39 protein-coding genes are annotated in these 55,037 nt (G+C 66.1%); 20 read left to right on the top strand and 19 right to left on the bottom strand.

Features of this window, described 5'->3' with window-relative positions:
* Positions 1 to 171: 171 nt before the first annotated feature.
* The gene (locus V3B64_RS03410) at positions 172 to 5,148 is read right to left on the bottom strand and encodes an NAD-glutamate dehydrogenase domain-containing protein (protein WP_149909403.1); all 4,977 of its coding nucleotides are present in this window, start codon (positions 5,146 to 5,148) and stop codon (positions 172 to 174) included.
* 250 nt (positions 5,149 to 5,398) lie between these two features.
* Here V3B64_RS03410 and V3B64_RS03405 point away from each other — a divergent pair, with 250 nt between their 5' ends.
* From V3B64_RS03405 to V3B64_RS03390, 4 genes are all read left to right on the top strand, one after another.
* Positions 5,399 to 6,055 (top strand): TetR/AcrR family transcriptional regulator, encoded by a 657-nt coding sequence (locus tag V3B64_RS03405; RefSeq protein WP_032127669.1) that lies wholly within the window; start codon positions 5,399 to 5,401, stop codon positions 6,053 to 6,055.
* Positions 6,055 to 7,323, top strand: coding sequence for an efflux RND transporter periplasmic adaptor subunit (locus V3B64_RS03400; protein ID WP_049422071.1), 1,269 nt, complete (start codon positions 6,055 to 6,057; stop codon positions 7,321 to 7,323). The genes V3B64_RS03405 and V3B64_RS03400 overlap by 1 nt, the downstream gene beginning before the upstream one ends.
* A 15-nt stretch (positions 7,324 to 7,338) precedes the next feature.
* Positions 7,339 to 10,512 carry a multidrug efflux RND transporter permease subunit gene (locus V3B64_RS03395; protein ID WP_049400218.1) on the top strand — a complete coding sequence of 1,058 codons (3,174 nt, stop codon included), beginning with the start codon at positions 7,339 to 7,341 and terminating at the stop codon, positions 10,510 to 10,512.
* 358 nt (positions 10,513 to 10,870) lie between these two features.
* Positions 10,871 to 11,788: a hypothetical protein gene (locus tag V3B64_RS03390; RefSeq protein ID WP_329913619.1), complete on the top strand. Its 918-nt coding sequence runs from the start codon at positions 10,871 to 10,873 to the stop codon at positions 11,786 to 11,788.
* Between the two features lie 45 nt (positions 11,789 to 11,833).
* On the opposite strand, the gene V3B64_RS03385 is transcribed toward V3B64_RS03390, so the two are convergent.
* Positions 11,834 to 12,982, bottom strand: coding sequence for an acyl-CoA dehydrogenase family protein (locus tag V3B64_RS03385; protein ID WP_032127665.1), 1,149 nt, complete (start codon positions 12,980 to 12,982; stop codon positions 11,834 to 11,836).
* Positions 12,983 to 13,135: 153 nt separating this feature from the next.
* On the opposite strand from V3B64_RS03385, the gene V3B64_RS03380 reads away from it, so the two are divergent.
* Genes V3B64_RS03380 through metH form a run of 3 tightly spaced genes read left to right on the top strand, consistent with a single transcriptional unit; the run spans position 13,136 to position 17,912 of the window.
* A complete protein-coding gene (locus V3B64_RS03380; RefSeq protein ID WP_032127664.1) occupies positions 13,136 to 14,065 on the top strand; it encodes a metalloregulator ArsR/SmtB family transcription factor in 930 nt (309 codons plus the stop codon).
* A 13-nt stretch (positions 14,066 to 14,078) separates the two neighbouring features.
* Positions 14,079 to 15,170, top strand: a complete 1,092-nt coding sequence (locus tag V3B64_RS03375; protein WP_329913618.1) for a homocysteine S-methyltransferase family protein — start codon at positions 14,079 to 14,081, stop codon at positions 15,168 to 15,170.
* A 57-nt stretch (positions 15,171 to 15,227) separates the two neighbouring features.
* Positions 15,228 to 17,912 carry a methionine synthase gene (gene metH / locus V3B64_RS03370; RefSeq protein WP_329913617.1) on the top strand — a complete coding sequence of 895 codons (2,685 nt, stop codon included), beginning with the start codon at positions 15,228 to 15,230 and terminating at the stop codon, positions 17,910 to 17,912.
* Between the two features lie 212 nt (positions 17,913 to 18,124).
* Here the strand turns inward: metH and V3B64_RS03365 are convergent, their stop codons facing one another.
* The 6 genes from V3B64_RS03365 to V3B64_RS03340 form a co-directional block, all read right to left on the bottom strand.
* Positions 18,125 to 20,197, bottom strand: a complete 2,073-nt coding sequence (locus V3B64_RS03365) for an acyltransferase family protein (RefSeq protein ID WP_329913616.1) — start codon at positions 20,195 to 20,197, stop codon at positions 18,125 to 18,127.
* Positions 20,198 to 20,245: 48 nt separating this feature from the next.
* A complete protein-coding gene (locus V3B64_RS03360; protein ID WP_180845361.1) occupies positions 20,246 to 20,935 on the bottom strand; it encodes a DUF2058 family protein in 690 nt (229 codons plus the stop codon).
* 10 nt (positions 20,936 to 20,945) lie between these two features.
* A complete protein-coding gene (locus tag V3B64_RS03355) occupies positions 20,946 to 21,185 on the bottom strand; it encodes a SlyX family protein (RefSeq protein WP_019660397.1) in 240 nt (79 codons plus the stop codon).
* The gene (locus tag V3B64_RS03350; protein ID WP_032127659.1) at positions 21,178 to 22,527 is read right to left on the bottom strand and encodes a UDP-glucose/GDP-mannose dehydrogenase family protein; all 1,350 of its coding nucleotides are present in this window, start codon (positions 22,525 to 22,527) and stop codon (positions 21,178 to 21,180) included. Before V3B64_RS03350 ends, V3B64_RS03355 begins: the two co-directional genes overlap by 8 nt.
* 23 nt (positions 22,528 to 22,550) lie before the next feature.
* Entirely contained in the window at positions 22,551 to 23,528 is a 978-nt protein-coding gene (locus V3B64_RS03345; RefSeq protein WP_019337358.1) for an FKBP-type peptidyl-prolyl cis-trans isomerase, read from the bottom strand.
* Between the two features lie 96 nt (positions 23,529 to 23,624).
* Positions 23,625 to 24,212 (bottom strand): glutathione peroxidase, encoded by a 588-nt coding sequence (locus tag V3B64_RS03340; RefSeq protein ID WP_019337359.1) that lies wholly within the window; start codon positions 24,210 to 24,212, stop codon positions 23,625 to 23,627.
* A gap of 617 nt (positions 24,213 to 24,829) precedes the next feature.
* Between V3B64_RS03340 and V3B64_RS03335 the strand changes: the two genes are divergently transcribed.
* The 6 genes from V3B64_RS03335 to V3B64_RS03310 all read left to right on the top strand — a co-directional run bounded on the left by V3B64_RS03335 (position 24,830) and on the right by V3B64_RS03310 (position 29,171).
* Entirely contained in the window at positions 24,830 to 25,189 is a 360-nt protein-coding gene (locus tag V3B64_RS03335) for a GntR family transcriptional regulator (RefSeq protein ID WP_006453095.1), read from the top strand.
* Positions 25,189 to 26,064 carry an ABC transporter ATP-binding protein gene (locus V3B64_RS03330; protein WP_032130455.1) on the top strand — a complete coding sequence of 292 codons (876 nt, stop codon included), beginning with the start codon at positions 25,189 to 25,191 and terminating at the stop codon, positions 26,062 to 26,064. Before V3B64_RS03335 ends, V3B64_RS03330 begins: the two co-directional genes overlap by 1 nt.
* Positions 26,061 to 27,089 (top strand): ABC-2 transporter permease, encoded by a 1,029-nt coding sequence (locus V3B64_RS03325; RefSeq protein WP_049400228.1) that lies wholly within the window; start codon positions 26,061 to 26,063, stop codon positions 27,087 to 27,089. Before V3B64_RS03330 ends, V3B64_RS03325 begins: the two co-directional genes overlap by 4 nt.
* Before the next feature lie 25 nt (positions 27,090 to 27,114).
* On the top strand, positions 27,115 to 28,002 hold the full coding sequence (locus tag V3B64_RS03320; protein WP_032130457.1) for a DUF4097 family beta strand repeat-containing protein: 888 nt from the start codon (positions 27,115 to 27,117) through the stop codon (positions 28,000 to 28,002).
* A gap of 31 nt (positions 28,003 to 28,033) precedes the next feature.
* Complete coding sequence (locus V3B64_RS03315; protein WP_329913615.1) at positions 28,034 to 28,639, top strand: hypothetical protein; 606 nt, start codon at positions 28,034 to 28,036, stop codon at positions 28,637 to 28,639.
* A gap of 106 nt (positions 28,640 to 28,745) precedes the next feature.
* Positions 28,746 to 29,171: a hypothetical protein gene (locus V3B64_RS03310; RefSeq protein ID WP_329913614.1), complete on the top strand. Its 426-nt coding sequence runs from the start codon at positions 28,746 to 28,748 to the stop codon at positions 29,169 to 29,171.
* Between the two features lie 104 nt (positions 29,172 to 29,275).
* Here the strand turns inward: V3B64_RS03310 and V3B64_RS03305 are convergent, their stop codons facing one another.
* On the bottom strand, positions 29,276 to 30,703 hold the full coding sequence (locus V3B64_RS03305; protein ID WP_164081209.1) for a class II fumarate hydratase: 1,428 nt from the start codon (positions 30,701 to 30,703) through the stop codon (positions 29,276 to 29,278).
* A gap of 294 nt (positions 30,704 to 30,997) precedes the next feature.
* On the opposite strand from V3B64_RS03305, the gene purB reads away from it, so the two are divergent.
* The 6 genes from purB (at position 30,998) to lpdA (ending at position 41,212) form a co-directional block, all read left to right on the top strand.
* On the top strand, positions 30,998 to 32,365 hold the full coding sequence (gene purB / locus V3B64_RS03300; RefSeq protein WP_049462123.1) for an adenylosuccinate lyase: 1,368 nt from the start codon (positions 30,998 to 31,000) through the stop codon (positions 32,363 to 32,365).
* Positions 32,366 to 33,132: 767 nt separating this feature from the next.
* Positions 33,133 to 34,548, top strand: a complete 1,416-nt coding sequence (locus V3B64_RS03295; RefSeq protein ID WP_329913613.1) for a cupin domain-containing protein — start codon at positions 33,133 to 33,135, stop codon at positions 34,546 to 34,548.
* Positions 34,549 to 34,557: 9 nt separating this feature from the next.
* Positions 34,558 to 35,454, top strand: a complete 897-nt coding sequence (locus V3B64_RS03290; RefSeq protein WP_329913612.1) for a GNAT family N-acetyltransferase — start codon at positions 34,558 to 34,560, stop codon at positions 35,452 to 35,454.
* Positions 35,455 to 35,640: 186 nt separating this feature from the next.
* Positions 35,641 to 38,472: a 2-oxoglutarate dehydrogenase E1 component gene (locus tag V3B64_RS03285; RefSeq protein ID WP_329913611.1), complete on the top strand. Its 2,832-nt coding sequence runs from the start codon at positions 35,641 to 35,643 to the stop codon at positions 38,470 to 38,472.
* A gap of 40 nt (positions 38,473 to 38,512) precedes the next feature.
* Complete coding sequence (gene sucB, locus V3B64_RS03280) at positions 38,513 to 39,712, top strand: dihydrolipoyllysine-residue succinyltransferase (protein ID WP_032129627.1); 1,200 nt, start codon at positions 38,513 to 38,515, stop codon at positions 39,710 to 39,712.
* A gap of 63 nt (positions 39,713 to 39,775) precedes the next feature.
* A complete protein-coding gene (gene lpdA / locus V3B64_RS03275; protein WP_008264626.1) occupies positions 39,776 to 41,212 on the top strand; it encodes a dihydrolipoyl dehydrogenase in 1,437 nt (478 codons plus the stop codon).
* Positions 41,213 to 41,352: 140 nt separating this feature from the next.
* Here lpdA and V3B64_RS03270 read toward each other — a convergent pair whose 3' ends face one another.
* Complete coding sequence (locus V3B64_RS03270) at positions 41,353 to 42,252, bottom strand: LysR family transcriptional regulator (protein WP_329913610.1); 900 nt, start codon at positions 42,250 to 42,252, stop codon at positions 41,353 to 41,355.
* Between the two features lie 120 nt (positions 42,253 to 42,372).
* Between V3B64_RS03270 and gstA the strand changes: the two genes are divergently transcribed.
* A complete protein-coding gene (gene gstA, locus V3B64_RS03265) occupies positions 42,373 to 42,975 on the top strand; it encodes a glutathione transferase GstA (protein ID WP_329913609.1) in 603 nt (200 codons plus the stop codon).
* Between the two features lie 25 nt (positions 42,976 to 43,000).
* Here the strand turns inward: gstA and V3B64_RS03260 are convergent, their stop codons facing one another.
* The 9 genes from V3B64_RS03260 to V3B64_RS03220 form a co-directional block, all read right to left on the bottom strand.
* The gene (locus V3B64_RS03260; protein WP_049460552.1) at positions 43,001 to 43,249 is read right to left on the bottom strand and encodes a hypothetical protein; all 249 of its coding nucleotides are present in this window, start codon (positions 43,247 to 43,249) and stop codon (positions 43,001 to 43,003) included.
* Positions 43,246 to 43,458 (bottom strand): hypothetical protein, encoded by a 213-nt coding sequence (locus V3B64_RS03255; RefSeq protein ID WP_010486834.1) that lies wholly within the window; start codon positions 43,456 to 43,458, stop codon positions 43,246 to 43,248. The genes V3B64_RS03260 and V3B64_RS03255 overlap by 4 nt, the downstream gene beginning before the upstream one ends.
* 169 nt (positions 43,459 to 43,627) lie before the next feature.
* Positions 43,628 to 45,217: an alkaline phosphatase D family protein gene (locus tag V3B64_RS03250; RefSeq protein ID WP_329913608.1), complete on the bottom strand. Its 1,590-nt coding sequence runs from the start codon at positions 45,215 to 45,217 to the stop codon at positions 43,628 to 43,630.
* Positions 45,217 to 47,460, bottom strand: coding sequence for a TonB-dependent receptor (locus V3B64_RS03245; protein ID WP_253143568.1), 2,244 nt, complete (start codon positions 47,458 to 47,460; stop codon positions 45,217 to 45,219). Before V3B64_RS03245 ends, V3B64_RS03250 begins: the two co-directional genes overlap by 1 nt.
* 173 nt (positions 47,461 to 47,633) lie before the next feature.
* Complete coding sequence (locus V3B64_RS03240) at positions 47,634 to 49,070, bottom strand: replicative DNA helicase (protein WP_032129633.1); 1,437 nt, start codon at positions 49,068 to 49,070, stop codon at positions 47,634 to 47,636.
* A gap of 212 nt (positions 49,071 to 49,282) precedes the next feature.
* On the bottom strand, positions 49,283 to 49,843 hold the full coding sequence (locus tag V3B64_RS03235) for an NAD(P)H-dependent oxidoreductase (RefSeq protein WP_032129634.1): 561 nt from the start codon (positions 49,841 to 49,843) through the stop codon (positions 49,283 to 49,285).
* A 66-nt stretch (positions 49,844 to 49,909) separates the two neighbouring features.
* Entirely contained in the window at positions 49,910 to 51,853 is a 1,944-nt protein-coding gene (asnB, locus tag V3B64_RS03230; protein WP_182266401.1) for an asparagine synthase (glutamine-hydrolyzing), read from the bottom strand.
* Between the two features lie 3 nt (positions 51,854 to 51,856).
* Complete coding sequence (locus tag V3B64_RS03225) at positions 51,857 to 54,136, bottom strand: thiamine pyrophosphate-dependent enzyme (RefSeq protein ID WP_329913607.1); 2,280 nt, start codon at positions 54,134 to 54,136, stop codon at positions 51,857 to 51,859.
* 78 nt (positions 54,137 to 54,214) lie between these two features.
* Positions 54,215 to 54,871, bottom strand: coding sequence for a glutathione S-transferase family protein (locus tag V3B64_RS03220; protein WP_121505110.1), 657 nt, complete (start codon positions 54,869 to 54,871; stop codon positions 54,215 to 54,217).
* Between the last annotated feature and the right edge of the window lie 166 nt (positions 54,872 to 55,037).

Below are 55,037 nucleotides of genomic sequence, written 5' to 3'. Positions count from 1 at the left end.
GGGCGTCCCGGCCCGCGGCCCGCCCCGCCCCTTGGGGGGGGGGCCCCCCCGGGGGGCCCCCCCCCCCCCCGCCACTACCCGTCCCAGGCATGCGCCGCAAAACAAGACGGCCCCGCTTTCGCGGGGCCGTTCTGTTCAACACACGCCGGGCATAACCCGGCGGTACATCACTTACGCACCATGTGCAGCCAGCTGGCCCAGGCGCTGCACCGCGACCGAGACGGTCGGGTAGTCCAGGGTCTTCTGCTCGGCCAGTTCGGCCAGCATCGCCAGGGTGAAGCGCAGGCTGTTGTCGTCGCGACCCATCCAGGCCGCCACCTTCGCTTCAGCACTGCTGCCCTTGGTGCCCAGCACCTGGCCCGCCAGGTTGCGGTGGTTGGCGGCCAGCTCGTCACGCAGCACGCCACGTGCCACGGCGTGCCAACGGCCATTGACCTCCAGCGCGTCGACCTGCTCGAACAGCCACGGCAGCTGCAGGGCGTCGCCCAGGCGGAAGTGAACCTTGGACACGTCCACCGGCTTCAGCTTGCGGGTGCGGGCCAGTTCGATGATGTCGAACGCCGGCTCCAGGAAGTGCAGTTCGGCCAGCTGCTGCGCCAGCGCGGACGGCAGGCCCTTTTCCTTCCACTCGGCCACCAGGGCTTCGTAGGTCGGACGCTGCGAATCCGGCAGCACACCCGAAGCAACGCGGATGTCGTTGAACGGACCCTGGTAGCGGTTGACCGCTTCGGTGATGCCCGGCATCGCGCCCGGGCGCGACAGCAGCCAGCGCACGAACGAGCGCTGCAGCTTCCAGATCACTTCCAGTGCATCGATCTGCACCGACTCCGGCACCTTGCCGTCGAGGGCATCGATCTGTGCCCACAGCGCGCGCGCATCCAGCGTTTCACGGCTGATGGTGTAGGCCTTGGCGACCTCGGCGATGGAACGGCCGGTGTCTTCCTGCATGCGCATCAGGAAGGTGGCGCCCATGCGGTTGATGGTCTGGTTGGTCACGGCCGTGGCGATGATTTCGCGCTTCAGGCGGTGACGCTCCATTGCGTCGGCGTACTTCTTCTGCAGCGGGGTCGGGAAGTAGCGCTGCAGCTCCTTGGACAGGTACGGATCTTCCGGAATGTCCGAATCCAGCAGCTGGGCGAACGCCACCAGCTTGGAGTAGGACAGCAGCACCGACAACTCCGGACGGGTCAGGCCCTGGCCGCGTGCCTTGCGCTGCGACAGCTCGGCATCGGACGGCAGGAACTCGATCTGGCGATCAAGCAGGCCCTGCTGCTCCAGGGTACGGATGAAGTGCTGCTTGGAACCCAGGCGCTTGACTGCCATCCGCTCCATCAGGCTCAGCGCCTGGTTCTGGCGGTAGTTGTCGTTGAGCACCAGCTCGGCGACTTCATCGGTCATCGAGGCCAGCAGCTTGTTGCGCTGCTCGACGGTCAGCTTCTTCGCCCGCACCACATCGTTGAGCAGGATCTTGATGTTGACTTCATGGTCGGAGGTGTCGACACCGGCCGAGTTGTCGATGAAGTCGGTGTTGAGCAGCACGCCGGCCTGGGCAGCTTCGATGCGGCCCAGCTGGGTCATGCCCAGGTTGCCGCCCTCGCCCACCACCTTGCAGCGCAGCTCGCCACCGTTCACGCGCAGCGCGTTGTTGGCGCGGTCGCCGACATCGCTGTGCTGCTCGCTGGCGGCCTTGACGTAGGTACCGATGCCGCCGTTCCACAGCAGGTCGACCGGTGCCTTCAGGATCGCGCTCATCAGGTCGTTCGGCGACAGCGCCTTGACGTTCTCGTCCAGGCCCAGCACTTCACGCACCTGCGGGGTGATCTCGATCGACTTCAGGCTGCGCGGGTACACGCCGCCACCCTTGCTGATCAGCTTGGCATCGTAGTCCGCCCAGCTCGAACGCGGCACGGTGAACAGGCGCTCACGTTCGACGAACGTGGTGGCTGCATCCGGGTTCGGGTCCAGGAAGATGTGGCGATGATCGAACGCAGCGACCAGGCGGATGTGGCGCGACAGCAGCATGCCGTTGCCGAACACGTCGCCGGACATGTCGCCGACGCCGACTGCGGTGAAGTCCTGGCTCTGGCTGTCACGGCCCAGCGCACGGAAGTGGCGCTTGACCGACTCCCACGCACCGCGTGCGGTGATGCCCATGCCCTTGTGGTCGTAACCCACCGAACCACCGGAGGCGAACGCATCGCCCATCCAGAAGCCGTGCGCGATGGCCAGGCCGTTGGCAATGTCGGAGAAGGTCGCGGTGCCCTTGTCGGCAGCCACCACCAGGTACGGATCGTCCATGTCGTGGCGCACGACATCCACCGGCGGCACGATCTTGTTGTTGACGATGTTGTCGGTGATGTCCAGCAGGCCCTGGATGAACAGCTTGTAGCAGGCCACGCCGTTGGCGAAGATCGCGTCGCGGTCGCCGTTCACCGGCGGGGTCTTGGCGAAGAAGCCGCCCTTCGCGCCGACCGGCACGATGACGGTGTTCTTGACCATCTGCGCCTTGACCAGGCCCAGCACTTCGGTACGGAAGTCTTCGCGACGGTCCGACCAGCGCAGGCCACCACGGGCGACCGCGCCGAAGCGCAGGTGGGTACCTTCCACGCGCGGGCCGTAGACGAAGATTTCGCGGTACGGGCGCGGCTTCGGCAGGTCCGGCACCAGCGCCGAATCGAACTTGAAGCTGATGACATGGCCGTGCTGGCCGTTGGCATCGGTCTGGTAGTAGCTGGTACGCAGGGTCGCGTCGATCACGCCCATGAACGAGCGCAGGATGCGGTCCTCGTCCAGGCTGGACACGCGGTCCATCAGCTTCAGCAGCGCATCGCGCGCGGCCTGCATCTGCGCATCGCGGTCACCCTTGCGGGCGTCGACCACGGTCTTGAGCACCTTCAGGGTGGCGTCGTCGCCAGCAGCCAGCACATCGAAGTGGGCCTTCAGCTGGGCCTGGCCGGCGGCGATATCGTCCTTGCTCTCATGGCCGGTAGCCGGATCGAAGCGGGCTTCGAACAGCTCGACCAGCAGGCGGGCCAGCAGCGGGTAGCGCGCGAAGGTGCCTTCCACGTAGGCCTGCGAGAACGGCACGCCAGTCTGCAGCAGGTACTTGCAGTAGCCACGCAGCATGGCGACCTGGCGCCAGTGCAGGCCCGCAGCCAGCACCAGGCGGTTGAAGCCGTCGTTCTCGGCATCGCCGTGCCAGACGCGGGCGAAGGTCTCGCCGAAGGCTTCATCGACGCTGGCGGCATCGATCGCGCCGGCGGTCGACTCGACCTCGAAGTCCTGCACGTACACCGGCGCGTTGTCGACCGACAGGCGGTACGGACGCTCGGCGATCACGCGCAGGCCCATGTTTTCCATCATCGGCAGCGCGTCCGACAGCGGGATGTCATCCAGCTGGCGATACAGCTTCAGGCGCAGGCCATCACCAGATTCACGCGGCACGGCCTGCAGGCTCAGGCGCAGGTCGTCCGGGCCGGTCAGGGCATCGAGCTGGCTGACATCGTTGGCGGCAACGGCGGTGCTGTTGTCTTCGATGTAGCCGGCCGGCAGTGCCTTGCCGATGCGGGCAGCGATGCGCAGGCCTTCGGTTTCGCCGTGGCGGGTCACCAGCGCTTCGCGCAGGTCGTCCTGCCAGTTGCGCAGCACCTGGGCCAGCTTCTGCTCCAGTTCGGCGGTATCGACGTCCAGCATTTCGCCCGGCTTGGGGCGCACGATCAAGTGCACCTGGGCCAGCGGCGATTCGCCCAGCACCACCGAGCTGTCCACGTACTCGCCGTGCAGCGCGTCCTTCAGCATCGCTTCGATGCGCAGGCGCACGTCGGTGTTGAAGCGCTCACGCGGCAGGTAGACCAGCGCGGAGATGAAACGGCTGTACTTGTCGCGGCGCAGGAACAGGCGGCTGCGCACGCGCTCCTGCAGGCCCAGCACGCCCATGGCAGTGCGGAACAGTTCGTCCTCGCTGGACTGGAACAGTTCTTCGCGCGGCAGGGTTTCCAGGATGTGGCGCAGGGCCTTGCCGCTGTGGCTGGCCGAGGCCAGGCCCGACTGCTTCATCACGTGCTCGTGGCGCTGGCGCACCAGCGGGATTTCCCACGGGCGACGGTTGTAGGCGCTGGAGGTGAACAGGCCGAGGAAGCGCTGCTCGCCGATGATCTTGCCCTTGGCGTCGAATTCCAGCACGCCGATGTAGTCCATGTAGCCGGCGCGGTGCACGCGCGAACGGGCATTGGTCTTGGTCAGGATCAGCGCGTCCTTCAGCCCGGACGTGGTGTTCAGGCCCTGCGCGGCCAGGGTCTTGACCGGACGGGCGGCGGACTTGTCCTTGCCGCGCATCAGGCCCAGGCCGGTGTCGTTCAGCGGCGCCAGCACCTCTTCCTTGCCCTGCTTCTCGACGCGGTACTCGCGGTAGCCGAAGAAGGTGAAGTGGTTGTCGGCGGCCCAGCGCAGGAATTCCTGTGCTTCCTTGCGCGACGCGTCGTCGACCGGCAGCTGGCGGCTGCCCAGGTCGTCGGCCAGCGCCAGTGCCTTGTCCTTCATCGGCTGCCAGTCGCGCACGATCGCACGCACTTCGTCCAGCGCCTTGCTGATGGCCTGCTCGATGGCCGCCATGGCTTCGGCCGGCTGGCGGTCGATCTCCAGCAGCATCACCGACTCGGCATCACCCTCGCCGACCTTGACCAGCTTGCCGGCCTTGTCGCGGGTGAAGCGCAGCACCGGGTGGCCCAGCACGTGAACACCCACGCCCTGTTCGGCCAGCGACATGGTGACGGTGTCGACCAGGAACGGCATGTCGTCGTTGACGATCTGCAGCACGGTGTGCGGCGATTCCCAACCGTTGGCCTTCGCGGTCGGATTGAACACGCGGACGTTGGCCTTGCCGGCCTTGCGGGCACGGGCGAATTCCAGCGTCTCAGCCGCGAGAGCGGCCCACTCTTCAGCGCTGTGGTGCGGGAACTCGTCCGACTCCATGCGCTTGTAGAAGTCAGTGGCGAAGGCCACCGCTTCGGCCTGTGCGGCCGCGGGGTAACGCTTGCGCAATGCCGTGTACACCGGCTCCAGGGAGAAACCAGCGGTCACTGCGACCTCCGACTCTGCTGGTTTGGTCTTGTTTTTCACGGTCTTGGCTGCGGTTTTTTGCGGTTTCATGGCAGAGCGATGCGCTTGCTCAGTTGGGAAAATGAAATTGTAGCCCTACCGCACGAAAAGGCCTTGCTGCAGGACGGAATAAGTAGATTCGGGTTTGCTGCGGTTTAGACGCCTATTCAGTTCGCACCGGTATGGTGCTGGCGCGCGCTTCAGCACTGCCGACAGGATCGGCAAAGCGTGTTACCGGAAGACACACGCGGCGACGCCGATTCGATTCCACAATCCTGAACTGGACGGTATAGTCCACCGCGTGAACCCGGCCTACCTCCCCGTTGCCCTCGACGCACGCGATGAGCGCGTGTTCGATGCCGTGCGCGAGCTGTTGGCCCAGCAGGGCATGCAGATGAGCATGGACGCGGTGGCCCAGCATGCCGGCTGCTCCAAGCAGACCCTGTACTCGCGCTACGGCAACAAGCAGGAACTGCTGCGCCGGGTGATGCAGCGCCATGTCGGCCACGCTACCGGAGCCATGGTTCGTGCACTCCGCACTGACGACCTGCGTGCCAGCCTGCTCCAGTTCGCCACCGACTTCCTGGAGCATTTCAACCAACCGCACGTAGGGCAGGCCTGTCGGCTGATCGCCGCCGACGCGGCCCAGTTTCCCGAAGAGGCGCGTACGCTGTACCGGCATGGCGCCGGCGCGCTGACGCTTCATCTTGCTGAATGGATTGAAACCGTTTGCATGCGTGGCCAGCTCCGGCATGACGACCCGCACTTCATGGCCGAACTGCTGCTGAGCATGATCGCCGGTCAGGATTTCGACAAACAGCGTTTCCATACCCCCCATCGTGATGACGCGCAGCTGCGTCGGCGCTGGGCAGAGTTCTCCGTCGACAGCTTCCTGCGCGCGTTCGCGCCTCAGCCGTCGGCGGCCCCGTCTTCAAACCAACCCCGGAGTTCCTCCTGATGACCGCCCCACTCCGCACCCTTGCCTTGACGTGCGCCGTTGCTGTCGCGCTGGCTGCCTGCAAGAAGCCGGAACAGCAGACGCCCCCGCCGCCGGAGGTGGGCGTGATCGACGCCAAGCCGCAGACCCTGCCGCTGCAGCGTGAGCTGGTCGGCCGCCTGTCGCCGTTCCGCAGCGCCGACGTGCGTGCGCGCGTGCCGGGCGTACTGCTCAAGCGCGTCTACCAGGAAGGCTCGCAGGTCAAGCAGGGCCAGCCCCTGTTCCTGATCGACCCGGCGCCGCTGCGTGCTTCGCTCAATGCCTCCGAGGCCCAGCTGGCCTCGGCCCGCGCCACCTACGCCAATGCCAAGGTGGCCGCGGACCGCGCGCGTTCGCTGGCGCCGCAGCAGTTCGTCTCCAAGTCCGACCTGGACAACGCCGAATCGGCCGAGCGCACCGCGCTGGCCGCGGTCAAGCAGGCCGAAGCGGCGGTGACCTCTTCGCGCATCAGCCTGGGCTATACCGAAGTGACCGCGCCGATCAGCGGTGTGGCCAACAAGCAGCAGGTCACCGAAGGCGCGCTGGTCGGCCAGGGCGATGTGACCCTGCTGACCACCGTCGACCAGCTCGACCCGCTGTACGTCAACTTCTCGCTGAGCGTGGACGAGTTGACCCAGCTGCGCGCGCAGCAGGCCAAGGGTGCGCTGGCGCTGTCTGGTGACGGCAAGGCTACGGTCAACGTCAAGCTGGCAGACGGCAGTACCTACAGCGAACCGGGCACGCTGGACTTCTCTTCGACCACGGTCGACCCGGCCACCGGCGCGGTGTCGCTGCGTGCGCTGCTGCCGAACCCGCAGCAGATCCTGCTGCCCGGCGCCTTCGTCAGCTTCCAGGCCAACCTCGGCGAGCGCAACAACGCCTACCTGGTGCCGCAGCAGGCGCTGCTGCGCGACACCACCGGCGGCTACGTGATGGTGGTCGGTGCCGACGGCAAGGTGGTGCGCAAGAACGTGAAGACCGATGGCGCGCAGAACGGCAACTGGCTGGTCAGCGACGGCCTGGCCGCCGGTGACAAGGTGATCGTGGCCGGCGTGCAGAAGGTCAAGGAAGGTGCGCCGGCGGTGGCCAAGCCGTGGACCCCGGGGCAGGACGCCAACGGCAAGCCTGCCGCAGGCGGCGCCGCTCCGGCGGGCGCAGCACCGGCCGCAGGCAAGGCACCGGCCGACGCGGCCAAGCCCGAGCAGGCCGATGCGGCCAAGCCGGCCGCCACCGATTCGAACAAGCAGTAACGGGAACCTTCCGTCATGCCTAAATTTTTCATCGAACATCCAGTCTTCGCCTGGGTGGTTGCGATCCTGATCTCGCTCAGCGGCGTGATCGCGATCCTCAACCTGGGCGTGGAGTCCTATCCCAACATCGCCCCGCCGCAGGTCACCGTCTCGGCGACCTACCCGGGCGCCAGTGCGGACACCACCGAGAAATCGGTCACCCAGGTGATCGAGCAGCAGCTGACCGGTATCGATCACCTGCTGTACTTCAGCTCATCGTCCGCCTCCAACGGCCGCGCGCAGATCACCCTGACCTTCGAGACCGGTACCGATCCGGACATCGCCCAGGTGCAGGTGCAGAACAAGGTCTCGCTGGCCACGCCACGCCTGCCTTCGGAGGTGACCCAGCAGGGCGTGGTGGTGGCCAAGGCCAACGCCGGCTTCCTGATGGTGATCGCGCTGCAGTCCGATACGCCGGCCATCAACCGTGACGCCCTGAACGACATCGTCGGTTCGCGCGTGCTCGATCAGGTCTCGCGTATTCCTGGCGTCGGCAGCACCCAGCAGTTCGGTTCCGAGTACGCCATGAACATCTGGCTCAACCCGGAGAAGATGCAGGGTTATGGCCTGTCGGCCAGCCAGGTGCTGGCGGCGGTGCGCGCGCAGAACGTGCAGTTCGCCGCCGGTGCGCTGGGTTCGGACCCGTCGCCGGAAGGCCAGCACTTCACCGCCACGGTCTCGGCTGAAGGCCGCTTCAGTTCGCCGCAGGAGTTCGAGAACATCATCCTGCGGGCAAATCCGGACGGTTCGCGGGTGCTGATGAAGGACATCGCCCGCGTTGCCTTCGGTGCCAACAACTACGGTTTCGACACCCAGTACAACGGCAAGCCGACCGGTGCCTTCGCCATCCAGCTGCTGCCGGGCGCCAACGCCCTGAACGTGGCCGATGCGGTGCGCGCCAAGATGGACGAGCTGCAGCCCAGCTTCCCGTCCGGGGTGACCTGGTTCTCGCCGTACGACAGCACCACCTTCGTCAAGATCTCCATCCAGGAAGTGGTCAAGACACTGTTTGAAGCAGTGTTCCTGGTGTTCCTGGTGATGCTGATCTTCCTGCAGAACTTCCGCGCCACCCTGATTCCGACCCTGGTCATCCCGGTGGCCCTGCTCGGCACCTTCCTGGGCATGTGGATGATCGGCTTCACGATCAACCAGCTGACCCTGTTCGCGATGGTGCTGGCGATCGGCATCGTGGTCGATGACGCGATCGTGGTGATCGAGAACGTCGAACGCATCATGACCGAGGAAGGCCTGGCGCCGAAGCCGGCCACGCAGAAGGCGATGACCCAGATCACCGGCGCGGTGGTGGCGATCACCGTCGTACTGGCCGCGGTGTTCATCCCGTCCGCCCTGCAGGGCGGTGCCGCCGGTGAGATCTACAAGCAGTTCGCGCTGACCATCGCCATCTCGATGGCGTTCTCGGCGTTCCTGGCTCTGGGCTTCACCCCGGCGCTGTGCGCGACCTTCCTCAAGCCGACGCACAACGACAACCCGAACATCATCTACCGCACCTTCAACAAGTACTACGACAAGATCAGCCATACCTATGTGGGGCACATCACTTCGGCGGTGCGCCATGCACCGCGCTGGATGATCCTGTTCGTGGTGCTGACCGCACTGTGCGGCTTCCTGTTCACCCGCATGCCGGGCAGCTTCCTGCCGGAAGAAGACCAGGGCTATGCGCTGGCGATCGTGCAGTTGCCGCCGGGCTCGACCAAGGGCCAGACCAACGAAGTGTTCGCGCAGATGCGTGGCATCCTGGAAAAGCAGGACGGCTATGAAGGCATGCTGCAGGTGGCCGGTTTCAGCTTCGTCGGTTCCGGCGAGAACGTGGGCATGGGCTTCATCCGCCTGAAGCCATGGGAGGAACGCAAGTTCACCGCGCCCGAGTTCATCCAGAACATGAACGGCGCGTTCTACGGCATCAAGGAAGCGCAGATCTTCGTGGTCAACCTGCCCACCGTGCAGGGCCTCGGCCAGTTCGGCGGCTTCGACATGTGGCTGCAGGACCGCAGCGGTGCCGGCTACGAGCAGCTGACCCAGGCGCGCAACATCCTGCTTGGCCAGGCTGCGCAGAAGCCCGACCATCTGGTGGGCGTACGCCCGAACGGCCTGGAAAACGCCCCGCAGCTGCAGCTGCATGTCGACCGCGTGCAGGCGCAGTCGATGGGCATGTCGGTGTCGGACGTGTACAGCACCATCCAGCTGATGCTGGCCCCGGTGTACGTGAACGACTTCTTCTACGAAGGCCGCATCAAGCGCGTGACCATGCAGGCCGATGGTCCGTACCGCACCGGCCAGGAGTCGCTGAAGAGCTTCTACAGCCCGTCCAGCCTGACCACGAATGCCGACGGCACCAATGCGATGATCCCGCTCAATACGGTGGTCAAGTCCGAATGGGTGTCGGCACCGCCGTCGCTGAGCCGCTACAACGGCTACTCGGCGATCAACATCGTCGGCTCGCAGGCACCGGGCACCAGCTCGGGTGAGGCGATGCAGACCATGGAAGGCATCGTCAACGACGATCTGCCGGCTGGCTTCGGCTACGACTGGTCGGGCATGTCCTACCAGGAAATCCTGGCCGGCAACGCGGCGACGCTGCTGCTGGTGCTGTCGATCGTGGTGGTGTTCCTGTGCCTGGCCGCGTTGTATGAAAGCTGGTCGATCCCGGTGGCAGTGCTGCTGGTGGTGCCGCTGGGCGTGCTTGGCGCCCTCGGCCTGTCGATGCTGCGTGGCCTGCCGAACGATCTGTTCTTCAAGATCGGCCTGATCACCGTGATCGGCCTGGCCGCCAAGAACGCGATCCTGATCGTGGAGTTCGCGGTGGAGCAGCGCGCAGCAGGCAAGACCCTGCGCGATGCCACCATCGAGGCGGCACGCCTGCGTTTCCGACCGATCCTGATGACCTCGTTCGCGTTCATCATGGGCGTGATCCCGATGGCGATCTCCACCGGCGCCGGCGCCAACTCCCGCCACGCCATCGGCACCGGCGTGATCGGCGGCATGCTGTTCGCCACCCTGCTCGGCCTGCTGATGATCCCGGTGTTCTTCGTGGTCGTGCGCCGCATGCTGGGTGACAAGCTGGATGAGTCCTCCAAGGAATTCATGGAGCGCCAGCGCGACGCGGAAGCCGCGCACCGCCCGGATCGTTGATCCGGCGGTGAGTTGAAACGAAAAGGCCCCGGAGCGATCCGGGGCCTTTTTCATTCGTGCCATGAAGCCGGTAGTCGCCAACCTTGGTTGGCGCTTTGCAGTGCCACGTGTCAGCGCAGCAGTGCAACCACGGTGCCTATGGTGGCGCCGGAGGCAGGTCGCATCCAGCCCACATTGCGAACACCGGACCGCTGCACCGTATGGGATCGCACGCCACACTCGCGCTCAAGGCGTCTCCCGGGTTCGCAGACAACCCCAACGTTGGATTTCTGGCCGCGCAGAGGTCCGATACGTCCTGATCGTTGCTATCCAGATGTTTCTACGGCAATCGATCCGATGCCGTCCCAGGAGACAAGTCATGGATGGAAAAGCTCTACGATTCTTCAGCCGCACCGCTCTGCTGCTCAGCACGTTGTTTGCAGCCGGCAGTATCCAGGAAGCCCGCGCCAAGGGCGTCCTCGTCTGCGACAACTGTCGTGACCCGCGCGCATTGGCACTTTCCTCGGGCACGGGGCCCACCATCGTCGCCGACTTCCAGCAGCGCCGGATTCATGGTTTCGATGTGGAATACGATCGCGAGCTACGTCGCTACCGCGCAACAAGGGCGCAGATTCCCGGGCCAATCAACGCATCCTTCAATCGAATCATGGGCATGCTCGACAACAACGTGCCAACCGTACAGTTCGCGCCGCGGCAGTGGGCCGGAAGAGGAATCCAGTACGAGGTGCATCCAGATGATCCGCAATTCGCCAACGGCATAAGCTTTCCGGAAGAGCACAAGAGCCTCAACGCCTACGATGTCGTTCAGATGGCCACTGAGCGATCAAGACTGGAAGGTGATATTGGCAAGGCGTTCACAGGCGCAACGACTTCGTCGGCCGCCTGGAACAGCATGGCGACGTTCCTTTCGTCGATCGGACTGAGCTTCGTCAGCAAGACCATCGGCATTGACAGCGCCATCTATCGGATCACATGGCGCGATGGTTCAAAAACCACGCTGGTCATCACGCCTTCTGCGGTTGATAGAGCCCGCTATGTGCAAGGTGAAAGCCTTGACGCCAAGGGCAACAAGATTCCGTATGGTGCAGCAACCGATCCGGATTTGGCCCGGAACTTCATCGGCAGCTATCGCTTTGACGATCACGACGAGCTCGAACGATGGGTGGACTCGGCCCGGCTCTATGGCGTGACCATGCATCCGGGAATGCCACAGGAATCACTTCAGATCGTCTGTGAATGGAATGGAAAGGATATTGTTTGCCGATTGCCACGTTGATCGTACAAAAGAAACGGGGCGGCAATCGCCGCCCCGTCGCGTCCATCAGCGCAGTCCGGTCTCGTTGCGGGCGATCACCAGGCGCTGGATTTCCGAGGTGCCCTCGTAGATCTCGGTGATCTTGGCATCACGGAAGTAGCGCTCCAGCGGCATTTCCTTCGAGTATCCCATGCCGCCATGAATCTGCACGGCCTGGTGGGTGATCCACATCGCCGCTTCCGAGGCGGTCAGCTTGGCCACCGCCGCTTCCGTGCTGAAGCGCTTGCCCTGGCCCTTCACCCACGCCGCGCGCAGGGTCAGCAGCAGCGCCGCGTCCAGCTTGCACTTCATGTCGGCGATCTTGGCCTGGGTCATCTGGAAGGTACCGATGGCCGCGCCGAACGCCTTGCGCTCCTTCACGTACTCCAGGGTCGCTTCATAGGCGGCACGGGCGATGCCGATGGCCTGCGAGGCGATACCGATGCGGCCAGCATCGAGCACGCTCATGGCGATCTTGAAGCCCTCGCCTTCCTGGCCCAGCACGTCTTCAGCCTGCGCCACGTAGTCGTTGAACTCGATCTCGCAGGTGGCCGAAGCGCGGATGCCGAGCTTCGGCTCCGTCTTGCCGCGACCGAAGCCCGCCTTGTCGGTATCGATGATGAAGGCGGTGATGCCGCGCGCGCCCTTTTCCGGCTCGCTCATTGCGAACAGCACGATGTACTTGGCCACCGGGCCGGAGGTGATCCAGCTCTTCTTGCCGTTGATGACGAAGGTGCCATCGGCCTGCTTCACTGCACGGCAGCGCATGGCGGTGGCGTCCGAACCGGACTGCGGCTCGGTCAGCGCGAACGCGCCGATGGCCTCGCCTTCGGCGATGGCACGCACGTAGGTCTGCTTCTGTTCCTCGGTACCGTGGGTGAGGATGCCGTTGCAGAACAGCGAGTTGTTGACCGACATGATGGTCGAATGGGCTGCGTCGGCGGCGGCGACCTCCACCATCGCCAACACGTACGCCACCGGGTCCATGCCCGCGCCACCGTATTCGGTCGGCACTTCGATGCCCATCAGGCCGTTTTCGCCCAGCAGGCGGATGTTGTCCAGCGGGAACTCGCCGGTGCGGTCATGGTGCTCCGCGCTGGGGGCGATCTTTTCCTGCGCGATGCGCCGCGCCACGTCCTGCAGCATCAACTGCTCTTCAGTAAAGCTGAAATCCACAACACCCTCCCGGGTACATGAAGTTATGGGCCGCGCACCGCGCGCCCAGGTGCCTCGATTGTACCGGGGCCCGCCAGTTTCCGTACGCCAGCGACTTGACCGCGGCAGGCGTTCTCAGCGAATATATCTCTATATCGCGATAGGTAGATATTTATGGATCTGGAAGACTGGTCGACCCGCCTCAAGGTGTTCGCCGATGCCACCCGCGTGCGCCTGCTGGCGCTGCTGGAGCAGGAGGAACTGACCGTGGCCGAACTGTCGGCGATCACCCGGCTGGCACAGCCACGGGTATCCACCCACCTGGCGCGCCTGAAGGAAGCCGGCCTGGTCCGCGACCGCCGTGCGGGCGTGTCGGCCTATTACCGCTTCGACGAGGCCCAGCTGGACCCGGCGCAGCGTGCATTGTGGCATGCCTTGAGCAATGGAAGCGACGACCCCTTGCTGCGGCAGGACGCTGAACGTGTCGCCGCCGTGCTGGCCCACCGTGCCTCCGACCAGAACTGGGCCGACAGCGTGGCCGGCGACATGGAGCGCCACTATTCTCCCGGCCGCACCTGGGAAGCCCTCGCGCGTACCGCGTTGCCGCTGCTGGAGACCGGCGACGTGCTGGACATCGCCTCCGGTGACGGCGTGCTGGCCGAACTCGTCGCCCCGCATGCCAAGCGCTACATCTGCATCGATACCAGCGCGCGCGTGGTTGCCGCCGCCAGCGAGCGCCTGCGCCGCCTGCCCAATGTGGAAGTGCGCGAGGGCGACATGCATGCGCTGCCGTTCAAGGACGGCAGCTTCGACCTGGTGGTGCTGATGCATGCGCTGACCTACGCCAGCAAACCGGCGCAGGCGGTGACCGAAGCCGCGCGCGTGCTGCGCTCCGGCGGCCGCCTGCTGCTGTGCAGCCTGGCCCGCCACGAGCACAAGGCGGCGGTGGAGGCCTACGGCCACGTCAACCTCGGCTTCAGCGACAAGGAGCTGCGCAGGTTCGTCGACAAGGCCGGCCTGCAGGTATCCAGCCTGGAGACGGTCACCCGCGAAAAGCGTCCGCCGCACTTCGAAGTGATTTCACTGATCGCCAACAAGCCCTGAGCCCGAGATCGCCATGCCTGCCCTGCCCTGGTTGCATCCTGATCGTGCCAACGCCCTGCTCGACGCCCTGCGCGAGCGGATCCTGATCATCGACGGCGCGATGGGCACCATGATCCAGCGCCATGGCCTGCAGGAAGACGACTACCGCGGCGAGCGCTTCGCCGGTGGCTACGATCATGTGCATGGCCCCGCTTGCGACCACGCCGTGCAGGAAGGGCATGACCTGAAGGGCAACAACGATCTGCTGCTGCTGACCCGGCCGCAGATCGTCGCCGACATCCATACCGCCTACCTCGAAGCGGGCGCGGATCTGGTCGAGACCAACACCTTCAACGCCACGTCGGTCAGCCAGGCCGACTACCACCTCGAACACCTGGTGTACGAATTGAACAAGGCTGGCGCAGCGGTGGCACGCACCTGCTGCGATACAGTAGCCGCAACCACACCAGGCAAGCCACGCTTCGTGATCGGGGTGATCGGCCCGACCAGCCGCACCGCCTCGATCAGTCCCGATGTCAACGATCCGGGCTTTCGCAACACCAGCTTCGACGAGCTTCGCGACACGTACCGCGAAGCCATTGACGGCCTGATCGACGGCGGCGCCGACACCATCATGGTCGAGACCATCTTCGACACGCTCAATGCCAAGGCCGCGTTGTATGCACTGGAGGAGGCCTTCGATGCACGCGGCGCAAGGTTGCCCGTGATGATCTCCGGCACCATCACTGATGCCTCGGGACGCACGCTGTCCGGGCAGACCGCCGAGGCCTTCCACGCGTCGCTCGCGCATGCGCGCCCATTGTCGATCGGCCTGAACTGCGCACTGGGTGCCGATGCGATGCGCCCGCACGTGGAAACCCTTTCGCAGGTCGCCGACTGCTACGTCAGCGCGCACCCCAACGCAGGCCTGCCCAATGCCTTCGGCGAGTACGACGAGACGCCCGAGGACATGGCCAGCACCCTGCGCGGTTTCGCCGAGGATGGCCTGTTGAACCTGGTCGGTGGCTGCTGTGGCTCCACCCCTGACCATATCCGCGCAATCGCCGAGGCCGTGGCCGGGCTGCCGCCGCGCGCCCTGCCCGGTATCCAGGAGCAGACCGCATGAATGTCGCCGCCACCGTTCCGCACTTCCCGCCCTATTGCTGTTGAGCTGACGCCTGCCATGACGCCTGTCCGCCCTACCCGCCTGTCCGGCCTGGAACCTCTGGTCATCACTCCGGACCTTCTGTTCATCAACGTCGGCGAGCGCACCAACGTCACCGGCAGCGCGCAGTTCCGCAAGCTCATCAAGGAAGGCCGCTACGAAGAAGCGGTGGACGTGGCCCGCCAGCAGGTGGCCAGCGGTGCGCAGATCCTCGACGTCAACATGGACGAGGGCCTGATCGATTCGGAAGCGGCGATGACCCGCTACCTCAACCTGATCATGTCCGAGCCGGACATCGCCCGTATTCCGGTGATGGTCGACTCCTCCAAGTGGAGCGTGATCGAGGCCGGCCTGAAGTGCCTGCAGGGCAAGAGCGTGGTCAATTCGATCTCGCTGAAGGAAGGCGAGGCGCTGTTCCGCGAGCACGCACGCAAGGTCCTGCGCTATGGCGCGGCCGCGGTGGTGATGGCATTCGACGAAAGCGGCCAGGCTGACACCTGCGCACGCAAAGTCGAGATCTGCACCCGCGCCTACCGCATCCTGGTCGACGAGATCGGCTTCCCACCGCAGGACATCATCTTCGACCCGAACATCTTCGCCGTCGCCACCGGCATCGAAGAGCACGACAACTATGCGGTGGACTTCATCGAAGCCACCCGCATCATCAAGCAGACGCTGCCGCACTGCCATGTGTCCGGCGGTGTTTCCAACGTCTCGTTCTCGTTCCGCGGCAACGAAACGGTGCGCCAGGCCATCCACTCGGTGTTCCTGTACCACGCCATCGCTGCCGGCATGGACATGGGCATCGTCAACGCCGGCGCCATGCCGATCTATGACGAGCTGGAACCGGAACTGCGCGAGCGCGTCGAGGATGTGATCCTCAACCGCCGCAGCGATGCCACCGAGCGCCTGCTGGAGATCGCCGAACGCTACAAGGGACGGAAGGGCGCGGCCAGGACCGAGGACCTGGGCTGGCGCGACAAGCCGGTGGCGCAGCGCCTGGCGCACGCACTGGTGCACGGCCTGGATGCCTACGTCGAGGAAGACACCGAACTGGCCCGGCAGGCCTCCAGCCGCCCGCTGGATGTGATCGAAGGTCCGTTGATGGATGGCATGAACGTGGTCGGCGACCTGTTCGGCGCCGGCAAGATGTTCCTGCCGCAGGTGGTGAAATCCGCGCGCGTGATGAAGAAGGCCGTGGCCTACCTGCTGCCCTACATCGAGGCCGAGAAGGCGCGCAGTGGCGACACCGCCAAGAGCAACGGCAAGATCATCATGGCCACGGTGAAGGGGGATGTGCATGACATCGGCAAGAACATCGTCGGCGTAGTCCTGGCCTGCAACAACTTCGAGGTGGTCGACCTTGGCGTGATGGTGCCGGCGCAGAAGATCCTCGATGCCGCGCGCGAGCACAACGCCGACCTGATCGGCCTGTCCGGCCTGATCACTCCATCACTGGAAGAGATGAGCCACGTGGCCCGGGAGATGCAGCGCCAGGGCTTCGACCTGCCGCTGCTGATCGGTGGAGCGACCACCTCGCGCGCGCACACCGCGCTGAAGATCGACCCACATTACAAGGCGCCCACGGTGTGGGTGAAGGACGCCTCGCGCGCGGTCGGCGTGGCTCAGTCGCTGATCTCGCGTGACCTGCGCGAGGCCTTCGTCGCCGCCAACGAGGCCGACTATGCCGAGATCCGCGCGCGCCATCGCAACCGTGGCGATGCCAAGCGCCTGGTTTCGCTGGAACACGCGCGTGGGCAGAAGTTCCAGGGCGACTGGGACACCTACACGCCGCCGGCACCGAACCAGCCCGGCCTGCACGTATTTGACGACTACCCGCTGGCCGAACTGGTCGACTACATCGACTGGACGCCGTTCTTCCAGGCCTGGGAGCTGGCCGGCAAGTTCCCGGCCATCCTCACCGACGAGATCGTCGGCACCCAGGCCAGCGATCTGTACAGGGACGCCCGCGCGATGCTTGAGCGCATCGTCAATGAGAAATGGCTGACCGCCAAGGCCGTGTTCGGCCTGTGGCCGGCCAACAGCATCGGCGACGACGTGCGCGTGCAGCACCCGCAGGGCGAGACCACCCTGCACTTCCTGCGCCAGCAGGTGGACAAGCCGGCCGAGCGCCCGGATTTCTGCCTGGCCGATTTCATCGCCCCGGCCGACAGCGGCAAGCAGGATTGGATCGGCGCCTTCGCCGTCACTGCCGGCATCGGCATCGACACGCACGTCGCGCGCTTCGAAGCCGACCACGATGACTACAACGCGATCCTGCTGAAGGCCCTCGCCGACCGTTTCGCCGAAGCGCTGGCCGAGCGCCTGCACCAGCGCGTGCGCATCGATTTCTGGGGCTACGACCATGCCGAGACACTGGACAACGAGGCACTGATCGACGAGCAGTACAGCGGCATCCGCCCGGCACCGGGTTACCCCGCCTGCCCGGAGCACAGCGAGAAACGGCGCCTGTTCGACCTGCTGCAGGCCGAAGCCAACGCCGGCATGGAACTGACCGAGAGCTTCGCGATGCTGCCTACGGCGGCCGTTTCGGGCTACTACTTCAGCCATCCGCAGAGCCAGTACTTCGTGGTCGGCCGCCTCAGCCGCGAGCAGGTCAGCGACTACGCCCGCCGCAAGGGCGTGGACCGCGCCCAGGCCGAGCGCTGGCTGGCCTCCAACCTAGACTACGACCCCGAATGACACAAAAAGGGGACGGAGGGGATTAAGTCGTTTTGGGCACAAACGACTTAATCCCCTCCGTCCCCTTTTCGCTTCATCATTGCGCTGGGCTTTGACGGTTTCTCGTCCGGTGTCGTTTGCCCTGGTCGGCGCACTGCTGTGCTTCTTCGCACCGAGCCTGCCACTGATCCGCGCACGCCGGAGCCGCTTCAAGGCCTGACGCCGGCGCGGTCCTACTGCTGCCGCAGTACCTGCTGCAGCGACGGCAGCAGCACACGGTTGCCATGCGCGCTGAGGTGATCGCCATCGAAGAACAACGGCCGGCCATCGCGCTGCGCCGGGCACAGCACGTCATCACACAGCACCGGCATCGGATCCCACAGCACACCCCCTGACAGGCCATCGACCACCTGCTGCAGGCTGCCCAGCATCGGCGCACGCAGCGTTTCCATCGCCTCACGCGTGCTGTCCAGGCCGTTGCGGCAGACCTCGTTGCGTGAATTGAAGCGGTCAGAGCAGCGATACGGCGGCGCCGGCAGCACCGGTTTGGGCGCCTCCAGCACAATTCGCACACCGCGCTCGGCCAACGGTTTCCACTGGGTGATCGCCTCGGCCACTTCGGCCTCGCGTCCTGCAGTGGCTTCCGGGGTCAGCTCGCCCGCCAGCTGCGCCTGCGCATCGAACAATACGAACTGATCGGACAAGCGCGGTATCCGCAGCGACACCAGCACCACAGCATCACCTGGCTGCGCACGCTGCGTGACATCGGCGAGCATCGCTGCGTCGAAATCACTGCAATCGGCACCCGCGCCGCGCCACTTCTGCAGGCTCACCTGCGGGCATCCACCACGACCGTAGAGAATCACCTCCGAGCCACTCTCAAGCGCCAGCCGCTGCAGCAGCTCGATGTAGGCCATTGCATGCGAATCGCCAGCAACGAACACCTGCTTCGGCGCACCGGCAGGCACCGGCCGATCGCAGTCACCACGCGCATAGGTCCGCATGCTGCCACCTTCGAAGCGTCGCTTGGTGGTCACCAGGCTGCAGTCAGGATAGTCGCCTGCCACGCTCTTGCCGTTGGGATACCAGTCGCCGGGATGCCGACTGACCGTGCTCAGTGATATCCGCGGTGCCTGCAGGTACAGCAGCGTCTGGGTGCCGGCCGCGACCAGCAGCACAGCCGAACCTGCCAGCACCCAGCGACCGGGGCGCAGACGCTGCGCCAAGGGGCCCCGGAACGGTTGCTCCACCCAGCGCCACGACAACCACGACAGCAGCAGCACCAGCGCCAGCGCAGCGCTCATCTGCAGGGGTGTCTGCAGGCCCACGGTCCAGCGCATCAGCACGAATACCGGCCAGTGCCACAGATACAGCGAGTACGACAGCAGGCCGATGGAGCGCATCGGCCTGCTGGCCAACAGGCGTGCCACCCAGGACCGGGGATGATGATGCAGCGCCCACAGCAGGCCTGCCGCAGCAAAGGTCGGCAGCAGGCCATCAGGCCACGGCGAACGTCCGGCCCGTGCGGTCCACAATGCCCAGCACAGCAAGGCCAGCGCCACCATCGCGAGCAGCGAGAACACGGGCGCAGCGCGCTTCAGTGCAATCGTCGTCACCGCATCCACTGGCTGGCGAACATGCAGCAGCTGGAACAGCAGTACGCCAACGCCCAGCTGCCACAGCCGCGTAGTGGTGGCGTAGAACGCCCACGATGGCGGCGCCTCGCGCAGGCCCAGCACCGCCGCATGCAGCAGCGACGCCGCGCTGACCACGGCAAACAGGCCAAGGCTGATCCAACGCCCGCGCACGCCGCGCGCCCAGGCCAGGAACAGCAGCGGGAACAGCAGGTAGAACTGCTCCTCCACGCCCAGCGACCAGGTATGGGTATAGGGATTGAATTCGGCCTTGGGCGCGAAATAGTCGTTGCCGATCAGCGCCAGCACCCAGTTGCTGAAGCCGAAGAATGCCATCAGCCCGGTCTTGTCACTGGCCTCGCTGAGCCAGGACTCGGGAATGAACAGCACGCTGCCGACGGCGGTCAACAGCAGGCAGCTGATCAGCGCAGGTGCGATGCGGCGGATGCGACGCGAATAGAAGCGCAGCATCGACTGCCACAGCGACAACGGCGGCAGCCGGTGCACCGACGCGCTGACCACGAACCCGGAAATGACGAAGAACACGTCTACGCCGGTGAACCCGCCCGGCAACCAGGCCGGGTCCAGGTGGAACACGATGACGGCCAGCACGGCAATCGCGCGCAGGCCGTCAATGTGCGGCACGTAGCCGCGGCTTGGATCAGCGGTCATCCCTTCCCCCCAACCGCGGAGGCAATGCCGTCCGCGGTGGTTGCGCCTTTACCAGACCAGGTCGTCCGGCACCTGGTACTGCGGATCCGCATACGGATCTTCCTCGGCCGGCGCATTCGGATCGACCTTCAGCGCCACCGAGGCAGCGAACACCGCCTCGGACTGTGCCAGCACGTCGGCCGTTACCAGCAGGTAGCGGCCATTGAGCTGGACCACACCCAGCTCACCGGCATTGAGCGCGGTCAGCTGTTCGGCGGTCACATAGATGCGCTTGATCTTGCCGCCATACGGGAAGTGGCGGGCGATGTCCGCTGCCTCGGCGTTGAGGCTCTTGTCCTTCAGCAGTTCTTCCAGCTTGGCCTTCGCCTCGCGGCGCACGCGTGCTTCTTCCTGCTTCAGGCGCTCGGTCTCGATGCGCTCTTCCTTCTCCCGCTGCGCCCGGATGGCATAGGCCTTGGCCAGATCCATCTCTTCGGTGCTGCGCGGCTTGCGCGGGCCCTGCTGGCTCTGGCCACCGCGCGCATGCCCGCCGGGCTTGCCCGCGCCATGGCCCTGCCCACGACGCTCACCGGGCTTGTGCTCGCCCTTGCCTGCGCCCTGCGGTTTTCCATTGCCGTTGCCGTTGCCACCCTTGCCCTGCGGGCGGCCATCACGGCGGGGGCCATCATTCTTGCGCTCGGGCTTGGGCGCGGGCTTGAAGCCCAGGCCCATCAGCTGGTCGCGGAGGGTATCGCTCATAGGATTCGGATCAGTAGTGCGGCGGCGGCGGTTCGCTCGCCGGATCGGAAGAATTCAGTGCGTTGCGGACCTTGCCCAGGTCTTCCAGCAGCACGCGCAGCACATCGGCGTTGCGCATGCCCTGCATGCGGGCATCAGCCAGCGCGTCGCTCAGCTCGGCCAGCGCCTGTTCCTGGAAGGACACGCGCATTTCCAGCTCGACCAGGCGCGCTTCCAGCGCCTGCTCGCGTTCAGTGGGCAGATCAGACATGCAACGAGCGCCCCCGGCCAATGCCGTAGTACGCAAGACCTGCGGCTTCCACTTCGCCCGGCTCATACAGGTTGCGGCCGTCGAACACCGCCGCATCCTTCAGCTGCTCGCGCAGCTTCTGGAAGTCGGGGCTGCGGAACTGCTTCCACTCGGTGACCACCACCAGCGCGTCGGCACCCTGCAGCGCTTCATCGGCACTGTTGCAGAACACCAGGTCATCGCGTTCGCCGAAGATGCGCTGCGACTCGTGCATCGCCTCCGGATCGTAGGCACGCACCGTCGCACCGCCTTCCCACAGCTGCGCCAGCAGTCGACGGCTGGAGGCCTCACGCATGTCGTCGGTGTTCGGCTTGAAGGCCAGACCCCATACGGCGAAGGTCTTTCCACGCACGCCCTCGTCCTCGCCCTTGTCGTAATGACGCTGGATGAGGGCAAACAGATGGCCCTTCTGCGCATCGTTGACCGCTTCAACCGCATTGAGCAGCTTCGGCTCAAGGCCATACTGCTGGGCGGTACGGGCCAATGCCTGCACGTCCTTGGGGAAGCACGAGCCGCCGTAACCGGCACCCGGATAGATGAAGTGCCAGCCGATGCGTGGATCCGAACCAATGCCCTGGCGGACCTGCTCGACATCGGCACCGACGCGTTCAGCGATGTTGGCGATTTCATTCATGAACGAAATCTTGGTCGCCAGCATCGCATTGGCGGCGTACTTGGTCAGTTCGGCCGAACGCACGTCCATTTCCACCACGCGGTCGTGGTTGCGGTTGAACGGCGCGTACAGGCGACGCATCACCGCCACCGACTCTTCGTTCGCCGCACCGATGATGATGCGGTCCGGGCGCATGCAGTCCGCAACCGCATCGCCTTCCTTCAGGAATTCCGGGTTGGACACCACGTCGAAGGCGATGTCCGCGCCACGCGCGGCCAGCTCTTCGGCAATGGCGGCACGCACCTTGTCGGCGGTGCCGACCGGCACCGTCGACTTGTTCACCACCACGGTCGGCACACTCATGTGCCGACCAATGGTTCGGGCTACGGCAAGCACGTATTGAAGATCGGCACTGCCATCCTCGTCCGGTGGCGTACCAACGGCGATGAACACCACCTGGCCGTGATCGATGGCGGCCGCGGCATCCGTGGTGAACGCCAGCCGCGCTGCGGCATGGTTGGCCTTCACCATCGGCTCCAGGCCGGGTTCATAGATCGGGATGATGCCCTGGTTGAGGCCATCCACCTTGGCCTGGTCGATATCGACACAGACCACCTGATGACCAACATCGGCCAGGCAGGTACCGGTCACCAGTCCAACGTAGCCGGTACCAAAAATCGCAACGCGCATATCCGTATTCGCTCCTGAATGACTTACGGCAGAACGCCCAGCAGCTCGACGTCGAACGTCAGAGTCGCGTTCGGGCCGATCGGGCCGCCCGGGGTGCCGTTCTCACCGTAGGCGAGTTCGCCCGGGATCCAGAAGCGGTACTTCGAACCGACCGGCATCAGCGCGACGCCTTCGGTCCAGCCCTTGATCACCTGGTCCAGACCGAACTCGGCCGGCTGGCGGCCGTAGGAACTGTCGAACACGGTGCCGTTGAGCAGCTTGCCTTCGTAGTTCACGCGCACCTTGCTGCTCGGCAGCGGGCGCTCGCCGCTACCCGGGCGGATCACCTGGTACTGCAGGCCCGACGAGGTGGTCACCACGCCCGGCTGGGTCTTGTTCTTGGCCAGGAATGCGTTGCCTTCCGTGCGGTTGGTCTGCGCAGCCTGGGCGGCCTTGGCCTGCATTTCAGCCTGCTTGGCACCCATGAAGGCCTGGATGGTGGCGGTCGCGTCAGCTTCCGTCATCTTCGGCTGGCCCTTGGTCAGGCCGGTGCTGATTGCGTCAAACAACGAGGCGACATCGATATCGTCCTTCAGCTGCGCCAGCGACGGACCCACCGAGTAGGAGCCGATCATCTGCGACACCTTGACGCGGTCGACCTTCGGCGGCTGCGAGCCCGGTGCCACGCCCGGCACCTGCTGGCCGCTGCGGGCCATCACGACCTGGCGCAGGGCGGCATCGGTGGCCTTGGCCTGTTCCTGGGTGATCTGCGGCTGCAGGCCCTCGAACGAACGCTCAACGGCGGTGCGCAGGGCGGCCACATCGATCTCATCGGCGATCGGGGTGAACGACTTGGCGACATCAAGGCCGATGGCGTAGCCGAGCTTCTGCTTGGGGGAATTCAAGGTTGCGGTCTCCTTGGCGGCTGCGGGGGCAGCCGGTTGTTGCGACAGAGCGACACCCGAAGTGCCCATCGCCAGAATCAGAACCGACGCCGCGGCGCCGCGCATTCCCATCTTCATTCGCTGCATTCCTGGAAGTGTCTGGGCGCCGACGTCGGCGCGAAAAGAAACATTGTCGCACGCATGCCGTCGATGTCGAGGCATGCGTGCTGGATATCAATGCGTGGCAGCTGCCGCCAGCGCTTTGTCGATGGCCGCGGTCAGCTGCGGATCGTCCGGCGTCACCTTGCTGGCGAACTGGGCAATGACCTTGCCATCGCGGCCCACGAGGTACTTGTGGAAGTTCCAGGCCGGCGCAACGCCGGTCGCTGCGGTCAACCGCTGGTACAGCGGCGTGGCCTGCGTGCCGACCACATGCACCTTCTCGAACATCGGGAACTTGACGCCGTAGGTCAGGGTGCAGAAGTCCTGGATCTGCTTCTCGTCACCCGGTTCCTGGCCCTTGAAGTCATTGGAAGGAAAGCCCAGCACCGCAAAACCGCGGCCTGCATAGCGCTTCTGCAGCGCCTCCAGCCCTTCGTACTGCGGCGTGTAGCCACACTTGCTGGCGGTGTTGACCACCAGCAGCACCTGCCCGTGATAGCGCTGCTGCAGATTCACCTGCTGCTTGCTGGCCAACGGCCGGTATTCCAGATCGAGCAGGTCGGCCGCCAGCGCACTGGCGGAACCGGCGGCACCGGCCACCATCAGGGCCAGCAGGGACAGGCCGCGCAGGCGGCACGGGGAAACGGTCGGCAGGGGCATCAGAGGCGGTCCGCGGTAGCCATTCACAAGGCCCGGCCAGTGCTGGCCGGGAATCGGCCGAACTATAGCACCGGGCCCCGCAGCCCCTGATGGCACAGGTCCCCCCCCGGGCTTTGCGCGGCGTGGCGAATGTGCTGCCCGGGCGCCATCGAAGGCGCAGTGATGACATAGCATGGACATCACTGAATGGAAGGCCGCCCCGAAAAGCCCCCTGCAGAAGATTCATTTCCCTTTTAAATCAATCGACTAAAGGGATGTTTCAGCAATCTGACCACCCCTGCCATCAGTTGGGGACGGCAAGGGGTTGCACGTAGGCGTGCCGGTGTTATAGTTGCATACAACACCAGTCACCTGAGACAGGGGGAAGCCATGAACGTCCGGATCCGTCGCAACCTCACCGCACCTGCGGCCGTCGCTGTTTCGACCCTGCTCGTGCTGGCCTGGTGGGCCACGCCCACCGCCCCTGTTTCCGCCGCTGCTGAAAGTGCGCAGGACGCGACTCTCTCCCCCGCAGGGAACGCCCCCTCCTCCTCCCCCCCTCCCCCGCGTCGGCTGCACAGCGCGCTGTCCATGCCGTATTTCTCGTTCGCCCAGCCGCTGACCCCACGGAGCTGAATATGAGCGACATCCAGTGGAGCGACGGCGCTCCCATCTACCGTCAGTTGAAGGAGCGCGTGATCGCCATGATGCTCGACGGAATCCTCAAGCCGGGCGATGCCCTGCCTTCGGTGCGCCAGGTGGCCGCCGACTATCAACTCAACCCCATCACCGTTTCGCGCGCTTACCAGGAGCTGGCCGACGAAGGCCTGGTCGAGAAGCGCCGCGGCCTGGGCATGTTCATGACCGAGCAGGCGGCCACGCAGCTGCGCAGCAGCGAACGCGACCGTTTCCTCAACGAAGAATGGCCGGCGGTTCTGGAGCGCATCCAGCGCCTGGGCCTGAGCCTCGACGAATTGCTGCCCCAGGGGAAAGTCTGATGAATAGCACTGCAAGTGAGTCGGTCATCACCGCCCGAGGCCTGCGCAAGGCCTACAAGACCACGGTCGCCCTCGACAACGCCAGTTTCAGCATTCCAAGCGGGCGCATCGTCGGCCTGATCGGGCCCAATGGCGCCGGCAAGACCACCGCGCTGAAGGCCATTCTTGGGCTGACCTCGGTGGAGGGTGAACTGAGCGTGCTCGGCCGCGACCCGCGACTGCACCGCGACGAACTGATGAACGACATCTGCTTCATCGCCGACGTCGCCGTGCTGCCGCGCTGGCTGAAGGTGCGCGAGGCGATCGATTTCGTGGCCGGCGTCCACCCGCGCTTCGACCGCGCCCGCTGCGAGCGCTTCCTGGCCAACACCAAGCTGCAGCCGAAGCAGCGCGTGCGCGAGCTGTCCAAGGGCATGATCGTGCAGCTGCACCTGGCGCTGGTGATGGCCATCGATGCCCGCATCCTGGTGCTGGACGAGCCGACCCTCGGCCTGGACATCCTGTACCGCAAGGAGTTCTACCAGCGCCTGCTGGAAGACTACTTCGACGAACAGAAAACCATCATCGTCACCACCCACCAGGTGGAGGAGATCGAGCACATCCTCAGCGACGTGATGTTCATCCGCGATGGCCGCATCGTGCTCGACGCGGAAATGGACGACGTCGGCCAGCGCTATACCGAGCTGCTGGTCAATGCCGACCAGCTGGACACCGCGCGCGCCCTGAAGCCGATCGACGAGCGCAGCCTGGCGTTCGGCAAGACGGTGATGCTGTTCGATGGCGTGCCGCGCACCCAGCTTTCCTCTCTCGGCGAGACCCGCATCCCGGGCCTGGCCGACCTGTTCGTCGCCATCATGAAGGGGACCTACGCATGAATGCCGTCAACCACCCCGTCAGCCCGATCGGCACCCTGCGCTGGCTGCTCAAGCGCGAGTACTGGGAGAACCGCGGCGGCTTCCTGTATGCCCCGTTGATCGCGGGCCTGATCTCACTGGTGATGAGCATCGCCGGCATTGCCTTCGGCCTGTTCGCGCTGAACCGTGCAGCACGCGACGGCGGCCTGCACATCGATGGCGAGAACGTGAACATCAACGGCCTGAACCTGGCCCTGCTCACCCGTGACATCAGTGCCAAGGACCTTGCTGATCTTGGCAACGGCCTGGACCTGACTCTGGTACTCAGTTCAAGCTGGCCGTTCGTGGTGCTGGCCTTCGTCGTGTTCTTCTACTGCCTGGGCGCCCTCTACGACGATCGCCGTGACCGCAGCATCCTGTTCTGGAAGTCGTTGCCGCTGTCGGACACGCAGACCGTGCTGTCCAAGGTGATCAGCGCACTGATCGTGGCACCGTTGATCGCGGTCATCGCCGGCATCCTCACCATGTTTGGCTTCATGCTGATCATCAGCGCCGTCGCACTGCTGCACGGTGGCAGCCCGATGACCCTGATCTGGGGCCCGGCCAGCCCGCTGACCCTGGCCGCTGGACACCTGGCCTGGATTCCGGTCTATGCCCTGTGGGCCCTGCCCACCGCCGGCTGGCTGCTGCTGTGCTCGGCATGGGCCAGGAGCAAGCCGTTCCTGTGGGCGGTAATGTTGCCGCTGTTTGCCGGCATCATTGTCAGCTCCACAAAGATGATGCCGCTGTTCGGCCTGACCACCGGCTGGTTCTGGCAGAACATCGTCGGCCGCCTGCTGCTGGGCGGCGTGCCCGGCATGGACCTGCTGTATCGCCTCGGCGCCGACGAAGCATCGCGCCGCGATCTGGACTCGGTCGTCAGCCTGATGTCCCCCGCCTCGCAGCTGAAGTCGCTGGCGATGCCGGAGCTGTGGATCGGCGCCGTCGTCGGTGCAGTGTTCATCTTCCTTGCCATCCGCCTGCGCAAGCGCGCCGGCGAGATCTGATCCCATCCATCCGGAGGCACCACCCATGCGTTCTTTGCTCGCCTGTTCTGCGTTGTTGCTGTTGCCGTTGTCGGCGCTGGCCGCCGATGCTCCGAACTGCAAGTTCACTGCCGCCCGCGCACTGAAGCTGGACGTGGCTGGTGCCAGGACGGTGGTGTTCGAGGTCAATCAGCATGACCTGAAGGTGGTCGCCAGCGCTGGCGGCGGCCAGCTGGACGGCCGCGCCTGCGCGTCCAGCCAGGAATGGCTGGACCAGCTGGTGCTGGAGCAGCGCAAGGTCGGCGACAAGCTGGTGGTGAGCCTGCGCCGCGACGGCCGCCAAAGCGGCATCAGCCTGGGCAACAGCTACGCCTGGCTGGATATCCGTGGCAGCGTGCCGGACAACATGCCGCTGCAGTTCAAGATCGGCTCGGGCGATGCCAGCGTGGAGAACGCACAGTCGCTGAGCGTGGATGTGGGTTCCGGTGATGCCGTGGTCCGCGGTACCCGCGGCAGCATCCACGCTGCAGTGGGTTCGGGCGACCTCAACATCGATGGCGGCAGCTCCCTGAATCTGCTGTCGCTGGGTTCCGGCGACGTCACCGTACGCAACATCAGCGGCGATGCCAGCACCGGTACCGTCGGCTCCGGTGACCTGAAGATCAGCGATGTGCGTGGCAACGCGCGGCTGGATACCGTGGGCTCGGGTGATATCGAGTTCAAGCGCGTGCAGGGCAGCGTTGAAGTGGGCGTGGTCGGCTCCGGCGGGGTCGATCTGGCCGACATCGGCGGCAATGTGCATGTCCGCAGCCACGGCTCGGGCGACATCAACGTCGACGGCGTGCGCGGCACCCTGACCGTCGACCACAGCGGCAGCGGTGACGTCGATCATCGCAACGTCAGCGGCCGGGTCACTCTGCCGCGCAGCAAGTAAACCCTCTTCCAGACACTACCAGGGGAACACCATGAACCTGTTGCGCCTGTTGCCCACTGTGCTGCTGTCCCTGCCGCTGATCGCCTGCGGCGGCACGTCGTCAGCACCCGACAAGACCGTTGGCAAGAGTGTGACCGAAGCCACAGGCGGCGTCGGCGAGACCGTCAGGAACGCCATGGACGATGCCCGCAAGGATATCGCCCAGGGCAACATCAAGATCTCGGCGGACAAGCAGCCGCGTGCGGAGATCACGCCGGATGGCCGCCTGCTGATCGCGGGCAAGGAGATCGCCGCCAACGATATCCAGCGCCGTCATCTGCAGGACTACCGCGGCCACGTGGTCGCCATCGCGATGGACGGCATGGATGTCGGCCTGGCCGGCGCCAAACTGGGTGCCAGTGCTGCCGGCGAAGCGCTGAAGGGCATTTTCAGCGGCGACAGCGAAGGTGTCGAAAAGCGCATCAATGCCGAAGCCGAGAAGATCGAAGCCCAGGCCAAGCGCATCTGCGACCGCCTTCCGGCGATGCTGGCCAGCCAGCAGGCGCTCGCACGTGAACTGCCGGCATTCAAGCCCTACGCGACCATGGACCAGAGCGACGTGGACGACTGCGGCAAGGACACCGTGGTCCAGCGCTAGACCTGTGACAGATCAGCGCACCCGGCCGGCAGCGGCGTCCGGCTGCCGGCCGTAGTGCGCCGCCCGGCTTACAATGGCGGCCCCGGACGCCCCCGAACCGAATGTCATGAAGAAGCTGTTTCTGCTGTTGACCGCCCTGCTCTGCCTCGGCCTGGCCGGCTGTGACCAGGAGTACCGCGACCACCGCGCCGAGCGTGGCAAGCCCAAGATTTCCGTCAGCGAAGGCATGGTCACCGTGCGTCGCCCGCCCGCGCCGAACATCATCATCCTCGCCGACGGCACGATGAAGATGGACGAGATCCAGATTCCGCTGGACGACGGGCAGAAACAGATGCTGCAGACCATGTTCGGCAAGCTGCAGGTGCTGCGCCAGAACACCCTGGTGGCCGCACCGGCCGATCCCAACATGCAGCCGGTGAAGATCCAGCCGCCGGAGGGCATGGACGTGATTCCGGCGGACCTGATCCAGCGCATCCCGGAGTTCAAGGATTACACCGACACCTTCGGCAACATCGTCGCCGACCGTCGCTGAAAAAAAACGCCCCCCACCGGGCGGCGTTTCTGCTTTCTGTAGAGTCGAGCCATGCTCGACTCCGGAACAACAGTCGAGCATGGCTCGACTCTACAACCGGCCGATCAACCGCCGGCGCCGCCGCCACCGGCCTGGATGCCACCGGCGGTCAGCGCGGTCGGATCCAGCAGGCGGCGCAGTTCGGCCTCGGCCAGGCCGCTGTCTTCCAGCGCCACGTCCAGCACCGGGCGCTGTTCCTTGTACGCGCGCTTGGCGATCGCCGCCGCCTTCTCATAGCCGATGATCGGGTTCAGTGCGGTGACCAGAATCGGGTTACGCGCCAGCGCCTCGGCCACGCGGTCCTCGCGCACCTTCAGCCCGGCAATCGCGCTGTCGGCCAGCAGGGTGGACACGTTGGCCAGCAGGCCGATGCCATCGAGCAGGTTCACTGCGATCAGCGGCAGGGTGACGTTGAGCTGGAAGTTGCCGGTCTGCCCGGCCACGGTGATCGCAGTGTGGTGACCGATCACCTGTGCACAGGCCATCACCGTCGCTTCCGGAATCACAGGGTTGACCTTGCCCGGCATGATCGAGCTGCCCGGCTGCAGCGCCGGCAGTTCGATCTCGCCCAGCCCGGCCAGCGGACCGGCGTTCATCCAACGCAGGTCGTTGGCGATCTTGATCAGCGCCACCGCCAGCGCATTGAGCTGACCGGAAAGCTCCACCGCGTCGTCCTGTGCGGCCAGGCCTTCGAACTTGTTCTCGGCACTGTCGAACTTGAAACCGGTCTGCTGCTTCAGTGCCTTGGCCACCTGTGCACCGAAGCGCGGATCGGCATTGATGCCGGTGCCGATGGCGGTGCCACCCAGCGGCAGCCGGCGCACGCGCTTGAGGCTGTCTTCGATACGCTCCTGCGCCGACGCCAGCTGCGCCGACCACGCGCCGAATTCCTGCTCGAAGGTCAGCGGCATCGCATCCATCAGGTGGGTGCGGCCGGTCTTGACCACCTTGCGCAGGCTGCGGCCCTTCTTGTCCAGGGTCTTGCGCAGGTGCACCAGCGCCGGCAGCAGCTGCTCATGCGTCGCCAACACCGCCGACACCCGCAACGCGGTCGGAATCACGTCGTTGGAGCTCTGCCCCTGGTTGACGTGGTCATTGGGGTGCACACTGGTCTTGCCCGCCTTGCCGGCACGGTTGGCCAGGGTGGCGATGACCTCATTGGCATTCATGTTCGACGACGTGCCAGAACCCGTCTGGTAGACATCGATCGGGAACTGCGCGTCCCAGTTGCCGGCGGCCACTTCGGCGGCAGCGGTCTGGATGGCCTTGGCCACGTTCTTCGGCAGGTGGCCCAGTTCTGCGTTGACGCCTGCGGCGGCGCCCTTGACCAGGCCCAGGGCACGGATGAAACCGCGCGGCATGCGCTGGCCCGACACCGGGAAGTTCTGCACGGCACGCTGGGTCTGGGCGCCCCACAGGGCGTCCGCAGGCACCTGCAGCTCGCCCATGCTGTCGTGTTCGATTCTGAAACCCTTGCTTGCAGCTTTGCTCATTGCATCAACTCCGCACTACTTCAGTTGGGGAAAGGGAAGCGGCGGCTGGCAGGGTGTCGCTTCCCGGGCTGGCGGCAGCGCCAACGATACTCCCTTGCCCGCAGCGTGGGATGACGAGGGCGGGCCAGATCGTTTCATCCGCAGGGCCGATCTGCACGCGCAAGGGGTAGTGCCGGCCGCTGGCCAGCAATCCATGGAATCGTGGGCCGGGCGTGGTTGCCGGCCAGCGGCCGGCACTACCTCACCGGCACGTCGTAGAATATGGCCCCCGCCGCTCGCCCCAGCCCTGCCGACATGTCCGATTCCGCCCTGCTCGCCCTGTCCCCGCTCGATGGCCGCTATGCCGGCAAGGTCGACGCCCTGCGCCCGATCTTCTCCGAGTACGGCCTGATCAAGGCCCGCATCACGGTCGAAGTGGAGTGGCTGCTGGCCCTGGCCGCCGAGCCGGGCATCGTCGAACTGGCCCCGTTCTCCGACGCCGCCGTCGCCCGCCTGCGTGCCCTGGCCGCCAGCTTCAGCCCGGTCCAGGCCGCGCGCGTGAAGGAGATCGAGCGCACCACCAACCATGACGTCAAGGCGGTGGAGTACTTCATCAAGGAACAGCTGAAGGACGACGCCGAGCTGGCCCCGGCGCTGGAATTCGTGCATTTCGCCTGCACCAGCGAAGACATCAACAACCTCAGCTACGGCCTGATGCTGGAACAGGCCCGCCGCGAGGTGCTGCTGCCGACCCTGGACGGCATCGCCAACAGCCTGCGCAGCCTGGCGCACGCCCAGGCCGGCCAGCCGATGCTGTCGCGCACCCACGGCCAGACCGCCTCGCCCACCACCCTGGGCAAGGAACTGGCCAACGTGGTCGCCCGCCTGGAACGCCAGCGCAGGCAGATTGCCGCGGTCGAACTGACCGGCAAGATCAATGGCGCGGTGGGCAACTACAACGCCCACATCGCCAGCTACCCGGACGTGGACTGGCCGGCCTTCGCCGAGCGCTTCGTGACCGGCCTGGGCCTGGTGTTCAACCCGTACACCACGCAGATCGAGCCGCACGACAACATCGCCGAAATCGGCGATGCCGCACGCCGCGCCAACATCATCCTGATCGACCTGGCGCGCGACATCTGGGGCTATGTTTCGCTGGGCTACTTCAAGCAGCGCCTGAAGGAAGGTGAAGTCGGCTCGTCGACGATGCCGCACAAGGTCAACCCGATCGACTTCGAGAATGCGGAAGGCAACTTCGGCATTGCCAACGCGCTGTTCGAGCACTTCAGCGCGAAGCTGCCGATCAGCCGCTGGCAGCGTGACCTGACCGACTCCACCGTGCTGCGTGCGCTGGGCACCGCGTTCGGCCACAGCCAGGTGGCGCTGGATTCGCTGGCCAAGGGCCTGGGCAAGCTGGAAGTGAACCCGCAGCGCCTGGATGCCGATCTGGACGCGGCCTGGGAAGTGCTGGCGGAAGCCGTGCAGACGGTGATGCGCCGCCATGGCCTGCCGAACCCGTACGAGCAGCTGAAGGCGCTGACCCGCGGCCAGGGCATCACCGCCGAGTCGATGCGTGCGTTCGTGCAGGGGCTGGAGCTGCCGGCGGATGCGAAGCAGCGCCTGCTGGAGATGACCCCGGGCAGCTACACCGGCCTGGCCGAGTCGCTGGCGAAGAAGATTTAAGGGGTTTCCTTTGCGGCGGCGGCCGCGGGCGCTGCCTGCGGCAGGCTCTACTGCAACAGCAACAGCAACAGCAACGTCAAGAGCGGCTCTGGGTTTTTGCCGTGCTTGGCGGGGCGGGTTGGATTCGCGGGGGACGCCGTAAACCCGTCCGTGGGGGCTTAGCCGCGCCATCCATGGCGCGGATACCCCCGCGAACCCATCCCGCCCCACCTCTGACAGATTGCCGGTGACGGATCGAAGAGCATTGGGTTGTCGGGACGGAATTTGAAAGAGGGACGCGGCTTCGCCGCGTCCCTCTGTTGTTTTTGGCTGATTGTAGAGCCGAGCCCATGCTCGGCTGCTTGTTCCAACAGCAAGCCGAGCATGGGCTCGGCTCTACAGGAGCATGAGCAAGCGCAGCGCGCGACCCGCCGTTGCCTTTGATCTTCTTCTTCCATTCCGTGGCGGGCCGCGCAGGAAACTGTCAGGGGCCGGGGGGGGGGGGGGGGGGGGGGGGGGGGGGGGGGGGGTGGGGGGGGGGGGGGGGCGCCCCCCCCCCCCCGCTCTGGGTTGTGTCCCCGCCCGCCCCCCCCCCCCCCCCCCCCCCCGGCCCAGCCCATGAAGCGAGCGCTTTACGCGACCAGACCCCGCCACGAGGGGCTCAGCCGTTGGCCGGAACCCCCGCGACAAACCCGCGCACGTGCGCAATGCCCACGAACGGCGGACAATGGAGATCTCAGGCGGCCCGCCGCGCCGCCCCTCCCGCTTTCCGCTGCAAGGATTCCCCCATGGCCGCCCGCAAGTCCTCCGCCCCCCTCATCGAAGTCACCGCCCGCCCCGGCCAGCCGCTGGGCATGGCGCCGGCCACCTTCCTGCGCGACTTCTGGCAGAAACGCCCGCTGCTGATCCGCAACGCCTTCCCCAACTTCCAGACCCCGGTGCAGCCGGAAGACCTGGCCGGGCTGGCCTGCGAGGAAGGCGTGCTGGCACGCCTGATCGAGCACGACAAGACCCAGGACGGCTGGCGCGTGCGCACCGGTCCATTCCAGGAAGACGTGTTCCCCGCCCTGCCCGACCACGACTGGACCCTGCTGGTACAGGACGTGGACAAGTGGGACCCGGACGTGCGCGCCCTGATCGAGCACTTCAGCTTCCTGCCGCGCTGGCGCATGGATGACGTGATGATCAGCTTCGCCGCCACCGGCGGCTCGGTCGGCGCCCATGTCGACCAGTACGACGTGTTCCTGCTGCAGGCCCATGGCCATCGCCGCTGGCAGATCGATGCCAGCGAATCGATCAAGGGCAAGCAGCCGCCGTTGGGCTTCCGCCCGGACGTGGAACTGAAGCTGCTGAAGGTGTTCAAGCCGACCCACGACTGGGTGCTGGCGCCGGGCGACATGCTGTACCTGCCGCCGAACGTGCCGCACCACGGCGTGGCCGAAGACCCGTGCCTGACATTCTCGTTCGGCATGCGCGCGCCGTCTTCGGCCGAGCTGATCAGCGACTACCTGGACACCCTGATCGCCGATGCCGACGAGAACATCCGCTACCAGGATGCCGACCTGAAGGTGCCGGCCGACCCGAACGAAATCGACACGGTGGCGATGGCGCGGGTGATCACCGCGCTCAACGCCATCCGCATGAACGACCCGGACAAGCTGGGCGACTGGTTCGGCCGCTTCATCACCACCTACCGCGCGGCCGGCGAAGTGATGGCCCACCAGGCCGCACCGGCACAGGAAGAAGTGGTCCAGGCCCTGGCCTCGGGCCTGCTGCTGCAGCGCCACCCGTGGGCCCGCCTGGCCTGGCGCCGGGCCAAGCGTGGCGCCAGCCTGTATGTCAGCGGCCAGGACTTCGCGCTGCCGGTGAAGGACGCGCAGCGCCTGGCTGGCACCGAACAGCTGGACGCCGCCGCTTATCGCGGCCTGTCCGACAAGGGCCGTGCCGTGGTCCAGCAGCTGCTGGTCGGCGGGGTGTTCCAGCTGATCGACCCGAATGAGGTATACGAGGCCGAAGACGAGGAAGACGGCGAGGATGCCGTGGTGCTCGGCGAGGTCGTCGAAGGCCGCGACCGCGTGGATGCGATCGACGCCGACGCGGTGTCCGACGATGTCCACTCCGTGACCGTACACGACGACGGCATCGAGGTCATCGTCAACTTCGAGGACGACGAGGAAGACGACAGCGGTACTGGCCGCGCCTGAGTCGCCACCATGATCCGGGTCCAGCAGGTCAGCCACGCCGATGCCCACGTTGCCATCCACGAGGTGCGCCAACGCGTGTTCGTGCAGGAACAGGGCATCGCCGCCAAGCTGGAACGCGATGCGCTGGACCCGGTCAGTGCCCATGTGCTGGCGCTGGACAGTGACAACCAGCCGGTCGGCACGGGCCGGCTGGCCCCGGATGGCCGCATCGGCCGCATGGCGGTGCTGGCCAGCCATCGCAGCCGCGGGGTCGGCGAGGCCCTGCTGGAAGCACTGGTGGAGGCCGGGCGCCGGCTCGGCCTGGCCGAGCTGCATCTGCATGCCCAGCTGCCCGCCCGTGACTTCTATGCCCGCCAGGGCTTTCTGCCCGAAGGCGAGGTGTTCGAGGAGGCCGGCATCGGCCACCAGCAGATGCGCCGCCGGCTGGGTGCGGCCAGCGCCATCGACAGCCGCGCCGAGGCGGTGGCCATCACCACGGCCATCATCCACCGCGCCCGTCGGCAGCTGTGGCTGCACAGCCGCCAGCTGGACCCCGGGCTGCTCGACGCGCCCCCGGTACAGGCCGCCCTGCGCCGCTTCGTCAGCGCCCGCCACGACAAGCAGCTGCGGGTGATCGTGCACGACGCCGCCGCGATCGCCTCTAGCGGGGCGCCGCTGCTGGCGCTGGCCCAGCGCCTGCCCAGCGTGATCCAGTTCCGCGAGGTCACCGACCCGGTCGACCGTGCGCTGGCCTCGGCCTGTCTGCTCAACGATGCGGGCGACTTCTACTTTCGTCTGATCGGCCATCGCCTCGACGGCGAAGCCGGCATCGCGCTGCCGGCACGTTCGCAGCCGTTCGAGCAGCAATTGCAGCGCGTCTGGGACCGTTCGCGTGATTGCAGCGAACTGCGCGCGCTCGGCATCTGAGCGGAGCGGGCTGACTCAACCTGTCTGGAACCGGCACCGGGGGACGCGCGATACCTCTGGTGCTGCCCCTTCGTGTCCGGTTGGGGGTACAATTTGGCTGTTTGAACGCGCCCGCGCAGGGCTATTCATCTTCCTGCCGGGTCCTTCTGAAGCCATACCCCACAAAGCGAATCAACACCCTCCATCGTGGACAATCAACTGAAGCAGTTTGCGCAATCTTCGCAACTCGCCGGCGGCAACGCCTCCTATGTCGAGGACCTGTACGAGCAGTACCTGGTCTCCCCGGATAGTGTCGATCCCAAATGGAAAACCTACTTCGACGGCTTCAAGGGCCGTGAAGCAGGTGACATTCCGCACTCGGCTGTCATCTCCCACATTGCGGACGCGGCCAAGGATGCGCTGAAGGCCGGTACCGGCAACGGTGCAGGCGACGAGCGCGAGCGCAATGTCGGTCGTCTGATCACCGCCTACCGTTCGCGCGGCCACCTGGACGCCCGCCTCGATCCGCTGGGCCTGGCCGCACCGGTCAACACCCCGGACCTGGGCCTGCCGTTCCACAGCCTGTCCGATGGCGACCTCAACAGCGAGTTCAGCACCGGCGGCGTCGGTGGCCAGCCGCGCATGAAGCTGCGCGACCTGCTGGCACGCCTGAAGGCGACCTACACCGGCTCGATCGGTGCGGAGTTCATGCACATCTCCGAGGTCGAGCAGCGCCAGTGGATCTACAAGAAGCTGGAACTGGCCGGTGGCAACTACCAGCTGGACGCTGATACCCAGCGCCGCACCCTGGAGCGCCTGACCGCGGCTGAAGGCCTGGAGCGCTACCTGCACACCAAGTACGTCGGCCAGAAGCGCTTCTCGCTGGAAGGCGGCGACTCGCTGATCCCGATGATGGACACCATCATCCGCAGCGCCGGCAAGGATGGCGTCAAGGACGTGGTGATCGGCATGGCCCACCGCGGCCGCCTGAACGTGCTGGTCAACACCCTGGGCAAGAACCCGCGCAAGCTGTTCGACGAATTCGAAGGCAAGTTCGAGCACGACGAGCACGCCTCGGCCGGTGACGTGAAGTACCACATGGGCTTCTCCGCCGACGTCGCCACCGATGGCGGCCCGGTGCACCTGGCGCTGGCGTTCAACCCGTCGCACCTGGAAATCGCTGACCCGGTCGTGGCCGGTTCCGTGCGTTCGCGCCAGGAGCGCCGCAAGGACACCGCGCGCAAGCAGGTCATACCCATCCTGATCCACGGCGACGCGGCCTTCTCCGGCCAGGGCGTCGTCATGGAACTGTTCCAGATGTCGCAGGCACGCGGCTTCGCCGTCGGCGGCACCGTGCACATCGTGGTCAACAACCAGGTCGGCTTCACCACCTCCAACCCGCTGGACACGCGTTCCACGCGCTATGCCACCGACGTGGCGAAGATGATCGCCGCCCCGGTGCTGCACGTGAACGGCGATGATCCGGAAGCCGTTGTGTTCGCCGCGCAGCTGGCCTTCGAGTTCCGCCAGAAGTTCGCCAAGGACGTGGTCATCGACCTGATGTGCTACCGCCGCTGGGGCCACAACGAGGCCGACGAACCGGCGATCACCCAGCCGCTGATGTACCAGGTGATCCGCAAGCACGCCACCACCCGCGAGATGTACGCCGAGCAGCTGGAAAAGGCGGGCGTGATCGCCGCCGGTGCCGGCAAGGCGATGGTCGATGCCTACCGCGAGAAGCTGGATGCCGGTGAAGTGACCACCGAGCTGGCCAAGGTCGAGAAGACCCCGCCGACCAGCCCGCTGTTCGTCGATTGGCCGAAGCTGCTGGAAGGCAAGCTGTCCGACCCGATCTCGACCAAGGTCGAGAAGAACAAGCTGGTCGAGCTGGCCAAGCTGATCAACACCATTCCGGACGAAGTGCAGCTGCACTCGCGCGTGGCCAAGGTCTACGACGACCGCCGCAAGATGGCCGCTGGCGAGATCCCGGGCGACTGGGGCTTTGCCGAGAACCTGGCCTACGCCACCCTGCTCGACGAAGGCAGTGCCCTGCGCCTGGTGGGCCAGGACGTGGGTCGCGGTACGTTCACGCACCGCCACGCGATCCTGCACGACCAGAAGACCGACAACTACTACATGCCGCTGCGGCAGCTGGTGGATTCGCCGGAGAAGGCCACCGTCATCGATTCGCTGCTGAGCGAAGAAGCGGTGATGGCCTACGAGTACGGCTTCTCCACCACCGATCCGAACACGCTGTGCATCTGGGAAGGCCAGTTCGGCGACTTCGCCAACGGTGCCCAGGTCGTCATCGACCAGTTCATCGCCGCCGGTGAAGCCAAGTGGGGCCGCATCTCCGGCCTGACCCTGCTGCTGCCGCACGGCTATGAAGGGCAAGGCCCGGAACACAGCTCGGCGCGCCTGGAGCGCTTCCTGCAGCTGTGCGCACTGGAGAACATGCTGGTGGTGGTGCCGTCGACCCCGGCGCAGGCCTTCCACATGCTGCGTCGCCAGCAGCACCTGACCACCCGCAAGCCGCTGGTGGTGATGTCGCCCAAGTCGCTGCTGCGCCACAAGCTGGCCGTGTCGACCCTGGACGAACTGGCCAACGGCGAGTTCCAGCACCTGATCGGCGACGCCAACGCGGACGCCAAGAAGGTCAAGCGCGTGGTGCTGTGCTCGGGCAAGGTCTACTACGACCTGCTGGAAGACCAGACCAAGCGTGGCCAGGACGACGTGGCGATCATCCGCGTGGAGCAGCTGTACCCGTTCCCGCGTGCGCTGCTGGCTGCCGAACTGAAGAAGTACGGCAAGGCCACCGACGTGGTGTGGACGCAGGAAGAACCGCAGAACCAGGGTGCGTGGTACCAGATCCGCCACCACCTGCAGTTCTGCCTGGCCGATGGCCAGAACCTGCACTACGCCGGTCGCGCACGTTCGGCTTCGCCGGCTGCCGGTCACATGGCTGACCACGTCCGCGAACAGCAGCAGCTGGTCGCCGATGCACTGGTCAACCCGTTCAACGACACGTTCGCTGAATAATCCTCCCCCTATTTAGAAGACAAACCAGGAAGCTCCCGCAATGGCCACCGAAGTCAAAGCCCCGGTACTGCCCGAATCCGTCGCCGACGGCACCATCGCCACCTGGCACAAGAAGGTGGGCGACGCCGTCAAGCGCGACGAAAACCTGCTTGACCTGGAAACCGACAAGGTCGTCCTGGAAGTGCCGTCGCCGGTCGACGGCGTGCTCAAGGAAATCAAGTTCGCCGAAGGCTCGACCGTGACCTCCAGCCAGGTCGTGGCGATCATCGAGGAAGGCGCCGTGGCTGCTGCCCCGGCCCCGGCCGCTGAAGAGAAGAAGGCCGAGGCCGCTCCGGCCGCTGCCGCACCGGCCGCCGCCGCTGCTCCGGCCCCGGCTGCCAAGTCGGCCGCCGACACCCTGCCGCCGGGCGCCCGCTTCACTGCCATCACCGAAGGCGTGAACCCGGCCGACGTCGACGGCACCGGCCGTCGCGGCGCGGTGACCAAGGAAGACATCGTCAACTTCGCCCGCAACGGCGGCGCCGGCAAGGCCGGTGGCGCACGTCCGGAAGAGCGCGTGCCGATGACCCGCATCCGCAAGCGCATCGCCGAGCGCCTGATGGAGTCGAAGAACTCCACCGCCATGCTGACCACCTTCAACGAAGTCGACCTGTCCAAGGTCTCGGCTGCGCGCAAGGAACTGCAGGACGAGTTCGTCAAGGCACACGGCATCAAGCTGGGCTTCATGAGCTTCTTCGTGAAGGCCGCTGCCAATGCCCTGCAGCGCTTCCCGCTGGTCAACGCCTCGATCGACGGCGACGACATCATCTACCACGGCTACTCGGACATCTCGATCGCCGTGTCGACCGAGAAGGGCCTGGTCACGCCGGTGCTGCGCAACGTCGAGCGCATGTCGTTCGCCGACATCGAGAAGACCATCGCCGACTACGCCAAGAAGGCCCGTGACGGCAAGCTGAGCCTGGAAGAACTGCAGGGCGGCACCTTCACCGTGACCAACGGCGGCACCTTCGGTTCGCTGCTGTCGACCCCGATCATCAACCCGCCGCAGAGCGCCATCCTGGGCATGCATGCCATCAAGGAGCGTCCGATCGCCCAGAACGGCCAGGTCGTGATCGCGCCGATGATGTACCTGGCGCTGTCGTACGACCACCGCATCATCGACGGCAAGGACTCGGTGCAGTTCCTGGTGGACATCAAGAACCAGCTGGAAAACCCGGGCCGCATGCTGTTCGGCCTGTAAGACACCTCCCGCCCCTCCGCGCCCGCGCGGAGGGGTTCTGGTAATGCATCAAGGAATAATTCAATGGCTGAACAATTCGACGTCGTCGTCATCGGTGCCGGCCCGGCCGGTTACCACGCTGCCATCCGCGCGGCCCAGCTGGGCCTGAAGACCGCCTGCATCGACGCAGCGCTGGGCAAGGACGGCAAGCCGGCGCTGGGCGGCACCTGTCTGCGCGTGGGCTGCATCCCGTCCAAGGCGCTGCTGGATTCCTCGCGCCAGTTCTGGAACATGGGCCACATCTTTGGCGACCACGGCATCAGCTTCAAGGATGCCAAGATCGACGTCGAGGCGATGGTTGGCCGCAAGGACAAGATCGTCAAGCAGTTCACCGGCGGCATCGGCATGCTGTTCAAGGCCAACAAGGTCGCCGCCTACTACGGCTTCGGCGAACTGCAGCCGGGCAACGTGGTCAAGGTCACCCAGCATGACGGTTCCATCGTCGAGCTGAAGGGCACCAACGTCATCATCGCCGCCGGTTCGGATTCGATCGAACTGCCGTTCGCCAAGTTCGACGGCGAGACCATCGTCGACAACGTCGGCGGCCTGGACTTCACCGAAGTGCCGAACCGCCTGGCCGTGATCGGCGCCGGCGTGATCGGCCTGGAACTGGGCAGCGTGTGGAAGCGCCTGGGCGCTGAAGTCACCATCCTGGAAGCACTGCCGGAGTTCCTGGCCGTGGCCGACGCCGAAGTGGCCAAGACCGCTGCCAAGGAATTCAAGAAGCAGGGCCTGGACATCCGCCTCGGCGCCAAGGTCTCCAAGACCGAGATCACCGGCAAGGGCAAGAAGAAGGAAGTCGTTGTCACCTACACCGACAGCGAAGGCGAAAAGACCCTGACCGTGGACAAGCTGCTGGTGGCCGTTGGCCGTCGCGCCGCCACCAAGGGCCTGCTGGCCGAAGGCACCGGCGTCAAGATCAACGAGCGTGGCCAGATCGAAGTCGATGCGCATTGCCACACCGGCGTCAACGGCGTGTGGGCGGTCGGCGACTGCGTGCGCGGCCCGATGCTGGCACACAAGGGCTTCGAGGAAGGCATCGCGGTGGCTGAGCTGATCGCCGGCCTGCCGGGCCACGTCAACTTCGACACCATCCCGTGGGTCATCTACACCGAGCCGGAACTGGCATGGGTCGGCAAGACCGAAGCCCAGCTGAAGGCCGAAGGCATCCCGTACAAGGCCGGCAGCTTCCCGTTCGCCGCCAACGGCCGTGCCGTGGCGATGATCGAGCCGGCCGGCTTCGTGAAGATCCTGGCCCATGCCGAAACCGATCGCATCCTCGGCATGCACCTGGTCGGCGCCAACGTCTCCGAGCTGGTGCACGAAGGTGTGCTGACCATGGAGTTCAGCGGCTCGGCCGATGACCTGGCCCGCATCTGCCACGCCCACCCGTCGCTGTCGGAAGTGATCCACGACGCAGCAATGGCGGTCAGCAAGCGCGCCATCCACAAGGCGAACTGATCTGCATCCGGGTAGGTGCCGACCGTTGGTCGGCACGCGCCTGCAGACAAAAAACCCCGCCTCGGCGGGGTTTTTTGTTGCCCGCCCCCCTGCCGGGCAGATTGACGTCCGCACGCTCCGGCTCCCCGCCGGTAGCCGGTTCACGCTGATCCGGACGCACTGCCCGCAACGGCCGTGGCCAGCTCCCGCATGAAGACCTGCGTTGCACGCGATGCGCAACCCGCCGGCGAACAGACCAGGCCAAACAATCGACGGATGGCCGGCTTCACCGGCAGCACGCGCAGGCCGTGGAGATCGTCCGGCAATGTCGATTCCGGTACCAGCGAGACGCCCAGTCCCTCGCGCGCCAGCACGCACGCGCTGGCCCAGTCGCGCACGGTCACCCGTACGTCGCTCAGCTGTATACCAGCGTCCGCCATCAGGCGCTGACCGTTCACCGCACAACCCCCTGTTGCGAGGATGAACGGTTCGCCCGCCAGCTCGCTCAAGGCCACCCCGCTTTCGGTGGCGCGGCGCCCCAGCGGATGCGTCTGCGCGAGCACCGCCATCCACCCGTCGCTGCCCAGCATCAACGGCGCTCGATCTGCAGCGGGGTTCATCACCACGCCGGCGTCGACCGTGCCCGATTCGAGCCAGCGCTCGACCTCCTCGTCCGTACCCTCCACGATCACCACCTCGATGCCCGGGTGGCGGCGCTGGAAATCCCGCAGCAGCGCTGGCAGCACGCTGGAAACGAGTGACGGGAAGGTCGCCAGGCGGATGCGTGCACCACTGAACCCCTGGCTGTCATCGGCCAACGCACGGATCGCCTGCAGGCCGCCCAGCATGATGCGTGCGTGTTCGATCACCCGCTGCCCGAGCGCAGTGATCTCGACCTGACGCCGCTCGCGCACGAACACCGTAAACCCCAATGAGGACTCCAGCTGGGCCAGGGCCTGGCTGGCACCGGACTGGCTGATGCCAACCCGGTCAGCGCCGCGCGAGATGGTTCCCTCGTCGGCCACCGCAACCAGCAGGCGCCAGTGGGCAAGATTCATCATGACAGGCAGTAGCCCAGCTTATGGGAGAAAAATCGAAGATTGATTTTACCGGATACCGCTCGCACAGCAGACTGCCTCGCACCGGCTGACCCGGCCGTCCTTTCTCCCTCGAGACCCTCCATGAAGCTGTACTACGCGCCCTACACCTGCTCGCTGTCGCCCCATATCGTGCTACGTGAACTTGGCCTCCCCTTCGAGCTGGTCAAGGTCGACAACGCCAGCAAACAGACCGCCGATGGCCGCGATTTCCGCACCATCAACCGCAAAGTCTATGTCGCGGCGCTGGAGCTGGATGACGGGCAGGTGCTGACTGAAGGCCCAGCCATCGTCCAGTACCTGGCCGACCTGAAACCCGGATGCGCGCTGGCCCCACCCATCGGCAGCTGGGAGCGGGTACGACTGCAGGAATGGCTGAACTTCGTGACCAGCGAGATCCACGCCGGCTCGGCGCCGCTGTTCAACGCGGATCTGCCGGAAGCGGCCAAGGCCTTCTTCCGGCAGAAGCTGTTCAAGCGTTTCGACCTGCTGCAGGAGACGTTGGCAACGCAGGACTTCCTCATGGGGCCGGACTTCAGCGTCGCCGATGCCTATCTTTTCACGGTGCTGGGCTGGTGCCGCTTCTTCTCCATCGATCTGGCGGTGTGGCCGGCGCTGCCTGCCTATGCCCGCAGGATCAACGCACGACCGGCCGTGCAGGCGGCGCTACGCGCAGAGGCCGCGTGATGTGGAGCCGAGCACAGGCTCGGCGCTACACCTTTCCAGCCGGCTTCTTTGGTGGATCCTCACAGACCCGGTGCTGCACCACCGTCTCGCCGACCTTCCATTCCTTCGCGACCCTGCAGCGCTCCTTGGCTTTCTGCACGGAGACCGCTGCAGCGTTCGCCTCGTCAGCCGCAGCAGTCTGCTGGCGTTCCAACCACACCGAGGGTGGCGCTGGAGGTGTGGCCAGTGCCGGCCCCGCGAGCAATGCCAGCGCCACCAGCAGCACCGTCCTCATGCAGCCACCGCCCGGCCACCGAGCAGGCGCGCCGGCAGCATGAACAGCGCGCGCAGGAAGGCGAACAGGGCCGAGAAGGTGATGCCGACCAGGCGGAACGGCAGACTCAGCAGCCACACGAACGGCCAAGCGATCAGGGCGAGGATCGCCAGCGGCCAGCACAGCACGAACAGCAGGCACCACACACCGAGCGCGAACAAGGTCTTCATCACGGTCTCCTTGTGGCGGCACCCTGCCGCCTGCGGACACCTTGGCGCCCCGCCCTGGCCGCCCGCAAACGGTTTGCGACGAAACCCGGGCTGGGGGCGATGAAACCGATTGTGGGGAAACCGGAGATTCAGGAGATTGCCGGCCAGCGGCCGGCACTACCGCAGGGATTTACACCGGGACCGCGCCCGGGCGGCCGTGGGTCACCTGGAAACGCGCCGCGGTGCGCACCGCAGCGTCCGTACGCAGCACACTGTCGGTGAAGCGCAGTTCCGCATCCACGGTCTGCCGGTTCAGCTGCAGCTTCCACCAGCCACGGCGGTCGCCGTCGAAATAGCGGATATGCGGGTTCTGCGGAATCGACGGCCCGTAGTACGGCCCGTATGGCGTGTCGTCGCCGCCACTGCTGATCGCCGGAGCGATGAATTCGGTGGCTACGACCGGCGCACTGGCCGCGTCGAAATCCAACTTCAGGTCGTTGACGAAGGTGGAATGCCAGTCGCCGCCCAGCACGATGGCATTGCCCTGCCCGCCTGCCTGCATCGCCTGCAGCAGCCGGTTACGTGCGGCGGGATAGCCATCCCAGGCGTCATTCCAGAAGCGCTCGCGTGGCGTGCCACCGTCCAGCCGCAGCTGCGCCATCAGCAACTGCTGCACCACCACGTTCCAGCGCGTGCCCTGCGCGGCCGCCATCGACTGCGCGAACCACGCCTCCTGGCCCGTGCCGAGCATGCTCATGCGCGGGTCCAGTGCAGCATCACAGCGTGGCGACTCGCCCACGCCACAGGGATTGGCCGGGCGGAACTGGCGGCAATCTAGCAGGGTCAGCTGTGCCAGATCGCCGTAACGCAGGCGCCGATGCACGCGCAGGCCGCCGTTGCCCGCAGGTGTGCTGCGCATCGGCAGATGCTCGTAGAACGCGCGGTAGGCGGCGGCGCGGCGGATGATGAAGTCCTCCGTTGATACGCCGGGTTTTTCCGGGTGGATGCCGGAGTAATCATTCTGTACTTCATGGTCATCCCAGATCACCGCGAACGCGTGTGCGGCATGCGCGGCCTGCAGATCCGGATCGAGCTTGTACAGCGCGTACTGGTCACGGTAGCGCTCCAGGCTGACGGTCTCGCCACTGAAGCGTTGCGCATCCAGCGCACGACCACGCGCGTTCTGCAGCGGGCTGTATTCGTACAGGTAGTCCCCGGCATGCAGCACCAGGTCGACATCGCTCTGCGCGATATCGCGCAGGACCGGGTAGTAGCCGCTGTTCCAGGCCTGGCAGGTGCACAGGGCCAACCGAAGCTGCTGCAGTTGCGTGTCCAGCGGCGGCGCGGTGCGGAAGTGGCCGACCGCGCTTTCCTCATCGCCGTCGCAGGCGAAACGGTAGTAGTAGTCGCGGCCTGGGCGCAGGCCGTTGACCTCCACGTGCACCGAATGCGCCAGCTCGGGCACCGCGGCCGCAGTCCCCCGCTGCACCAGCCGGCGCATGCCCGGGTCCTCGGCCACGAACCAGCGCACCGGCACCGCCCGCGACGGCATGCCGCCGCCATTGAGCGGGTCCGGTGCCAGCCGCGTCCACAATACGGCCCCCTGTGGATCCGGATCACCGGCGCCGACACCGAGGGTGAACGGATCGCGCCCCAGCCGCGGCCGTGGGCCGGCCGTGGCCAGCCCCGGCATCGCCGCCAGCGCGATCGCCGCCCCCGTGCCCTGCCACGCCATGCGCAGCAGGCGACGACGGCTTTCCGGATCGACAGGCCCGCGCATCAGAAGCGCACGGTAGCGGTGGCCATCACCTGGCGCGGCGCGCCGACCTGCATGGTCGCCAGGCTGCGGGTCGGGTCAGCGGCGTAGGTGCCATTGGTGTTGATCGAGGACAGGTAGCGCTTGTCGGTCAGGTTGGTCAGGTTCAGCGCTACGGTCAGGTTCTGCGCCGGGCCGAGCTTGCCGAAGTCATAGGCCGCCGAGGCGTTGACCAGCCAGTAGCTCGGCACCGACACATCGTTGGTATAGGTCACGTAGCGCTTGCCGACATGGTTGGCGGCCAGGCGCAGGTCCCACGGGCCCGGGGTCCACGCCAGGGTGCTGGCGAACATCCATTCCGGGGTGTCGACGGTCGTCTTGCCGCGGGTCGGCACCACGCCGTTGTTCACGTAGTCGTTGTCGTAGGTGCTGTCATTCCAGGACAGCGCATTGGACCAGGTCAGGTCCTGCATCGGCTTCAGCTGCAGGGTCGCCTCGGCGCCGCGGCTGGTCACAGAACCGACGTTGGAGAACAGTGCCGGGCAACCGAGGATGCCCACGCACTGCGCGATGGCCAGCAGGCGGTTGTCGAACTTGACGTCGTACACCGCCACCGAGGCTTCATAGCCGCGGCCGTAGCCACGCCAACCCAGCTCGATGGTGCGCGACTGTTCCGGCTTCAGGTTCTTCGCGCTGGCATCGAAGGCGGCCTGCGGCACATTGAACGGGCTACCCACGCCCAGCGCATAGGCGGCGACGTTTTTGGCGAACGAACCGAAGATCTCGTTGCCTTCGTTGAGCTTGAAGTTGAAGCCGGCCTGCGGCAGCAGGCCCTTCTTCGAGGTCAGGCTGCTGTTGTTGGCATAGCTGCCCAGCGGCGTGCGCACGCTGGTACGGGTGTGCGGCGACTTCGCACCGATGTCGATGGTCAGGCGATCATCGAACAGGCGGAAGCGGTCCTGCACGTAGAACTGGCGGGTGATGGTGGTGTAGCGCTGGTGCCACACGCGCTGGTCCGGGTTGCGCAGGAAGAAGTCGTCGGTGATCGGGCCGTCGATGTAGTAGAAGTTGCGCTGCACGCTGTGGCCGTTGTCCTCGTACCAGAGGCCCGCTTCCAGTTCGTGGCCACCGACGTTCCAGGTGAACGCCGAGGTCACGCCGGTACGGTCGATCGCGTACTCGGTGGTGCGGATCGAGATCGGAATCTCGCGGCTGGTGCCCGGGTTGGACGGATTGGACGGGCTGAACCAGTGGCCCTGGCCACGGTTGCTGTGGTTGTAGACATTGACCTTCAAGCGCATCGACTCGTTCAGGCCGAAATCGCCGGCAATGCTGGACAGGTCATCATTGCGCAGGCCGTGGCCGGAGTAGTACGCATCCCACGGGCTGTTGACGCCGCCGCTGAATTTGCCGCGTGCGGCGGCGACGGCGCGATCCCAGTCCGGCGCGTAGTTGTCCCAGTCCCAGCCGAGGCGATCGATCATTTCCAGCGACAGATCCTGGTAATCGGCCTCGACCCGGCGCGAGGCGTTGAACAGCGCGGTGATCCTGCTGTCCGTTCCGAAGTTGTAGGTGGCCTTGCCGTTGAACTGCTTCAGCTCCTGCGAGCCCTTGCCCTTCCACTTGTCACCTTCCGAATACACGCCGGACAGGTAGGCGGCAAAGCCCTGGTGCTCGCCGGTATCGAGGCGTGCATAGCTGCGGCGTGCGCTGTCACTACCAAAGCTCTGTGCCAGCACGACCCCATACTCGGTGGACGGATCGATCGAGTAGAACTGGAACACGCCGCCGAGGTTGCTGGTGGACGGCGTACCCAGTGCGCCTATGCCGGTGGAGACCTCCGCACCGCCCAGGTTCTCGCTGATCACCGCGCGGCTGATATGCAGGCCGTTGCTGTTGCCATAGGCCATGTTGCCCAGCGGGATGCCATCAAGGGTGTAGCCCAGGCGGTTCTGGTTGAAGCCACGCAGGCTGATGGTGGTGGACCATTCGTAGGCGCCGGTGGCATCGGCCGATTCGAAATGCACGCCCGGCTTGGTCGCAAGCAGCTTCAGCGGATTGGCACCCGGCGGCAGCACCTTCATGTCCTCGGCGGTCACGCGCTGCACCTGGCGCGCTTCACCGCGGCCGATCACCGAGACCGAGTCAAGGGTGGTGGCCGACTGTGCGTCGGTGGCGGGGGCGGTTTCAGCGACAGCCAGCGACGGCAGCGAAGCACAGACCAGCAGGGCCAGCAGATTGCGGCGGAGCGGAGCGTGGGACGGCATGGGGGCGGATTCCTTGGGCACGCTGGACGCCGAAGGGCGGCGTCGAAGGGCAGCAGCGGCGGAATCGTAAAAGCGTCGCGTTACATGTCATTTACACGCCACATACGGACGTTTGGCGTTTCGAATGGTTTGCCGGCCGTGGGGTGGTTGCCGGCCAGCGGCCGGCACTACGGTTATTCGAATGAACCGACCGAGTCGTGGGCCAGGTTGTCGAAGCGGGTGTACTCGCCGAAGAACTTCAGCTTGCACGACCCGGTCGGGCCGCCACGGTGCTTGCCGATGATGATCTCGGCCAGGCCCTTGTCCGGCGAATTTTCCTTGTTGTAGTAATCATCGCGGTAGATGAAGACGATCATGTCCGCATCCTGCTCGATTGCGCCCGATTCGCGAAGATCGGCCATCACCGGGCGCTTGTCGGTACGCGTTTCCAGCGAGCGGTTGAGCTGCGACAGCGCGATCACCGGCACGTGCAGTTCCTTGGCCAGGCCCTTCAGCGAACGCGAGATCTCCGAGATTTCGGTCGCGCGGTTTTCGCTGTTGCCCGGCACGCTCATCAGCTGCAGGTAGTCGATCACCACCAGGCCCAGATCATGCTCGCGCTTGAGGCGGCGGCACTTGGAACGCAGCACTTCCGGCGACACGCCAGGCGTGTCGTCGATGAAGATCTTGGTTTCCTTCAGCATCTTGATCGCGCTGGTGACACGGCTCCAGTCCTCGTCTTCCAGCTGGCCGGTACGCAGGCGCTGTGCGTTGATGCGGCCGTTGGAGGAAATCAGGCGCATCGCCAGCTGCGATGCCGACATTTCCATCGAGAACACCGCCACGCCCTTCTTCGACTTGATCGCCGCGTACTCGGCGATGTTCAGTGCGAAGGTGGTCTTGCCCATGGCCGGGCGCGCGGCAAGGATGATCAGATCGGTCGGCTGCAGGCCGGAGGTCATCGCATCGAAATCGTTGTAGCCGGTCGGCAGGCCGGTGATGTTGCCGCCGTTCTCGAAGCGGCTGCGCAGCTCTTCGAAGGCATCCTTCAATGCACCGGGCATCGCCACGAAATCGGTACGGCCGCGTGCGCCCTGTTCGGCGATGGCGAACACGCTCTTTTCCGCCGAGGCCAGCAGCTCGCTGCTCTCGCGTCCCTCGGGCTGGAAACCGTCGTTGACGATGTCGGTACCCACCTGGATCAGCTGCCGCAGCACCGCCTTGTCACGCACGATCTCGGCGTAGGCCACGATGTTGGCCGCCGACGGGGTGGTACTGGCCAGTTCGATCAGGTAGGCACCATCGCCCACCAGTTCCATCTTGCCCTGCGATTCGAACCACTCGCCCAGGGTCACCGCATCGAACGGCCGCTCGCGCTCGGACAGCTCACGGATCGCGCGATAGATCATCTGGTGGTCGCGGCGGTAGAAATCGCCTTCGGTCAGCTGGTCATTGACCCGGTCATAGGCCTCAGGGGCCAGCATCAGGCCACCCAGCACCGCCTGCTCGGCTTCCACCGAATGAGGCGGTACCCGCAACTGGTCGATGCGCGACTCGTCGCGATCGCGATCGCGATCGAAGCCATCACCGCGCTCTCTGCGGTTGGAACGGAAGCCGGGGCGAGCGGACATGCTGCGGTGTTTCCTGCGAAAGTGGGCCGGACGAGTGTAGGCATGCGCCGACCCCGGCGGCCATGGACAAGCCTGTGGATAAGCCGTGGAGAAACGGGGGATATCCGCCGGTGCCTGGCCAGACTGGCGTGGGAGCGTCGCACTGCCTGCGACGGGCGCCATTGCGGCACCCGAGCGGACATTATCGCAGATGGGGCTGGCAACCGCTGGCGTCAATCGCCCTTGACGTGAACCGCGATCAGCGCCAGGAACCGGTCCACGTAGCCCTGCAGGAATTTCTGCGTGCCTTCATTGTGGACCGTGCCATCGGCATCGATCAGGCCGTCCTTGAAATGAATGAACGCCTCGGGCTGGCCGAGCACGTGCATGTCCAGGAAGGCCAGGCTGTTGCGGAGGTGCTGCTGGGCCACGGCGGTGCCGATCTGGCCGATGGAGGCGCCGATCACCGCCGCCGGTTTGCCGGCAAACGCGCTGTCACCGTACGGGCGCGAGCCGATATCGATGGCGTTCTTCAGCACGCCCGGCACCGACCGGTTGTATTCCGGGGTCACGAACAGCACCGCATCGGCGGCACGGACCTGGTCCTTCAGCCGGGTACCCTGCGCCGGATAGTGGCCATCGAAGTCCTGGTCGTACAGCGGCAGATCACCGATCTGCACGTACTGGAAGCGCGCACGGTCGCCGGCAATCTTCTCCAGCGCATGGGCCAGTTTGCGGTTGCAGGAATCCTTGCGCAGGCTGCCGACGAACACGGCGATGGTGGGGACGGACATCGGGACATACTCCTCACGGTGCGGGAGGCCCAGCCTAGTCGCCGGGCCCTTGCATGCCGGTGAAGATCAGCCGCCGGTCACGCCCGCGCGCACCTGCCGCCAATGCGCCTGCCAGGCCTGGAACATCAGCACGTTCCACAGATGGGTATGCCACTTGCGTTGGCCGCCGAGGAACTGCTGCCACAGCGGCTGTACCGCGGCCGCCGACAGCACGCCCTCCTGCTCCAGCCGCGCGGGCTGCAGCAGGTCTTCGGCCCACGGCCGCAGGTCGCCCTTCAGCCAGTCACTGACCGGCGCGCCGAAACCACGCTTGGGCCGGTGCACCATCGACTGCGGTACATAGCGGCCCAGCACGCGCTTGAGCAGCACCTTGCTGGTGGTTTCACTGCGCTTGAAGCCCAGCGGCAGCGACCAGGCGAACTCGGCCACGCGAGAATCCAACAGCGGTGCGCGGGCTTCCAGGCTGACCGCCATCGAGGTGCGGTCGACCTTGCACAGCAGGTCATCCGGCAGGTAGGTCACGTAATCGGCCAGCATCATCGCATCGGCCGGTGTGCCGGCACCGTGCAACGGGTCGGCCAGGTCGTAGAAGCTGCCCGCGGCCTGCGCCCCGGGCACTGCCGCCGCCGGGTCGCGCCAGCGCGAGATGCGGTTGCGGTACACGTCACCGATGCCACGCGCACCGGACTCGGCCAGCAGCGCGGCCAGGCCGCCGGTACGCGAGGCCTCGCCCTGCTGCTGGGAGCGCGCGCCCATCCAGCGCCGCAGCGGCCCCGGCACACGGCCCAGCATCTGCCAGTTGCGCAGCGCGCGTACATAGCGGGTATAGCCGAAGAACAGCTCGTCGCCACCATCGCCGGACAGCGCCACGGTCACGCCCTGCCGCGCCAGGCGGGCGACCAGCGCGGTCGGCACCTGCGAGGCATCGGCGAAGGGTTCGTCGAACATCGCCGGCAACTGCGGCACCACCGCCAACGCATCGGCACCGCTGACGTAGAGTTCAGTGTGATCGCAGCCCAGATGCGCGGCCAGTTCCTTGGCCAGCGGCGCCTCGTCGTGGCCCGAACCGGTGAACCCGATACTGAAGCTGTGCACCGGCTGGCCACTTTGTGCCTGCATCAGCGCGGCCACCAGCGACGAATCGGTGCCGCCGGACAGGAACACGCCCACCGGCACGTCGGCCACCATGCGCAGCGCCACCGCGTCACGCAGCAGCCCGTCCAGCTGCTCCTCGGCTTCCTCGATGCGGCCCTGGTACGGCGCAGCCAGCGCCGCCTGCATGCGCGCACGCGCATCCCAGTACGGGCGCTGCGCCTGTTCCGGCCGGTGCGCTGCCGCACCCGCCGCCACGGCTTCCGCATCCAGGCGCAGCACGCGGCCCGGCATCAATTTGTAGCAGCGCTGGTGGATGCTGTGCGGCGCCGGAATGTAATCCAGCCGCAGCAGCAGCGTCAGGGCGTCACGGTCGATGTCGTTGTCGAAGGCCGGGTGCTGCCACAGCGCCTTCAGTTCCGAACCGAACACCAGCGTGTCGCCGGCCCAGCCGTAGTACAGCGGCTTCTTGCCGACACGGTCGCGGGCCAGCCACAGGCACTGCTCCTGGCGGTCCCACAGCGCAATGGCGAACATGCCGTTGCAGCGCTGCAGGGTGTCTTCCATGCCCCATTGCAGAATCGCTGCCAGCAGCACCTCGGTGTCGGAGTGGCCACGGAAAACATGCCCCAGCGGCTCCAGTTCGGCACGAAGGGCGGCGAAGTTGTAGACCTCGCCGTTGTAAGCCATCACGTAGCGACCATCGGACGAGGCCATCGGCTGGTGGCCCAGCGGCGACAGGTCGAGAATGCTCAGCCGACGGTGCGCCAGCGCGATGCCGGCCCCGGCATCGACCCAGCTGCCGCCATCATCCGGCCCGCGGTGGTGCAGCGCCTCGCCCATGGCCAGGACCTGCGCCTGCAGCACCTCGGCCGACGCCACCGGCGCCGGCAACAACATTCCCGCCAATCCACACATGCATCAAGGTTCCTGCGCCAGTTCAAGGGCGGCGCCAATCACCGCATTGTCGCTTGGAAGCCCGAACATTGCTGCCCCCGCCAGCGGCGTATAGGTATCGGCACCGCAGACCCGGCGCAATGGCAGGTGGCCGAAACCGGCCTCGACCAGGGCGGTGACCACGCCCTCGCCCACCCCGCCACTGTGGCGGCCCTCGTCCAGCACCAGCACGCGCCGGGCGCTGGCGGCTTGCGCGGCGATGAAACCGGCATCCAGCGGCACCAGCCAGCGCAGGTCGACCACCCGCACCTGCCAGCCCAGCTGCTGCTCGATTGCCCGCGCCGCGCGCAGCGCCATCGGCACGCCGTTGCCATAGGTGTAGACCACCAGGTCGCCTGCCTCCGGCGCATAGACCCGCCCTTCGCCCGGCACCAGCGCCTGGCCCTGGGCGGGGTAGTCGAACAGCCACTGGCCATCGCCCGGCGCATGCAGGTCCTTGCTCATGTACAGCGCGATCGGCTCCAGGAACACCGCCACCCGCCCGTCCACCCGCGCCAGCGCGACCAACGTGCGCAGCATCATCACCGCATCATCGCCGCGCGACGGGCAACCGACCACCAGGCCGGGAATGTCGCGCAGCGCGGTGATCGAATTGTCGTTGTGGAAGTGGCCACCGAAGCCTTTCTGGTAGCCCAGCCCGGCCACCCGAACCAGCATCGGGTTGCGGTACTGGTCATTGGAGAAGAACTGCAGCGAGCACGCTTCGCCGCGCACCTGGTCGATGGCGTTGTGCAGGTAGGCCAGGTACTGGATCTCCGGGATCGGCAGCATGCCCATGTTGGCCAGGCCCTGCGCCATGCCCAGGATCATGGTCTCGTCCAGCAGGGTGTTGAACACCCGGCGTGGGCCGAAGCGGCGCAGCAGGTCCTTGGTGACGGTGTAGACACCGCCCTTCTGCGCCACATCCTCACCGAACAGCAGGCTCTGCGGATACTTGGCCAGCAGTTCCTGCAGCCCATGGTTGATCTGGATGGCGAGGTGCCGTGGTGGCTGCCGCTCGGGCAGGGCCTCCGCACCGCCATACAGCGCTTCGCGCGCATCGGCGGGCACCTCGCGCCGCGCTTCGGCCTGCACCGCCGCCGGCGTGTACGGCGCCAGCGGCGCCATCACCTCCTGCAGTGACTGCAGCGTCGGGCGGCCTTCGGCATCCGCCGCCGCGGCCATGCAGCGCGCGCGCATCGTCTCGTAGGCCACTTCGATGGCAGCCGCATCCATCCAGCCCGACTCCATCGCGATCTGCGCCGAGCGCAGCAGCGGATCCTGCGCCTCGGCCGCGCACAGCTCCGGCAGCGCGCGCCATTCCACCTCGAAGTCGGTGCCGGCGTGGCCCATCAGGCGGGTGGTGCGCAGATGCAGGAAGGTGGGCCGCCGCGTGCGCCGGCAGTGCTCCACCGCCGCCTGCACCTGGGCGTGCCCAGTGGCCAGGTCGAGACCATCAGCGAAGAAATAGTCGAGCCCCGGCTGGCGGCTGAAGCGCTCGGCAATCCAGCCTTCCGGCGTCTTCACTGAAATGCCCAGCCCGTTGTCCTCGCAGACGAACAGGATCGGCGCCGGCAGCTTCTGGTAGGCCGACCACATCGCGGTGTTGAACGCGGTCTGCGCGGTGGCATGGTTGGCCGAGGCGTCGCCGAACGAGCACAGCACGATGCTGTCGGCCGGGATCGGCAACGGCTGCCCCAGGCGCTTGCCGCTCTCGATGGCCAGTGCGGTGCCCAGCGCTTTCGGCAGGTGCGACGCGATGGTCGAGGTCTGCGGCAGCACCCACAACGGTTTGCTGCCCCACACCTTGTGGCGGCCCCCGCTGGCCGGGTCATCGGCGCTGGCGGCGAAAGACAGCGCGGCATCGCGCAGCGGATCGATGCCCGGCACCTGGCGCGAACGCTCGGCCATGAAGGCACCGGAGCGATAGTGCAGAAAGGCTGGATCGGTATGCCGGCAGGCCCGCGCCAACAGCGCGTTGCCTTCGTGGCCGGAGGAACCGATGGTGTAGAAGACCTTGTTCTGCACGCGCAGCACGCGTGCCATCAGGTCCAGCTGGCGGCTGGCCAGCTGCGAATCGAACAGCTCGCCAAACGCGGCGGCAGTGAGCGTGCTGCCCGGCAGGATCGGCGCATCCGGTGCCGGGCGCGGACGCGGGGTGCCGCGCCAGCCACGTACCGCATCGAGGAAGTTGACGTCGCACACTTCGGCGCGGTTGAGCACGCGCATGCGTGCGGGAATCGGATCTGGAACCACAGCGAACATCGAACACCCTCCGTGTCGTTGTTGCATTCCGCCCGGCGCTGGCCAGACGCTACCCTGTGGGGGTCACCCTGGTGAGAGTCACGCAGCCTCGAAGCGAGCACGCACCTCGGCGGTCACCGCCGGCATCGGCAGGAAGCGCGGTTGTTCACGCACGCGCTGCAGCCAGCCACGCACTTCCGGGAATGGCTCCAGGCTGATACCGCCCTCTGCCGCCACGTCGGTATAGGCAAACAGCGCGATATCGGCGACGCCATATCCGTTGCCGGTGAACCATTGCGCCTGGCGCAGGTGCTGCTCCATCACCGCCAGCGCGGTGGCGGCGCGCTCGTGCAGGCGCGGCAGTTCGGCGCGGCGCGGTGAATCAGCGGGGGTCCAGCCACGGATGAAGCGCGCCACCGCCACGCACGGCTCGTGCGTGTACTGCTCGAAGAACATCCAGCTCAACGCCTGCGCGCGCTCCCAGCCATCGGTGGGCAGGTACGGCGTGCCCTCGGCCAGCCAGAACAGGATCGCGTTGGATTCGGTCAGCACGCGGCCATCGTCGCGGACGATCAGCGGCACCTTGGCATTCGGATTCAACGCCAGGAATTCGGGGGTGTGGGTCTGGCCATGGGCACTGTCCACCTCCACCCAGCGGTAGCGGCTGCCGAGCTGCTCCAGCAGCAGGCGCACCTTGTGGCAATTACCCGAGACCGACATGCCATGCACCGTCAACGGGACGCGCTCTTCCACCATCGCCTGCTCCATCGGATCCGGCCGGCGGCCAGCTGCGTGCAGTCTGGCAAGCGCGCCGATGAATGCCAAGCGCGGGTGCAGCATGGCAACCCGGTAGTGGGGGGCGGCGGGGGGGGGCCCCGCCCCCCGGGGCCCCCGGCCGGCGGGCCGCCAGGCCCCGGGGGCC

This window comes from Stenotrophomonas sp. SMYL86, assembly GCF_036320025.1.
Classification (GTDB): domain Bacteria; phylum Pseudomonadota; class Gammaproteobacteria; order Xanthomonadales; family Xanthomonadaceae; genus Stenotrophomonas; species Stenotrophomonas maltophilia_A.
The sequence above is the reverse complement of the archived record's forward strand: the minus strand, read 5'-3'. Positions and strand labels throughout refer to the sequence as shown.

Coding starts and splice junctions, on each gene's coding strand:
- V3B64_RS03255 (WP_010486834.1), bottom strand. CDS start 43,458: ATGAAGACCTTGTTCGCGCTCGGTGTGTGGTGCCTGCTGTTCGTGCTG.
- V3B64_RS03260 (WP_049460552.1), bottom strand. CDS start 43,249: ATGAGGACGGTGCTGCTGGTGGCGCTGGCATTGCTCGCGGGGCCGGCA.
- V3B64_RS03395 (WP_049400218.1), top strand. CDS start 7,339: ATGCCTAAATTTTTCATCGAACATCCAGTCTTCGCCTGGGTGGTTGCG.
- V3B64_RS03345 (WP_019337358.1), bottom strand. CDS start 23,528: ATGAAGATGGGAATGCGCGGCGCCGCGGCGTCGGTTCTGATTCTGGCG.
- sucB (WP_032129627.1), top strand. CDS start 38,513: ATGGCCACCGAAGTCAAAGCCCCGGTACTGCCCGAATCCGTCGCCGAC.
- gstA (WP_329913609.1), top strand. CDS start 42,373: ATGAAGCTGTACTACGCGCCCTACACCTGCTCGCTGTCGCCCCATATC.
- V3B64_RS03295 (WP_329913613.1), top strand. CDS start 33,133: ATGGCCGCCCGCAAGTCCTCCGCCCCCCTCATCGAAGTCACCGCCCGC.
- V3B64_RS03330 (WP_032130455.1), top strand. CDS start 25,189: ATGAATAGCACTGCAAGTGAGTCGGTCATCACCGCCCGAGGCCTGCGC.
- lpdA (WP_008264626.1), top strand. CDS start 39,776: ATGGCTGAACAATTCGACGTCGTCGTCATCGGTGCCGGCCCGGCCGGT.
- V3B64_RS03315 (WP_329913615.1), top strand. CDS start 28,034: ATGAACCTGTTGCGCCTGTTGCCCACTGTGCTGCTGTCCCTGCCGCTG.
- V3B64_RS03290 (WP_329913612.1), top strand. CDS start 34,558: ATGATCCGGGTCCAGCAGGTCAGCCACGCCGATGCCCACGTTGCCATC.
- V3B64_RS03355 (WP_019660397.1), bottom strand. CDS start 21,185: ATGTCTGATCTGCCCACTGAACGCGAGCAGGCGCTGGAAGCGCGCCTG.
- V3B64_RS03410 (WP_149909403.1), bottom strand. CDS start 5,148: ATGAAACCGCAAAAAACCGCAGCCAAGACCGTGAAAAACAAGACCAAA.
- V3B64_RS03390 (WP_329913619.1), top strand. CDS start 10,871: ATGGATGGAAAAGCTCTACGATTCTTCAGCCGCACCGCTCTGCTGCTC.
- V3B64_RS03360 (WP_180845361.1), bottom strand. CDS start 20,935: ATGAGCGATACCCTCCGCGACCAGCTGATGGGCCTGGGCTTCAAGCCC.
- V3B64_RS03350 (WP_032127659.1), bottom strand. CDS start 22,527: ATGCGCGTTGCGATTTTTGGTACCGGCTACGTTGGACTGGTGACCGGT.
- V3B64_RS03240 (WP_032129633.1), bottom strand. CDS start 49,070: ATGTCCGCTCGCCCCGGCTTCCGTTCCAACCGCAGAGAGCGCGGTGAT.
- V3B64_RS03245 (WP_253143568.1), bottom strand. CDS start 47,460: ATGCCGTCCCACGCTCCGCTCCGCCGCAATCTGCTGGCCCTGCTGGTC.
- V3B64_RS03225 (WP_329913607.1), bottom strand. CDS start 54,136: ATGTTCGCTGTGGTTCCAGATCCGATTCCCGCACGCATGCGCGTGCTC.
- V3B64_RS03325 (WP_049400228.1), top strand. CDS start 26,061: ATGAATGCCGTCAACCACCCCGTCAGCCCGATCGGCACCCTGCGCTGG.
- V3B64_RS03400 (WP_049422071.1), top strand. CDS start 6,055: ATGACCGCCCCACTCCGCACCCTTGCCTTGACGTGCGCCGTTGCTGTC.
- metH (WP_329913617.1), top strand. CDS start 15,228: ATGACGCCTGTCCGCCCTACCCGCCTGTCCGGCCTGGAACCTCTGGTC.
- V3B64_RS03310 (WP_329913614.1), top strand. CDS start 28,746: ATGAAGAAGCTGTTTCTGCTGTTGACCGCCCTGCTCTGCCTCGGCCTG.
- asnB (WP_182266401.1), bottom strand. CDS start 51,853: ATGTGTGGATTGGCGGGAATGTTGTTGCCGGCGCCGGTGGCGTCGGCC.
- purB (WP_049462123.1), top strand. CDS start 30,998: ATGTCCGATTCCGCCCTGCTCGCCCTGTCCCCGCTCGATGGCCGCTAT.
- V3B64_RS03320 (WP_032130457.1), top strand. CDS start 27,115: ATGCGTTCTTTGCTCGCCTGTTCTGCGTTGTTGCTGTTGCCGTTGTCG.
- V3B64_RS03220 (WP_121505110.1), bottom strand. CDS start 54,871: ATGGTGGAAGAGCGCGTCCCGTTGACGGTGCATGGCATGTCGGTCTCG.
- V3B64_RS03335 (WP_006453095.1), top strand. CDS start 24,830: ATGAGCGACATCCAGTGGAGCGACGGCGCTCCCATCTACCGTCAGTTG.
- V3B64_RS03270 (WP_329913610.1), bottom strand. CDS start 42,252: ATGATGAATCTTGCCCACTGGCGCCTGCTGGTTGCGGTGGCCGACGAG.
- V3B64_RS03250 (WP_329913608.1), bottom strand. CDS start 45,217: ATGCGCGGGCCTGTCGATCCGGAAAGCCGTCGTCGCCTGCTGCGCATG.
- V3B64_RS03305 (WP_164081209.1), bottom strand. CDS start 30,703: ATGAGCAAAGCTGCAAGCAAGGGTTTCAGAATCGAACACGACAGCATG.
- V3B64_RS03375 (WP_329913618.1), top strand. CDS start 14,079: ATGCCTGCCCTGCCCTGGTTGCATCCTGATCGTGCCAACGCCCTGCTC.
- V3B64_RS03235 (WP_032129634.1), bottom strand. CDS start 49,843: ATGTCCGTCCCCACCATCGCCGTGTTCGTCGGCAGCCTGCGCAAGGAT.
- V3B64_RS03340 (WP_019337359.1), bottom strand. CDS start 24,212: ATGCCCCTGCCGACCGTTTCCCCGTGCCGCCTGCGCGGCCTGTCCCTG.
- V3B64_RS03380 (WP_032127664.1), top strand. CDS start 13,136: ATGGATCTGGAAGACTGGTCGACCCGCCTCAAGGTGTTCGCCGATGCC.
- V3B64_RS03365 (WP_329913616.1), bottom strand. CDS start 20,197: ATGACCGCTGATCCAAGCCGCGGCTACGTGCCGCACATTGACGGCCTG.